Below are 56,819 nucleotides of genomic sequence, written 5' to 3' on the forward strand. Positions count from 1 at the left end.
CAATCTCCGCCATGAGCTCGGCGTGGCCGCCCAGGCGGGCGGCGACGAAGCGCGCGCCCTGGCCGACCGGCTCACCGGACAGCTCGAGTCGGCCGCCCGGCTGACGCTCCTCAACGCCCTGTCCGACGCGATGGACGAGATCACCCGTGACCTCGCGCCCGGCTCGGTCGACCTGCGGCTGCGCGGTCTGAACCCCGAGTTCGTGGTGACCGCACCGCCCGCCGCCGACCTCTTCGAGGAGGCCGAGACCGCACTGCCGGCCCCGCCGCCCCCGGTCGCGGCCCCCGCGGAGGCAGAGGACGGCGCCACCTCGCGCATCAACTTCCGGCCGCCGGCCCAGCTCAAGATCCGGGTCGAGGAGGCCGCGGGCCGCGAGGGGCTCTCGGTCAATGCCTGGCTCGTCCGGGCCGTGACCGCCGCCCTCGAACCCGGCAGCGCGGCGGGTCGCACCCGGAAGGGCACGACGGGCCTGGGCCCGGCCGTCGGTCAGGGCTTCACGGGCTGGGTCCGCTAGGGCTGGGTCCGCCGGGCTGGGTCCGCCAGCCGTCCCCGAGCGCCCAGGCGCCCCCAGCACCTCACTCGTCACTGCCGCACCGAGGCACGTCACCCGAGCACTTACCTCTCCTCAGTCAAAGGACGGCACAGCCATGCCTACGTTCGAAACCCCCGAGCGCCTCTCCGCCACCGTCGAGATCGAGATCGGCCGGGCCCGGATCGTCGCGGGCAAGCGCACCGACACCGTGGTCGAAGTGACGCCGAGCGACCCCGGCGACAAGCTCGACGTCCAGGCCGCCGCGGAGACCAAGGTCACCTGCTCGGGCGGAAAGCTGCTGGTCAAGGGCCCCAAGAAGCGCTCGCTCTTCGGCAAGATCGGCGCGGTCGACGTGACCGTCGAGCTGCCCGCCGGCTCGGACCTGACCTGCACCACGGGCCTCGGCGAGCTGACCTGCGAGGGCCTGTTCGGCGTCTGCCGTCTCACCACCGCCGCCGGCGACATCCAGCTGGAAGAGGCCACGACCGTACGGCTGAAGACCTCGCACGGCGACATCCTCGTCGACAGCACGACCGGCGAGACGGAGATCCACGGCTCCGGCCGCGTACGGATCGGCAGGATCGACGGGCCGGCGACCATCAGGAACCTCAACGGCGAGACCGCGGTCGGCGAGATCACCGGCGAGCTGAAGGTGAACTCGTCCAACGGACCCATCAGCGTGGGACGTACGGAGTCCTCGGTCACCGCCAAGACCGCCAGCGGTGCCATCCGCCTCGGTGAGGTCGTCCGCGGCCGGATCACGCTCGACTCCGCCGCCGGGGGCCTCGAAGTCGGCATCGCCGAGGGAACCGCGGCCTGGCTCGACGTACGGTCCACGGCCGGGCGCGTACGCAATGAGCTGGGTACGGCGGAAGGCCCGGGCCAGTCCGAGGAGACGGTCGAGGTCCGCGGCCGCACGAGCGTCGGCGACATCGTCATCCGCCGCGCGTAAGCGAGCGCTACGTAGACGAGCGCCGCGGCGAGGCGCGCCGCACAGCCCGAGCCGGACCGAGGCCCGGTCGGGCCCAGTCGGGGCCTAGTCGGGCCCGATCAGGGGCTAGGGGGCCCAGTCAGGGCCTAGTCGGGCCCGATCACGGGCTAGTCGGCCCGGTCAGAGCCTAGTTGGGCCCGATCAGGGCCTAGTCGGCCCGGTCAGGGCCAGTTGGAACCGAAGCGTCGACACGGCGCGCGCATCGAGGGGGACGGAGAGCCCGATGGACCGCGGATCACAGACCAGCGCCACCGGCGCGCCCGGAACCTCCAGTGCCCCCAGCACCCCCAATACCCCTGGCGCCTTAGCCTCCTTCGTCCGCTTCGCGATATTCGGCGGCGGAGTCGGCCTCACCTCCAGCGCTGCCGTCGCCCTGCTCACCGCCTTCCTGCCGTTCGCCCTCGCCAACGCGCTGGTCTCGGTGGTCTCGACGATCCTCGCGACCGAGCTGCACGCCCGGTTCACCTTCGCGTCGGGGCCCCGGCCCGCCGGGCACGGCCTGCTGCGCTGCGGCCTCCGCCACCACCTGCAGTCCGCCGGAACGGCCGCCGCCGCCTTCTCCGTGACCACCCTCGCGATGCTCGTCCTGCACGCCTTCGCGAGCGCGCCCGGTCTCGCCGTCGAGCAGACCGTCTACCTCTCGGCCTCGGCCCTCGCCGGCGTCGGCCGCTTCCTCGCGCTGCGCCTGTACGTCTTCGCCACCGCCCGTGAGCAGCCCGCCCCGGTCGCCCTCGACCTCCACCGGGTCCCGACCCGCCGCGAACTGCTCACCACCGCGTCCTGAGCCGCCGCGAACTGCTCACCACCGCGTCCTGAGCCGCGCCGGAGCGGTGGCGAAGCCCGCCCCGCACCTCTCGCGCAATCACCCCGCACCACGCATGCGCCGCCATGGCGCCATGGCGTGCTGCCGCCCTGCGCCGAATGACCGCCCCCCTGATCACCACAACTGATCACCACGACTGATCACCACGACCACCGGGAGCCCCACCGTGGCTACGTTCCTTTCCAGACTGGGCCGCCTCGCCTTTCGCCGCCGGGGGGTGATGCTGCTGCTCTGGCTGCTGGTCTTCGGCGGCATGGGCTTCGCCGCCTCGGCCGCGCCTCCACCGCCCGCCGACACGTTCTCGATGCCGGGCACCGAGTCGCAGGAGGCCTTCGACCTGCTGACCGAGAAGTTCCCGGACGCGAGCGTCGACGGCGCCAGCGCCCGGGTCGTCGTCCGGGCCCCGGCGGGCGCGAAGATCACGACGCCCTCGACGCGGATCGTGGTCGAGCGCCTCGTCGCCGAGCTGGGGACCTCGTCCCCGCAGGTGGTGGCCGTCGCCGACCCGTACAAAACCCCCGCCGTCAGCATCAGCAAGGACGAGACGACCGCCTACATGGTGGTGACGTACAAGGTCCCCGCGATGGAGGTCGACGACAAGGCGCACGACGCGCTCGACGCGGCCACCGCACAGGCCCGCGAGGCGGGGCTGACCGTCGAGGCCGGCGGTGACGCCGTGAAGATCGAGCAGGCCATGGGCGGCACCGGCGAGCAGATCGTCATCCTGGTCTCCGCGATCGTCCTCGTTCTGACCTTCGGTTCGATGATCGCGGCCGGAATGCCGCTGATCACCGCTCTGATCGGCGTCGGTATCGGCATCTCGGGCATCACGGCCCTCGGCTCCACGCTGGGCCTCTCCGGCACCACCTCGACCCTCGCGATGATGATCGGCCTCGCGGTCGGCATCGACTACGCGCTGTTCATCGTGTCCCGTTTCCGCGCCGAGCGGGCCGAAGGCCGTACCCCCGAGGAGGCCGCGGGACGGGCCGTCGGCACGGCGGGCTCGGCCGTCGTCTTCGCCGGTCTCACGGTCATCGTCGCCCTCGCCGGGCTCGCCGTGGTGAACATCCCGATGCTCACCAAGATGGGCCTCGCCGCGGCCGGCACCGTCGCCGTCTCCGTACTCGTCGCGATCACGCTGGTCCCCGCCCTCCTCGGCCTCGCGCCGGTCAAGGTGATGGCCCGCAAGGGACGTCTGCGGTACGCCGTCAAGCCGCTGTCGGACCGCCAGCGACGCAGGGCCGCCAAGCACGAGGCGAAGCTCGCCGGGAAGACCCGGCCCAACCTGGGTTCCCGCTGGGCCGGTTACGTCCTGCGGCACCCCGTGGCCGTCCTGCTCGTCGGCGTGGTCGGCCTCGGCACGATCGCCGTACCGGCGGCGAGCCTGGAGCTCGGCCTGCCGGGCGAGGGCCAGATGTCGACGCAGACCACCCAGCGCAAGGCGTACGACCTGCTCTCGGAGTCCTTCGGTCCCGGGTTCAACGGCCCGCTGATGGTCACCGTGCAGACCGAGGCCACCAACGCCGCCAATGCCACCAAGGGCACCAAGGACGCCAAGACCGTCGGCGACGAGATCGGCAAGGTCCTCGCGAAGACGCCCGGCGTGGCCTCGGTCTCCCCGGCCACCGCCAACAAGGCGGGCGACACCGCGATCCTCAACGTCATCCCGGAGAGCGGCCCGACCGAGAAGAAGACCGAGGATCTGGTCCACGCACTCCGCGAGGCCGCCGGCGACCTGGAGCGGAGCACCGCGTCCCGGATCCTCGTGACCGGCCAGACGGCCATGTTCATCGACTTCTCACAGACCCTCGACGACGCACTCCTGCCCTACCTGGGCCTGGTCGTGGGCCTCGCCTTCCTGCTCCTGATGGTGGTCTTCCGCTCGATCCTGGTCCCGCTCAAGGCGGCCCTCGGCTTCCTGCTCTCGGTGGCCGCGGCCCTGGGCGCCGTCGTGGCGGTCTTCCAGTGGGGCTGGCTCGCCGACGTCTTCGGCATCGACGCACCGGGCCCGATCATGAGCACGATGCCGATCTTCATGATCGGCGTGGTCTTCGGCCTCGCGATGGACTACGAGGTCTTCCTGGTCAGCCGGATGCGCGAGTCGTACGCCCACGGCGCACGCCCGGCCGAAGCGGTCGTCGACGGCTTCCGCTACGGGGGCCGGGTGGTCAGCGCGGCCGCGGTCATCATGATGAGCGTCTTCTCCGGCTTCATCGTGGAGGACAACGACTTCGTGAAGATGATCGGCTTCGCCCTCGCGATCGCGGTCTTCTTCGACGCCTTCGTGGTCCGCATGGCGCTCGTGCCCGCGCTCTTCGCCCTGCTCGGCAAGTCCGCCTGGTGGCTGCCGAGGTGGCTGGACCGGATCCTGCCCCGGGTGGACGTCGAGGGCGAGAAGCTCGCACAGGCGGAGACGACACCCCGCTCACAGCGGGACCGCACGCTGGTCGGCTGAGCCCCTGGCAACCCCTGGTAGCCCCTCGCAGCCCCGACGACAGGCGCCCCATCGCGCCGGCTCAGGCCGGCCCGGTGGGGCGCCTTGCGTTGCCCGCGGCTGAACCCACCGCCGTACGGACGAAGCAAAATCGCAGGCCAGAGCGGTACGGCGCCACATGGCGACACACAAGGACAGTGATGGCGCCACAATGACTCGACATGGCGCCACTCCTGTGCCACGATGATGGCGCAAGCGCGGCACGGAATGGCGCCACTCCAGCGCCAAGCCGGCCGGCTCACCGACCTCCGCTCCCCACCGACCTCCACTCCCACCGCCCCCGCCCCGGACTCCCCGGAAGAGAGAGGCCCGCCCACCATGAACACCGCGAACCCCGCGAACACCGCGACCACAGCGGCCACCAGCACGCGCTCCGCGGCGATCTCCGCGACCGGCCTGCGCAAGTCGTACGGCGACAAGGTGGTGCTCGACGGCATCGACCTGCGGATCCCCGAGGGCACGATCTTCGCCCTGCTCGGCCCCAACGGCGCCGGCAAGACGACGACGGTCGAGATCCTCTCCACGCTGATCACGGCCGACGGGGGCCAGGCCCACATCGCGGGCCACGACGTGAAGGCCGACGCGGGCTCGGTACGCCGCCTGATCGGCGTCACCGGCCAGTTCGCCGCCGTCGACGGGCTGCTCACCGCCGAGGAGAACCTGCTCCTCATGGCCGACCTGTACCACCTGAGCCGCAGCGAGGGCCGGCGCCGTACCGCCGAGCTCCTGGAGCGGTTCGACCTGACCGAGGCGGCCCGCAAGAACGTCGCCACCTTCTCCGGCGGCATGCGCCGCAAGCTGGACCTGGCGATGACCCTGGTCGGCCGGCCGCGGATCATCTTCCTCGACGAGCCGACCACGGGCCTCGACCCGCGCAGCCGTCGCGACATGTGGGAGCTGATCAGGGACCTGGTCACGGAGCAGGGCGTGACCATCTTCCTCACCACGCAGTACCTGGAAGAGGCCGACCACCTCGCCGACCGCATCGCGGTGCTCGACCACGGCAAGCTCGTCGCCGAAGGCACGGCGGAGGAGCTGAAGCGGCTGATCCCCGGCGGGTACGTCCGCGTCCAGTTCGCCGACGAGGCCCACCTCACGTCGGCGGCCGCGATCTTCGGCATCGCGACCGTCGACAACGAGGCGCTCGCCCTCCAGATCCCCAGCGACGGCTCGGTCACCAACCTCCGCGCCATTCTCGACGCCCTCGACAACAGCGGGGTCCAGGCCGAGTCGCTGACCGTGCACACCCCCGACCTGGACGACGTCTTCCTCACCCTCACGGGCAGGCAGAACGCCCCGACGGTCCCCGCCCCGTCCACCGCCACCACGACCACCGCCGCCACCACCCAGAAGGAGTCGACCCGATGAGCACCGCGACCCTCGCCCCGGCCAAGCCCGCCGAGCCCACCCGCTCGTACGCCCTGCGCGACTCCATGACGATGCTGCGGCGCAACATCAAGCACATGCAGCGCTACCCGTCGATGACCATCTCGATCCTCGTGATGCCGCTCCTGATGCTGCTGCTGTTCGTGTACGTCTTCGGCGGCGCGCTCGGCGCCGGCATCGGAGCGGGCGGCGACCGCGGCGACTACATCAACTACCTGGTGCCCGGCATCATCCTGATGGCCGCGACCTCGGGGGCCGTCGCGACGGCCGTGTCGGTCTGCACCGACATGACGGAAGGCATCGTCAACCGCTTCCGTACGATGTCGATCTCCCGCGGCTCCATCCTCACGGGCCATGTCATGGGCAGCGTCCTCCAGGTCGCGGCGGTCCTGATCCTGATCACCGGCGTCTCTCTGGCGATCGGCTTCAGGCCCAACGCCTCGGCCGTCGAGTGGGCGTCCGCCGCGGGCCTGCTCCTCTTCCTGGCCTTCGGCATGGCCTGGCTGTCCGCCGCGATGGGCATGGGTGCCAAGACCGTCGAGTCCGCGAGCAACGCCCCGCTGCCGCTGACCTTCCTGCCCTTCCTCGGCAGCGCGGTCGTCCCCCCGGACTCCATGCCGACGGCCCTGCGCTGGTTCGCCGAGTACCAGCCCTTCACCCCGATCAACGAGACCCTGCGCGGCCTGCTGCTCGGCACGGAGATCGGCAACGCCGGCTGGATCGCCCTGGCCTGGTGCACAGGCCTCGCCGCACTCGGCTACCTCTGGTCCCGCTCGGCCTTCAACCGCGAGGTCACCCGCTGACCCCGACGGCCGGACACAACGGCCGGACACGACGAAGGGGCGGCACCGGAACGATTCCGGGAGCCGCCCCTTCGCAACGACGGATCACCTCAGCACGTCCCCACGACCGTCCGCTACGCTGTCTCCGTCCGCCTTCGTAGCTCAGGGGATAGAGCACCGCTCTCCTAAAGCGGGTGTCGCAGGTTCGAATCCTGCCGGGGGCACAAGCGAGAAGACCATCTGGTGGTATCACCAGGTGGTCTTTGTCGTGTCACTGCGCAGCGCGTAGCCGACCGGAGGTGGGCCTCATGGGGTTGTTGCCGTTTGTCGACGAGCATGCCGTGGTCGTGGACGCCGGGCGGGACGAGGTGTGGCGGCGGCTGCTGGTCGGGGTGGAGCGTTCGCTCTCCCAGGCGGGCGGGGCGCGGTACGTGCGGCTCGTGCGGGGGGTTCCTCGTGTGCCCGGTGGGCCCCGGCCGCTCGCCGAAGGGTCGGAGTTTCCCGGGTTCCGTGTTGCCGGGGTCGTACCGGGGCGGGAGCTGGCCCTGGAGGGCCGGCACCGGTTCTCCACGTACAGCCTGGGCTTCCGGATCGAGGAGCTGACGGACGGGCGCTGCCGGCTGCGTGCCGAGACCCGCGCCGCGTTCCCCGGCGCGGCCGGGCGGGTCTACCGGCTCCTCGTCATCGTGAGCGGTGGGCACGCGTTCGCCATGCGGCGGATGCTCGCCGGATACCAGCACCCGTGACAGCGCCTACGGGTCAGCGGAGTTCTTCCGGGCACGGCGTGCCCCGGGAGAGCTTGTACGGGGCCGCCAGGCGGTAGACGCCGGGTTTCGGGGCGAGGAGTTCCGTCCATTCGTCGCCCTCCGCGTCCGCCTCCGCCTTGAAGAGGCAGCCCTCTTCGTTGGCGAAGACCTTCGGGATCTCCGTGTCCGACTCCTCGCGGGCCAGCTTCGACGCCTCCGTCTCCTGCGGGGGTTCGAGCTTGCCGCCGTTCTCGTCGACCAGGGCCAGCCACGGGGAGTACGGAACCCGGATGAGGACCCGGCCGGGGGTTCCGACGCGGATCACGACCTCGTTCTCCTCCGCGCTCTGCACCTCGGCCGGCGGGTTCGCGAGGGGGGTCGGGTTCGCGACCTCGTACAGGCGCCAGTTCTCGTCCGACCAGACCTGCTTCAGGTACGGCAGGCCCTCGCCGACGAGCTCCGCCTCCTGCTCGGCGCCCGAGTCGGGGGCGCCGGTCGGCAGGACCACGTAGTGGACGGCCCAGCGGTCCAGCCACTCCTCGTAGTTCACGGCGTTCAGGGTGTCGTCGTAGAAGAGCGGGTTGCGCTCCATGTCCGCCTGGCGGTTCCAGCCCCGCGCCAGGTTGATGTACGGGCTCAGCGCCGAGGACTCGCGGTGGCTGGACGCCGGTACGACCTCCACCCGCGCCTTGCGCGCGTCCCGCACCTGGAGCTGGTTGATCAGCGGCGCGAGCTCACGCGCCCAGGAGGCGTCGGGGGCGGTGCGGATCACGTCGTCGACGCCCTTGAAGCCGATCCAGAAGTTCAGGCCGGCGAAGGCGAGCAGCAGCGCGTACCAGCGGCGGGAGCGCGGGGCCGTGTACGGCAGGGCCGCGAGCAGCACGACGCCCGCGAAGAGCATCGGGAGCCGCGAGATGTTCGAGCCGATCTGCGAGTCGATCAGCCAGGTGAGCAGTGTGCCGACCGTGTACACGGCGGCGGCCGTACGGACCGTCCGCCAGTCCCTCGGGACCAGGGCGAAGACCAGTACGCCGAAGAGCAGCGGCAGCGCCGTCGAACCGAAGGCCATCGGCTGCGTGCCCGAGAAGGGGAACAGCCAGGAGGAGAGGGCGACGACCGCCACCGGGGCCAGGCCCAGCGCGTACGCGCCCGGGCGCCGGCGGTTCAGGAAGAGCGCCGCCGCCGCGACCCCCAGGAACAGACCCGCGACCGGGCTGCACGCCGTCGCCAGACCGGCGAGCGGCGCCGCCACCGCGGCCTTCGCCCAGCGCTTGCGGCGCCAGCGGTGCGGCCAGCAGAACACGGCCGCGACCGCGCCGACCGCGAACATCATGCCGAGGCCGAACGTCACCCGCCCCGACAGCGCGTTGCAGAGGAACGCGAAGACGCCCGCGATCGAGCAGGCGAGTGGGTTACGGACCGCACGCACCCGCACCAGGATCAGCGCGGTCAGCGCGGCCGACAGCGTCCCGGCGACCATCATCGTGCTGCGCACGCCGAGCAGCGACATCAGGTACGGCGACACGACGCTGTACGAGACCGGGTGCATCCCGCCGTACCAGGCCAGGTTGTACGCCGAGTCCGGGTGCCGTCCGACGAACTCGGCCCACGCGTCCTGCGCCGCCAGATCGCCGCCGCTGTTCGCGAAGAAGAAGAACCACAGGATGTGGGTGACGGCCGCGAGCCCGGTGGCCGCCATGACCGTGTAGCGGCGCTTCCGCCGCGGGGCCGGGGCCGGGGCGATGGACGCCGGGGCCGGCCGCTGCGCCGGGAGCACTATTCGCGCGAGCGAATCACGAGGCGCGTCGACGTCAGCATCGGCGCCGGTATCGGTATCGATATCGGCGCCAGCGTTGGCGTTGGCGTTGGCGTTGGCATCGGCGCCGACATCGGACTCGGCGGAGGAGTCAGGGGCGGAGTCCGCGCGGTCGGCGCGTGTCGGCTCGGGCCGTGTCGGCTCGGCGCGTGTCGGCTCGGCGGTGGTCACTGCGGCCCTTTCCCGTGCTGCCCGTCTCGCTTCTCTCGCGTGTGTCACGCGTCGTTCCCGTCCCCCGGAAAACGCTAACAGCTGGGCGCCCCGGAGAACCCGGGGAGCCCAGCCGAGCGGGTGGCTGCTCAGCCCACGCGCGTCAGCCTCTTGTCGAAGCCGGGCTCCACCAGGTCCGCCTGGAGGGCGACCGGGGAGCTGACCTTGCCGGCACCGGTGCCGATCGACACCTGGCCGACGATGTCGCCCGCCTTGCCGGTGTGCGGGACGGCCTTGCCGCCGTCCGTCAGCGCCAGCTTCACCTGGAGGCCCGGCCAGCCGATCGCCTTGAGCTCCTTGGTGGCCACGACCGGCGTCCGGCCGCCGATGCCGTCGTCGATGTAGCCGAGGACCTGGCCCTTGCGGACCACGGCCGCCGAGGTGACGTCGTGCTGGGCCTGCTGGATCAGCTTGTAGCTGTTGTCGATGGCGAGCTGGAGCTTCTCGCCCAGCTGCTCGGCGTCCTTGGCCCCCATCACGATGCCGAGGATGCGGCGGTTCTGGCCGTCGACGACCGTGTTCGCCGACCAGAGCAGGTTGCCGCCGGCCGGGGTGGAGGAGCCGGTCTTGATGCCGCTCACACCCGGCTTCAGCAGGATGTTGTTGTTGTTCTCGATCCGGCCGGGGATGCCGTCCACCGTCACGTTCGGCATGTTCACGATCTCGCGGAACACGTCGTACTGCATGACCGCCTTCGCCAGCTTCAGCTGGTCCTGCGGGGTCGACACGGTGCTGTCGAGCAGACCCGACGGGTCGGTGTACGTGGACTGGGTCATGCCCAGGTCCTTCGCGGCGGCGTTCATCTTCGCGACGAACGCGGCCTCCGAACCGGCGTCCCAGCGGGCGAGCAGCCGCGCCACGTTGTTCGCGGAGGGGATCATGAGGAGCTCGAGAAGCTCCTTCTCCGTGTACGTCTGGCCCTCCTGGACCGCCGCCGTCGACTCGTGCTCCGCCTTGCCCTGATCGGCGGCCTTCTTGTCGATCTCGATCTCGGGGCCCTTCTGGCTCCCCTTGAGCGGGTGGTCGCGGAGGATCACGTACGCCGTCATCGTCTTCGTGACGCTCGCGATCGGGGCCGGCTTCTGCGCCCCGTACGTCCCCATGGAACCGACGCCCTCGACCTCGACGGCGCCCTGACCCTCGGTGGGCCACGGCAGCTTCAGCTCGCCGCCCCCGAAGGTGAAGGTCGGCGCGGCCGAGAGCGTCAGCGCGGGCGGGGGCAGCGGGCGGACCATCTGCACGATCGCAAAGACGATCAGTACGAGCAGGACCAGCGGGGTCCAGATCCGCACCCGTCGCACGGTCGTCCGCAGCGGGGTCGGCGCCGGCGGCGGCGTGTTCGTCAGCTCGGCGAGCAGGTCGAGCGGCGGCAGCGGCGGAAGCGGCTGCTGCCGCGTCCGCTCCGCCTCGACGAGCGCGGGCGCGGGTGCGGGTGCGGGCGCGGACGGCGCCTTCGGCTGTACGGGGGTGGAGGCGGCGGGCTTCGGGGCCTCGGGCGCCTTGGGAGCCTCCTGGGCCTTCTGCTCGGCCGGGATGTCCGCCCGCAACGGCAGGAAGACGCTGGTGCGCTCGCTGTCCGCGTCCCCGGCACCGGCCCCAGTCCCGGTCAGGGAGGGCGGGAGCTTCAGCGCGGTCGTCGGCTGGTCCACGGGCAGCCGGACGGCCTTGAACATGGTCGTCGGCTGGTCGACCGGCTCCTCGTCGAGGTCGTCGACGTCGTCGGCAGCAGCATCGGCGGAGTCGGATACGTCGTCGGCGGGCGTCTCGGTCGCGGGCTTCGCATCCGTCTCAGACTTCCGCGCCGCGAACCAGTCCTCCGTGGAGGACGCGGTGGAGGACGCGGTGGAAGGCGCAGCGGAGGACGCAGCGGACGCCTTCGCCTCGACGGGCTCCTCGTCGGACTCCTCGTCCGCTTCGTCGTCCGTCTCGTCCTCGGGCTCGGGCTCCGGCTCGTCCTCGGGCTCGGTCTCGGCCTCAGCGGACTCGTCCGGCTCCGACTCGTCCTCGTCGGACTCCTCGGCCGCCGCGGGCTCCTCGGGCTCGTCCTTCGCCGCCTCCGGCTCCTCCGCCGTCGCCACCCAGGCCGCCACCGCGGCCTTCAGGCGGTCGCTCTCGGGCTCCGGAGCGGCCGCCGGCGCGTCGTCCTCCGGGGTCCGCGGCGCCAGGGTCTTGAAGACGGCAGTCGGCTGGTCCACCTGGACCGACGAAGCCGACGAAGCCGACGAAGCCGACGCCGACCCCGACGACGAAGCCGGGGAAGAAGAAACCGAAGCCGACGACGAGGCGTCTGACTCATGGAGCACGGAAAGCCGAGGATCCCTGCCGCCGCCGCCCGAGGCCTTCGTCTCCTGAGACGACCCCTGCTGCTCCGCCTTGTCGGGGGACTCGCCCGCCACCGTGCCTCCTCCATGCGTCATGCGTACGTACGGACCATGTACCGGTCCGTGTACCAGTGTCCTGTGTGAACCCCTTGGCCCCCGTGCTAGACGAGAACGACATACCTACTGGTTCCCGGATGAACCACCCAGGCACTCTCGACAGATGAATGTGAGAGGGGTCACCCTGTCATTCATCCACGCGGGGAGGCATGGATGGGCAGGAGCCGCAGAACCATTCCGGAAGAGCTTCTGCTGCTCGCTCTGGACCCGACCACGGGTACCACAGCGCAGCCGCAGTCGCTCGACCTCGGTCTGGCCGGAGCACAGCTAGTGGAGCTGGCGCTGGCAGGCCGGATAGCCCCTGACGGGGATCGTATCGCCGTGGTGATGCCACGGCCGACCGGAGATCCGACACTGGACTCCGCACTGGAACTGCTGCGCAGGCGTGGCAGTCCGGTTCGGGCCGTCCACTGGATCGGCGGACCCCGACTGGGGCTTCGCCAGACGTATCTCTCGCATCTGGAGCGATGCGGCATGGTGCATGCCGTGGAGACCCAGATGTGCGGGGTGTTGCCGACGACTCGCTACCAGGCGACGGAAACGGCGATCAGTCGGGAGATCCGTTCCCGGCTGGACAGTGCGATCCGCACCGGCGTACCGCCGGACCCGCGGACCGCGGCGCTTGCCGCGCTGGCCCACGCGGTCGGTCTCGGGAAGCACCTCTACCCCGGAAACGAAGGACGGTCGTCGCGGTCCCGGCTGCGCGATCTGATCCGACACGACCCGATGGGCGGACTCGTGGCGCACGCCGTGATGGACGTCCAGAACGGTGCGGCGGCACAGCCGCGCCGGAGCGCCGCGGGTGTCCCGGCGCAGCCTCGCGGCAGCATGGCCCGCGCGGCGGCGCACTGAGCACTCCGCACGCACGCAAGGAACCAACCCGGGAGCCGCACAGGTGTGCGGGGCGGTCTGGACGGCCGCCCCGCACACGCGCGTCCCCGATACCCGGCGGCGCATACGTTGTCGTCATTTTCCAGCGCACACCTCGGCTTTGGTGGCAGTCTGCCAAGCGGTAGATACTCACAGCTACGCAGCAGACAGCCGGAGGTGCAGTTTCCGTGGCGTCCAACGTCAATCCCACCGTCAGGCGACGCCGATTGGGCCAGGAGCTGCGCAAGCTCCGGGAAGCGAAGAACATGACGGCCGAGCAGGTCGCCGAGCGTCTTCTCGTTTCCCAGTCCAAGATCAGCCGGCTGGAGAACGGCCGCCGTTCCATCAGTCAGCGCGATGTGCGCGACCTGTGCGGCGTGTACGAGGTCGAGGACGAGCGCATGGTCGACTCGCTCATGCAGATGGCCAAGGACTCGCGCCAGCAGGGCTGGTGGCACGCCTTCGGCGACATCCCGTACAGCGTCTACATCGGTCTGGAGACGGACGCGGAGAGCCTGCGGATGTACGAGCCGCAGATCATCCCCGGACTGCTCCAGACGCACGCGTACGCGGAGGCCGTGATCTCCGGCGCGCTGCCGGAGTCGACGCCCGCGGACATCGACAAGCGGGTCACGGTCCGTACCCGCCGCCAGGAGCGGATCCGGGACGAGGAGCGTCCGCTGCGCCTGTGGGCGGTGATCGACGAGGGTGCGCTGCACCGGATCGTCGGCAGCAGGCAGCTGATGGTGGAGCAACTGGAGCACCTCATCGAGCAGTCGCACCTGCCGCACGTCACCGTGCAGGTGATCCCGTTCGAGATGGGCGCGCATCCGGGGATCAGCGGGCAGTACTCGATCCTGGAGTTCCCGGACACGTCCGACTCCAGCGTCGTCTACATCGAGGGCGTGACGAGCGATCTGTACCTGGAGAAGGCGCAGGACGTCGGCAAGTACAGCGTCATGTACGAGCACCTCAGGGCGCAGGCGCTGAACGTCGAGCAGACCCGCGACTTCATCTCGGAGATGGTGAAGAAGCACGCCAAGGGCTGAGCCGGAGGGCTTTGCGCGCGGGTCCGAAAGCAGCGGGCGCGCGGGTCCGAAAGCAGCGGGGCAGGCACCGTACACCGCGTACTCGCTCCCACGGAAGCTCAGTTGGAATATGCCACTCGGACGTGTGAACGCCGGTCCCGCCGGACGGGACCGGCGAGTAGCGTCGATCACGCCGGCAAGAACGTTGGCGCGAACACATCCACTGGCAGAACCGGAGCTGAGCAGCATGGCGATTATTCAGGGCGGCACGGACACCTGGACGAAGTCCTCCTACTCCGGAGGGAACGGGGCCTGCGTCGAAGTGAAGTCCCCCCTCGTGGCCGCGATCGCGGTGCGGGACTCCAAGGCCCCCGAGGGTCCGTCCCTCTCTTTCGGACCGGGATCGTGGAACGCCTTCGTCGGCCAGGTGAGCAACGGGGCCCTCTGAGCCCCGTCGCTCAAGCCGGCACCACCAGCACTACCGGCACCACCGCACCACCAGCAGCACCAGCAGCACGAAAGAGCCCTCTCGACCGGTCCGCCGTCCTGGCCGAGGGGGCTCGGCCTTTCCCCGTACGTCCCGCCCGCTACCTCAGCTGGTCGACGTACCTGTCCGTCCCCGGCACCGTCGGGATGAACGGCGCCACCAGTTCCACCCGGCCGCCGCCCCCGCCGTCGCCTCCCCCCGCCCCGTCTCCCCCGGCCCCGACCGTGTCCAGGTCGGCGTAGTGCTCCGTCCAGCACTCCCTCGGGTCCCGTTCCAGGAACCACAGCAGGGTCAGCCGGGTGTCGACGCCCTCGACCTGTTTCACGTACGTCATGCGGTCGCCGGGCAGCGGGGTCGGGCGGAAGATCGTGACCATCGCCGTCGGTGAGCCGGCGAGGCGGCGGGGGAGTTCCCTGGTCCGCAGGCGTTCGAGGAGGGCCGCGCGTTCCTCCGGGCCCTCCGTGTCGACGACCTGGAGGATGAGGCCGGCGTAGGGGTGGTCGAGGGCGTGGAAGTCGCGCGGGCCGGCCGCCCCGTCGCGGTAGACGGTCGCCTCGTGGTCCTGGAACGAGGTGAAGACGTGGGTCCGCTCCTGGTGGACGCGGGCGTCGCGGTTGAGCCGTTTGTTGATGCCGACGGTCCACTTCATGTGGTCGTCGTAGCGGCCCTCGGTGATCCAGTACGTGGAGAGGTAGCAGCCCGCGGTGACCGGCCGGGCGACGGCGGACTTCTCCGGGCCGCGCAGTTCCTGGAGTTCGCGGGTGGCGACCCAGCGGCGGCCCGCGTACATCCAGGGCATGGCCATGGCGCCGGCGTAGTAGTGGTCGTCCTCGTACCAGCGGTTGTACGCGTACTCGTGGCCCGGGTGCGGCTCGACCATGGTGATCAGCGCGTGGCCGGGCCGCACCCCGTACGGGCCGACGGACGCCAGCTCCGCGTACGTCTCGCTGCGGGTCTCCTCGCTCACTCTCGTACCTCTTCCCAAGTCGGTGACAGGGACCTACCCTGACGACCACTCTGACGGACCGCCAGATACTTGGCCAGGCTTGAGAGGGGTCCGGATGCTGCTCCAGGGGAAGACGGTCGTCGTGTCGGGTGTCGGAGCCGGACTCGGCCATCGCATCGCCGAGACGGTCGTACGGGACGGGGGCAACGCCGTCCTGGGCGCGCGCACCGAGGCCAACCTCGCCAAGTCCGCCGCCGAGATCGACCCGGAGGGGCGTCGTACGGCGTACCGGCCCACCGACATCACCGACGAGGAGCAGTGCGACGCCCTCGCCGCCCTCGCGACCGAGCGCTTCGGCGGCATCGACGCGGTGGTCCACGTCGCCGCCTGGGACTCCTACTTCGGAGGCCTGGAGGACGCCGACTTCGCGACCTGGCAGGGGGTGCTCGACGTCAATCTGCTCGGGACCCTTCGCATGACCCGGGCCTGCCTGCCGGCGCTCAAGGAGCGCGGCGGTTCGGTCGTCCTCATCGGTACGCAGTCGGCGGTGGCCGCCCCCTCCCAGGTGCGACAGGCGGCCTACGCGGCCTCGAAGGGGGCGCTGACCTCGGCGATGTACTCGCTCGCGCACGAGCTCGGGCCGCATCGCATCCGGGTCAACACCGTGCTGCCCGGCTGGATGTGGGGGCCGCCGGTGCAGGCGTTCGTCCAGTTCACCGCGCACACCGAGAAGGTCCCGGAGGCGGAGGTGCTCGCCCGGCTCACCGAGCGGATGGCGCTTCCGGAGCTCGCGACGGACGGGGACGTGGCGGAGGCGGCGGTCTTCCTCGCCTCGGACCGGGCGCGGGCGATCACGGGACAGTCGCTGCTGGTCAACGCGGGTGAGCTGATGCGCTGATACCCTCCGGAACCTTCTGATTCCACCCGAGACAAATTCATAGACGTGAACAGGGGTCAGTAAACAGAACGATTTTACTGTCCCTTGACCCTCCATTGCATTGTCCCGGCCTTGCAACTCGCCACACCATGAACGGCGTTCACAAGGCGGACCAGAACCCCTGGAGGGGGCTCCATGAACAGTCTCGACTGGGCCGTGCTCATCGGCTATTTCGGCGTGATGGTCGCGATCGGTGTCTGGTCCCACAAGCGTGTGGACACCGTCTCCGACTTCTTCACCGCCGGCGGCCGGATGCCCTGGTGGCTGTCCGGCATCTCCCACCACATGTCGGGCTACAGCGCGGTGATGTTCACCGGGTACGCGGGCATCGCCTTCACCTACGGCGTCACCTCCTACGTCACCTGGTCCTTCCCCATCGCGATCGGCATCGCCATCGGCGCCCATCTCTTCGCGCCCCGGCTCAACCGGCTGCGCTCCCGCCTCAAAGTGGCCTCCCCGCTCGAATACCTCAAGGACCGCTACAACCTCCCCACCCAGCAGGCCCTCGCCTGGTCCGGCGTCCTGCTGAAGATCGTCGACGTCGGCGCCAAGTGGGCCGCCATCGCCACCCTGCTCTCCGTCTTCACCGGCATCTCCCTCAACCAGGGCATCCTCATCACCGGTGTCGTCACCGGCGTCTACTGCACCGTCGGCGGGCTCTGGGCCGACGCCCTCACCGAACTCGGCCAGTTCGTCATCCAGCTCCTCGCCGGCGTCGCCATGCTCGTCGCCGTCCTCGGCAAGCTCGGCGGCTTCAGCGCGCTGTGGACCGTGTGGGACCGGCCCGAGCTCCAGGGCCACACCGCACCGACGGCCGGCCCGTACACGCTGACCTTCCTCCTCGCGTACCTCTTCATCAAGACCTTCGAGTACAGCGGCGGCATGTGGAACCAGGCCCAGCGCTACATGGCCACCCCCAACGCCCGCGAGGCCACCCGCTCCGGCCGGCTCTCCGCGGTGCTGTGGTTCGTCTGGCCGCTGGTCCTCTTCTTCCCCATGTGGGTCGCGCCGCTGCTCGTCGACCCGAAGAAGCCCGACGCCTCCGACTCGTACGCCCTCATGACCGAACAGCTGCTCCCGCACGGCCTCCTCGGCCTCGTCGTCGTCGGCTTCTTCTCGCACACCATGGCCATGTGCTCCTCCGACGCCAACGCCATCGCCGCCGTCTTCACCCGTGACATCGCGCCCGCCCTCAGCAAGGCCGCCCGGGGCTGGACGCAGAAGGCCGGGCTGCTCGCCGCGCGCTGGTCGACCATCGCCTTCCTCGCGCTGTCCATGGCGGTCGCCACCCAGGTCAACTCCCCCACCTTCAAGGACATCATCACCGTCGTCATCAAGTGGGTCGCCGGGCTCATGGGACCGATCGCGATCCCCTTCATGCTCGGACTGCTCCGCGCCTTCCGGAAGTCGGGCCCGACCGCGGCGCTCGTCTCCTGGGCCGCCGGACTCTTCGTCTTCTGGCTCACCAACTACGGCCTCGACGGCATCGAGCTCCAGATCCAGATCGTCTCGCCGCTCGCCACGTCCCTCGTCCTGTACGTGCTCATCGGCTTCGTCCGGCCCGAGGACACCCCGGAGCGGGACGCGCTCCTGGCCCGGATCGGCTCGGACGACGGCGGATCGGCGGGGGCCGCGATCCCCGCGCAGGCCGGCGAACGGACCGATCAGCCCCTCACGTGACGGACCGGGTGACGCACCGGTCAGCCCCTCGGACGGGGCCCCGGGCCGAGCAGTCCCCTCAGCCCCTCGGGTAACGCGCCAGCCAGCCCGGCGAGGACTCCGTCGGGCCGTGCAGGGCGGCCCCCTGCGTCATCTCCATCGAGAAGTCGTCCGCGAGCTCCAGGACCGTCGCACGGCCCTCCAGTTCGGCCAGCCAGGCCGGCGGGAGGGCCGTTTCGCCGTGCAGGGCACCGAGCAGCGCGCCCGTGAGCGCCCCGGTCACCGCCGAGGGCCCGTCGTGGTTCACCGCGAGCCGCAGCCCGTGCCGTACGTCCTCGCCGACCAGGGCGCAGTAGACGGCCGCCGCCAGCTGCCCCTCGGCCCGGTCCTCCCCCGCGCCGAGGGCTGCCACCCGGTCCGGGTCGGGAATCCCCTCCCGTACGGCTCCGAGGGCGCGGCCGAGTGCCTCGCTGACCGACTCGTGGCCGGGGCGCGCCGCCAGTTGCCCGAGGGCCCGGTCCACGGCCGCCTCCACGGAGCCACCGCGCGCGAGGCCGTGGACGACGACCGCGAAGGCGCCGGCGGCGAGGGTGGCGGCCGGGGCGCCGTGGGTCTGTGCCGCGCACTCCACGGCGAGCTGGCAGACGAGTTGGGGCTCCCAGCCGACGAGCAGCCCGAAGGGGGCGGAGCGGACGAGCGCGCCGGAGTCGTCGGCGGTGGGGTTCTTGGGCTGGTCGAGGGTGCCGAGCACGTCGTCGCCGAGGCCGGTGAGGCAGGCGCGGGGCGGATTGCGGCGGGCGTAGAGCCACTCCTCGTGGGCGAGCCAGCCGTTGTCCTTGCGGCGCTCGTCGGGGCCCCAGTCGCGCTGGGTGGCGGCCCAGCGCAGATGCGCCCGGTGGACGTCGGTGGGTGGGTGCCAGGCGCCGGTGTCGCGGCGGACCTGGGCGCGGATCAGGCCGTCGACGGTGAAGAGCCCCATCTGGGTGGCGGCGGTGACGGCGCCGCGGCGGCCGAACGCGGGCGCGGGATCGCCGAGTCCGTCAGGTCCGTGGGCGTCGCGGATCTCGGCGAGGGTGAGTCCGTCGACACCCGCGCCGAGCGCGTCGCCGAGGGCGCCACCGAGCAGACAGCCCCGTACGCGGGCGCGGAAGTCCTGCTGTTCGGCGCGGCCCCACACGGCCGCGGCTGTCGTGGCCACGACGTGCCCTCCCCCCGTAGACCGGTCTGCCCAGCACTGTAATAGACCGGGTACGTCCGTTCGGGGACCGGAACGTTATGTGATCTGAAGCCCTTCAGTCCACTTTTGACCACAGTTCACCGCAGGTTCGTCGGGGCTCCAACGATCGCTTTTTGATCCCGTGATCACGAGCCAGAACGTCGGTGCTCGACGCGAGCTTCGCCGAGGTCGAGGAGGAGTTCGGCTCCTTCCGCACGTACCTGCGGAAGGGCCTCGGCATCGACGACCAGGAGCTCAAGGGCCTGAAGAAGGACCTCCTGGTCGGATAGGAGCCACGAGCTACTCCGCCGGCAGGACCGGCAGCAGTTCCGGGAGGTGGCCGTCCGATGCCCTCGCCGTGCGCTGTCGCTCCTCCGGCACCTCGCCGTACAGGGTCGTCCGGGGCTTCGCCGGGCGGCCCGCCGCCTCCGCGATGGCCTCCAGGTCGCGGATCGAGCGGTACGAGCCGTAACTCGAACCGGCCATCCGGGAGATGGTCTCCTCCATCAGCGTCCCGCCCAGGTCGTTGGCGCCCGAGCGGAGCATCTCCGCGGCACCCTCCGTGCCCAGCTTCACCCAGCTGGTCTGGATGTTGGGGATGTGCGGGTGGAGGAGGAGCCGGGCCATCGCGATGACCGCGCGGTTGTCGCGGGCCGTCGGGCCGGGACGGGCGATGCCCGCGAGGTAGACGGGGGCGTTGGTGTGGATGAAGGGGAGGGTCACGAACTCGGTGAAGCCACCGGTCTCCTGCTGGATGCGGGAGAGGGTGCGGAAGTGGCCGAGCCAGTGCCGGGGCTGGTCCACGTGCCCGTACATCATCGTGGAGCTGGAGCGGATGCCGAGTTCGTGGGCCGTGGTGATGACCTCGATCCAGGTGGCCGTGGGCAGTTTGCCCTTGGTGAGGACCCATCGGACCTCGTCGTCGAGGATCTCGGCGGCGGTGCCGGGGATCGAGTCGAGCCCGGCCTCCTTGGCGGCCGTGAGCCACTCACGGATCGAAAGCCCGGTGCGGGTGGCGCCGTTGACGACCTCCATGGGCGAGAAGGCGTGCACGTGCATGCCGGGGACGCGCTTCTTCACCGCGCGCGCGATGTCGAAGTAGGCGGTGCCGGGCAGGTCCGGGTGGATGCCGCCCTGCATGCAGACCTCGACGGCGCCGACCTCCCAGGCCTGCTGGGCGCGGTCCGCGACCTGGTCGAGGGAGAGGGTGTAGGCGTCGGCGTCGGTACGCCGCTGGGCGAAGGCGCAGAAACGGCAGCCGGTGTAGCAGACGTTGGTGAAGTTGATGTTCCGCGTGACGATGTACGTGACGTCGTCGCCGGAGACGGACTTGCGGACGTCGTCGGCGATGCGGGTCAGCGCGTCGAGCGCGGGCCCGTCGGCGTGCAGCAGGGCGAGGGCCTGGGCGTCGGTGAGCTTCGTCGGGTCGTCGGCGGCGACGGCGAGCGCCTCGCGCACATCGGCGTCGACCCGCTCGGGGACCATGCCGGGGGCGGCGGCCTCCCGCAGCGCCTCCCAGTCGCCGTACACCTCGTCGAAGTCGTCACGGCGGTCGTGCGTACGGCCGGTGGTGTCGATGGTGGCGTGCAGATCGGTGCGGCCGGCGGCGGTGAACGCCTCGTCGGGCTCCTGCCAGGGCAGACCGCGCACGGGCGCGTCGGGGTTCGCGAGACCCGTCTCGGGGTCGGCGAGGGCGCGGACGTGCGGGAGGAGCCGGGGGTCGAGCCAGGGTTCGCCCCGGGTGACGAACTCGGGGTAGACGCAGAGCCGCTCGCGCAGCTCGAAGCCGACGGCGCGGGACTTCTCGGCGAGCTCCTCGATCCGCGGCCAGGGGCGCTCGGGGTTCACGTGGTCGATGGTGAGCGGGGAGACACCGCCCCAGTCGTCGATACCGGCGGCGATGAGGCGCTCGTACTCGGAGTCGACGAGGTTCGGCGGGGCCTGGAGGCAGGCGGAGGGGCCCATGATGTGCCGGGCGACGGCGACCGTGGCGACGAGGTCGTCGAGCTCGGCGTCCGGCATTCCGCGCATGGCCGTGTCCGGCTTGGCGCGGAAGTTCTGGATGATCAGCTCCTGGATCGAGTGGTACGCGCGGGAGACGCGGCGGAGCGCGAAGAGCGACTCGGCCCGTTCCTCGAGCGTCTCCCCGATCCCGAGGAGCAGCCCCGAGGTGAACGGCACGGACGACCGGCCGGCGTCCTCGAGCACCCGGAGCCGGACGGCCGGCTCCTTGTCGGGGGACCCGTAGTGGGGACCGCCGGGCTCGGACCAGAGGCGGGTGGCAGTGGTCTCCAGCATCATCCCCATGGAGGGGGCGACGGGCTTGAGCCGCTGGAAGTCGGTCCAGGACAGCACACCGGGGTTGAGGTGCGGCAGGAGCCCGGTCTCCTCCAGGATCCGGATGGCCATGGCCCGTACGTACGCGATGGTGTCGTCGTACCCGTGTGCGTCGAGCCACTCGCGGGCCTCGGGCCAGCGGTCCTCGGGCTTGTCGCCCAGGGTGATCAGGGCCTCCTTGCAGCCCATCTCGGCCCCGCGCCGGGCGATGTCGAGGACCTCGTCCGGCGACATGAACATCCCGTGTCCGTCGCGGCGCAGCTTGCCGGGCACGGTGACGAAGGTGCAGTAGTGGCATTTGTCCCGGCAGAGCCGGGTGAGCGGTATGAACACGCTCTTCGAGTACGTGATGACCCCCGGCCGTCCGGCCGCCTCGAGCCCGGCGTCCCGCACGCGCCCGGCGGACGCGACGAGATCCACCAGATCGTCCCCCCGCGCCCGCAACAGCACGGCGGCCTCACCGACATCGAGCGCGACCCCGTCCCTGGCCCGCTTCAGGGCACGGCGCATGGCGTTCGCGGTGGGGCGAGCTTCCTGGTCATCCGTCATGAAACGAGCATACGAGCGGGCGCGGGGGAGGAGGTCGGGGTCCCCGTAGGAAGCACGCAGGTTCCTCAGAGGTGCGGGCAGGTGCCTCAGAGGTACTGGGCGTACGCGTCCAGGACGCGGAGGACCTCCGCCTCGCCCTCCGGCGGCAGCTGGAGGACGACCTCCTCGCAGCCCAGTTCCGCGTAGTGGGCGAGTTTGCCCGGGGTCGGGAGGACCGCGTACGGGACGATCTCCAGGGTCTTCGGGTCGCGGCCCGCCTTCTCCCACTGCTCCTTCAGGAGCGGGAGCGCCTCCGCCAGGCCCCGGCCGCCGATCGGCATCCAGCCGTCCGTCTGCGCGGCGATCTGGGCGAAGAGCTTCGGGCCCGCCGCGCCGCCGAGGAGGGTGCGGGGTGCGCCGCCCGCGGGCTTCGGCCAGGCCTGCGACGCGTGCACCGAGTGGCCGAACTCGCCTTCGTAGGCCGTGGGTTCCGGGGCCCAGAGCGCTCGCATCAGGTTCAGGCGGTCGCGGCCCAGGTCCCGGCGGGTCGGCCAGTCGACGCCGTGGTCGGCGGCCTCCTCCTTGTTCCAGCCGAAGCCGAGGCCGAGGGTGAAGCGGCCGCCGGAGAGGTGGTCGAGGGTGGCGATCTGCTTCGCGAGGGCGATCGGGTCGTGCTGGGCGATCAGCGTGATGCCGGTGCCCAGCGCCAGGCGCTCGGTGACGGCGGCGGCCTGGCCGAGGGCCACGAACGGGTCGAGGGTGCGGCCGTACTCGCGGGGCAGCTCGCCGCCCGCCGGGTAGGCCGTGTCCCGTGCGACGGGGATGTGGGTGTGCTCGGGGAGGTAGAGCCCGCCGAACCCGCGTTGTTCGAGCTCGCGCGCGAGCCGCACGGGGGTGATGGTCTCGTCGGTCAGGAAGATCGTGGTCGAGATCCGCATAGCGGCACGGTAGGGCGTACGGCCCGGATTTCCGAGGGGTGCGACACGAGTGCGTTCCGCGTTGGCCGGGCGTTCACGGGTGCGGAGCAGGGTCCCGGTATGAGCGAACCGAGCAGACGTGCACTCCTCGCGACGGGCATCACGACGGGCATCGCTTCGGCCCTGACGCTGGGCGGTGTGAGCTTCGCCCACGCCGAAGGGGGCGGGGACCGGACGGAGACCGTGACCGGCGTCCTGCCGCCCGGCTCCCCCGACTACGTGTACCTCCCCGTCGAGCTGCCCCGCGGCGTACGCGAACTCCACGTCGCGTACTCCTACGAGCGGCCCGCCGTCCCCGCCGGCACCCAGGGCAACGCCCTCGACATCGGCCTCTTCGACCAGCGCGGCACCGCACTCGGCGGCGACGGCTTCCGCGGCTGGTCGGGAGGCGCGCGCAAGGACTTCTTCGTACGGGCGGACGAGGCGACGCCCGGTTACCTCGCCGGGCCGCTCAGAGCAGGGACCTGGTTCGTCGTCCTCGCCCCCTACACCGTGGCCCCGCAGGGACTCCCGTACAGCGTCACGATCACCCTCCGGTTCGGTGCCGCGCTGCCGGCGCCCCGCCCGGTGTACCCGCCGGAGCGGGCCGCGGGGCGTGGCCGCGCCTGGTACCGCGGCGACTGCCATCTGCACACCGTGTACTCGGACGGGCGCCGCACCCCCGCCGAGGTCGCCGCGCTCGCCCGCGCCGCCGGGCTCGACTTCGTGACGGCCACCGAGCACAACACCCACGGCGGGCACGGCGCGTGGGCGGAGCTCGCCGGGGACGACCTGCTGATCCTGCTCGGCGAGGAGGTCACCACCCGCAACGGTCACGTCCTCGCCATCGGGACCGACCCGGGCACGTTCATCGACTGGCGCTACCGGGCCCGGGAGAACCGTTTCGGGCACTTCGCGCGCGAGATCCGCCGGGCCGGCGGCCTCGTCGTGCCCGCCCATCCGCACGCCACCTGCATCGGCTGCGTCTGGAAGTTCGGCTTCGGCGACGCGGACGCGGTCGAGGTGTGGAACGGCCCCTTCACCCCGGACGACGAGGTGTCCCTGGCCGGCTGGGACGCGGCGCTCGCCCAGGGCCGCTGGACCCCGGCCATGGGCAACAGCGACGCCCACCGCGACCCGGAACGCGTCGGCACCCCGCAGACCGTGGTCCTCGCCGACGACCTGAGCCGGAAGGCGATCCTCGCGGGCCTGCGCGCGGGCCGCTCGTACGTCGCCGAGTCCTCCGCGGTCTCCCTGGACTTCTCGGTGACGGACGGCCGGGGGCGTGCGGCGGGCATCGGCGAGCGGCTGCGGGTCGCCGGCGACGAGCCGGTGACGGTACGGCTGAAGGTGACGGGCGCCCCGGAGGGCGGCACGATCCGCTTCGTCACGGACCAGGGCGTGCTGCACACGGAGCCGGCGGCGGAGGGGCTCGCGGAGTGGCCGACGACCGCCGCGTACGCCACGTACGTACGCGCCGAGGTCCGCCACCCGGCGGCCCTGCCTCCGCTGCCGGGCGCGCCGGCGGCCTTCACGAACCCGGTGTTCCTGGAGGCCCGCTGACGGACCCGGGACCTGTCGGCCGTCAGTCGCCGAGCGCCGCCACCGCTCGCTGTTCGGCCGCCAGGTCTCCGTAACCGCCGTGCTCCCAGACCCGTTCGCGGAACTGCTGGAGGGTGAGCGGGGCACGGTCCTCGCCGGGGACGTCCACGAAGTGGACCGTGCCGCAGCGGTGGCAGTACCAGCCGCGCGACCAGAGTTCCTCGGCGCGGTGGCGGCCGCGGGTCCGGCGGGCGAAGGTGGCCTTGCGCCGCACCAGGACGACGATCACGAGGACGGTGACGAGCAGGGCGAGGGCCGAGATCCAGGGCAGGAAGCCGAGGTCCGGACCGAGGCGGGCCGATGGCTCCGGCGAACCGTACGGATACCCCGGGGACGAAGGATCGGGGTCGTCCTCCATGGCGCCCCCGACGAAGACCCAGGCCATGGACGTGGCGACGGTCACGAAGCCCGCGAACACGCCGAGGCAGCTGATGCCGTACGTGGGCGCCGTGGGTACGGGCGCGAGCGCCCTGGAGAGCCCCGTGGTCACCGTCCGCGTCACGGTCCGCATGTCGCCGTCCCGGTCCCGCTCCCGGCTCCTGACGGCGTCCCGTCCCCCCAGGTACACGGCCGGCACGGCCTGCACCTGGTCGTCGCGCCCGCATGCCGGGCAGTCGTGCGTCGTGCTCATCGTCGTCTCCCCCAGTCGACCTGAGTGACGGGATCATGCCATGGGCGGTTCCCGTCCCGGCCGAAATCCCCGGGCGCCCTCCCGCTCCCCCGCCTACCGTGGCCCCCATGCTGAACCGACTCGAGACGTACTACGACGCCGTTCCCCGATCCGCCGCCCGCGCCGAGGACTTCGGGCCCCTGACCCTGTTCGTACGGGAGGGGAAGGGCTGGCCGTACTACGCGCGGCCCGCGCTCGGGTACGCCGGGGACGTGTCGGTCGCCGACGTGGACCGGGTCCGGGCGCGCCAGCGGGAGTTGGGGGCGCCCGAGGCGTTCGAGTGGGTGGCGGAGACGACACCCGGACTCCGGGCGGCCGTCGAGGCGAGCGGCCTCACCGTCCACGAGCATCCGCTGATGGTCCTCGAGGGCGACGGGCTCCCCGTACCGGAGCCCGAGGGTGCCACCGTACGGATCGTCGGCGCCGACGATCCCGTCCTGCCGAGCGCGGTCGCCGCCCCGTACGCGGCCTTCGGCGCCGAGCCCTCGCCCGGGGCCTTCGCCCAGGTCGCCGCCCGGATCACCGCGGGCCACACCCATTTCGCCGCCGCCCTGGACACCACCGGCACCGCGCTCGCGGCCGGGCAGCACCAGCCCGTCGGGGCCGTCTCCGAGGTCGTCGGCGTCGGCACCGTCCCCGAGGCGCGGCGCCGGGGCCTCGGGCTCGCGGTGACGGCGGCCCTGGTGTCCGACGCCCGGTCCCGTGGCGTGGGGCTCGTGTTCCTGTCGGCATCGGACGCGGACGTGGCCCGGCTCTACGGCCGGCTCGGTTTCCGCACCGTCGCCACCGCCCTCATCGCGGAGGCCTAGGGGGGTCCTGAAAAAAATCCCGGGAAAGTTCTCCGGACCTGTCACACCCTCCGCGTCCGCTCCGTCAGTGCGGTGAAGGCAACAGAAACCGCACACAGAGAGACGCTGAGGAGCGATCACCATGGCCCACGAGATCACCCCCCGGATGACCAACCCCGCCTATGTCCTCCCCGGCGCGGCCCCCGCCATCCAGAACCTGGTGAAGGCCACCCGGGACGGCGGCGTCCCGGAGTCGACCCTGGAGCTGGTGCACCTGCGGGCCAGTCAGATCAACGGATGCGGGTTCTGCGTCGACTACGGAGCGAAGAGCGCGAAGAAGAACGGCGTGAGCGACGAGAAGCTGTTCGCCGTCGCCGCCTGGCGCGAGGCCCCGTACTTCTCCGACGAGGAGCGTGCGGCCCTCGCTCTGGCCGAGGCGGCGACCCGGCTCGCCGACACGTCGGACGCCGTGCCGGACGACGTCTGGGACGCCGCCGCCGACCACTACGACGAGAAGCAGCTCGCCGCGATCGTCCTGATGGTGGCCGTCACCAACCTGTTCAACCGGATCAACGTCACCGTCCGCCAGCCGGCCGGAGTCGGCCTGTGACGGGTGCGGCGGCGACGGGCGCGGCGGCGGCCGGTGTCTCGCGTACGAGCAGCACGTCCACCGGGTCCTCGGACTCGAAGACGAAGCCCTCCCGCTCGTAGAGGCGGCGGGCCGCACTTCCCTGGAGCACGACCAGGCGGACCGGGACCGCGGCCTCGTCCGCCCGTACGAGCAGCTCCCGCAGCACCGCCGTTCCGAGGCCCCGCCCCTGGACCCCGGGGGCCAGATAGAAGTGCTCCAGGTAGAACCCCCGACCACCTTCGTGCGGGCGCATCGTCACGCAGCCCGCGAGGCCGCCGTCCACCTCGATGACCGAGGTGTGCTCGGGCGAGAAGCCGTCCCGCAGCCGCTGCCGCACCCGGTGGTCGTCGTAGCGGCCGAGGCGCTCCAGGTCGTCCCGCATGACGACGGCCCTCAGCTCCGCCATGGCCTCGATGTCCTCCGCCCGCCCGGGGCGCAGCGACCAGTTCGTTTCCCCATACATGTACGCATCCTAGGGAGCCCCTTCATGCAGCCTCGCCCTGCCCGTATGCCCAACCCCGCAGCCCTCCTCCCCCAGTCCGGGCCCGCGATCCAGCAGCTCATCAAGGCCGTCATGTCGGGCGGCGACGTGCCCGGCACCACCCTGGGCCTGGTCCACCTCCGGGCCAGCCAGATCAACGGCTGCGGGTACTGCGTGGTCGGCGGGGCCCTGACGTCGCAGAAGGAGGGGGAGACGGACGAAAGGCTGCACGCCGTGGCGGCCTGGCGGGAGACCCCGTACTTCACGGAGGCGGAGCGGGCGGCGCTCGCCCTCGCCGAGCACGCGACCCGGCTCGCGGACCGCCCGGATGCCGTGCCGGACGCGGTGTGGGACGAGGCCGCCCGGCACTACGACGAGAAGCAGCTCGCGCAGATCGTCCTGTGGATCGGCGTCTCCAACCTCTTCAACCGGCTCAACGCGACGACCCGGCAGCCGGCCGGCGCGACCTGGTAGTCGTCACCGGTGCCCCCGGCGTGACCTGGTGGTCGTAACCGGATCCATGCCGTCCGCGTTGGTGCGGGCATGAAGAAGATGCTCACCGCAGTCGCCCTGACCTGTTTCGCCGCGACCGGCGGCCTCGCCGCCGCCGGAACCGCAGCCGCCGACGCCGGCGGCGTGAACCTGCCCTCGGTCGTGCCGCTCAGCGGGGTCCTCACCCTCAAGGCCAAGCCGGCCGGCACCCCCGGCCTGCCGCCCGCCAACGCGGCGGTGGAGCACCTGCTCCCCGGGCGCTGAGCCGTACGCGAGGAAACGAAGAACGAAGGTGGCGGGACCCCCCACGGGCCCGCCACCTTCGCGTTTCGGGTGACTCAGGTACGTACGGCCGTCAGTCGGCGACGACCAGCGACGGCGTCTCCTTCGTCAGGACCTCGCCCCGGAAGAACGCGGGGCTCCGGCGCTGCATGACCAGCATGATCACCGCGCCGACGAGCAGCAGCCCGACGCCGATCACGAAGACCGAGCCGACACCGAAGACCGCGGAGCCGGAGCCGTACGCCGGGTCCCACATGTCGTACAGCGTCTTGCCGAAGACGGCCGTGAGCATCAGGCCGCCGAGCAGCGGCATCAGGCCCTTGTAGGCGAAGTTCCGGCCGGAGCGGAAGAGCTCGCCGCGGAAGTACCAGACGCAGGCGAAGGCCGTGAGCGCGTAGTAGAAGCAGATCATCAGGCCGAGCGCGTAGATCGTGTCGACCAGGACGTTCTCGCTGAGCAGGGTCATCACGGTGTAGAAGACGCCGGTGGCGACACCGGCCACGACGGTGGCCTTGCCGGGGGTCTTGAAGACCGGGTGGACCTTGGTGAAGGACTTCGGCAGCGCCTCGTACGTGGACATCGCGAGCACCGTACGGGCGACCGGGATGAACGTCGTCTGGAGGCTGGCGGCCGCCGAGGCGAGGACCGCGACGAAGAGCAGGATGCCGAGCGTGGGGCCCATGACCGGGCCGGCGAGGGCGGCGAAGACGTTGTCGGAGGTCTCCGGGTTGGCGAGGCCGAGGCCCTCCTCGCCGGAGCCGACGACCATCTGGGCGGCGATGCCGGTCGCCAGGTAGGAGCCGACCAGGACGACCATCGCGATGAGTGCGGCGCGGCCGGGGGTCTTGGCGCTGCCGGTGGTCTCCTCGTTGGTCGCCATGCAGGCGTCCCAGCCCCAGTACATGAAGATCGAGAGCGAGAGGCCGGCGGTGAAGGCGGCGAAGGACTGGACCGCGAAGGGGTTCATCCAGGACCAGGAGAAGTCGACCGAGGTCTCGAAGGAGCCGGCCTTCGTCAGGGCCATGCCCACGAAGACGGCGAGGACGACGAGCTGGAGGCCGACGAGGGTGTACTGGACGCCCTTGGTGGCGGTCATGCCGCGGTAGCTGATCGCGGTGGCCGCGGCGATGAGCGCGAGGCAGGTGACGATGTGGACGGCCTTGTTGTCGTCCAGGGCGGCGATGGATTCGCTGCCGCTGATCTCACCCGCGAGGAGCCAGAAGTAGGAGGTCGCGACGCCCGCCAGGTTGGAGAGGACGATGATCGTCGCGATGACGAGGCCCCAGCCGCACATCCAGCCGATCCTGGGTCCGAAGGCCTTCACGGTCCAGGTGAACGAGGTGCCGCAGTCGGGCATGACCTTGTTGAGCTCCCGGTACGCGAAGGCGACGAGGAGCATCGGGAGGAAGCCCGCGAGGAAGACGGCGGGCATCTGCAGTCCGACCTCGCCGGCGGTGGAACCGAGCGTCGAGGTCAGGCAGTAGACGGGGGCGACGGTCGAGATGCCGATGACGGCACTGCCGAGGAGGCCGACGGAGTTTCCGCCGAGGCCTTTGGTGCGCACGCCGTTGGCATCGGCCGCGCCGTCGGTGTCGCCCGGGGCGTTGACGCCCCTTACCGTGTCTCCGGCCTGGGGCCGCGCTTCCACCTGAGTCATGAACAGGACGTTAAATGCTGCGGTTTCCACATCCGGAGGATCAAAATCCGCTCATCTGATCGATCATCGCCTTGCATTGCGCGGGTCGAGGCGGACCCTCGCCAATGATTGAAAGATCGACGGACGGGACGGACCGACCAACTGGTAGGTCGGTCGCCCCGTGTCCGATATGCGGGAACCGCAGCGTGGCCCGAAATGTCCGTTTCGAAATTTTCCCGAGGAATTTTCGCGAACGCCTTCAGCCCGGCCACACCACCGCCTGCAGCTCGCTGTACGCGTGCAGCGCGTACGAGCCCACGTCCCGTCCGACCCCGCTCCGCTTGAATCCGCCGAACGGCGCCTCCATGTTCCGCCCGATCGTGTTCACCCCCACCCCGCCGGCCCGCAGCCGGGCCGCGATCCGGAAGGCGCGGGCCACGTCGCCCGACCACACGTAGTCCAGTAGCCCGTAATCGCTGTCGTTGGCGAGCGCGATCCCCTCCTCCTCGTCGTCGAAGGGGACGACCACGACGACCGGTCCGAAGATCTCCTCCCGCACCACCCGCATCTCGTTGGTGCAGTCGGCGAGCAGCGTCGGCGCCACGTAGAAGCCCTTCGGGAGGTCCGGGCGCTCGCCGCCCACGACGACCTGCGCCCCTTCCTTCCGCCCCAGCTCGACGTACGACTCCACCCGGTCGCGGTGGGCCGCCGAGATCACCGGGCCGACGATCGTGCCCTTCTCCGCCGGGTCCCCCACCTTCATGAAGGCCAGATATCCGGTGAGCTTCTCGATCAGCCGCTCGTAGATCCCGCGCTGCGCGAGCACCCGCGTCGGGGCCGTACAGATCTGCCCGCTGTAGAAGGAGAACGTCGTCCCGATCCCCATCACCGCCGAGTCCAGGTCCGCGTCGTCGAAGACGAGCGCCGCCCCCTTCCCGCCCAGCTCCATCAGCTGCCGCTTGAGCGAGCGGCCGCAGACCTCGCCGATCGCCTGCCCGACCGCCGTGGAGCCGGTGAACGACACCATGTCGACGTCCGGGGAGTCCACGGCCGCCTGCCCGGCCTCGACCGAGGAGCCGGTGACGACGTTGACCACACCCGGCGGGACGCCGGCCTCATCCAGGGCGCGGGTCATCGCGTACACGGAGAGCGGGTCCTGCGGGGCCGGCTTCACCAGGACCGTGTTGCCCATCGCGAGGGCCGGGGCGACCTTGCCGGCCGGGTTGGCCCAGGGGTTGTTGTACGAGGTGATGCAGGTGACCACGCCGACCGGGCGGCGCACCGCCACCGCGCCGAACACCCCGGCCTTCCCCATCGGGCCCGCCTCGTTGATCTGCGGGGGCAGAGCCTGCTCGACCGGCTCCATGGCCCCGCGCGCGTACCGCCGGAAGCGGGCCGAGCCGACGGCCACCTGCATGCCGCGCGCGGTCCCCGTGGTGGCGCCCGTCTCGGCCCGGGCGAGGAGCGTGTTCGCCTCGGCGTCCCTGGCCATCAGGTCGGCGGCCCGGTCGAGGATCGCGGCCCGCTCCTCCGGCTTGGTACGGGACCAGGAGGCGAAGGCCTCGCGGGCGGCGGCGGCCGCCTCGTACACCTGGCTCCGGGAGGCCTCCGGCGCGAGGCCGACGACCTCCTCGGTGGCCGGGTCGATCACCTCGTAGTGACCGCCGTCGGGCTCGACCCACTCGCCGCCGATGAAGAGCTTCTGGTTCACCTGGTCGCCACCGTCCTCGTGTCACGGCCGGAGCGCAGTACCTTCCCCGGGACCGCGCCGGTCACCTCGTCGTCCCGCAGCGTCTCCACGCCGTTGACCCGTACCGACACGATCCCGACCGCCCGCGAGTCGAGCCGCGGACTGTCCCCCGGCAGGTCGTGCACGAGGGTCGCCGGGCCGGCGTCGATCCGCTCCGGGTCGAACAGGACCAGGTCGGCGTGGAAGCCCTCGGTGATCCGGCCGCGCTCGCGGAGCCCGAAGAGCCGGGCCGGGTCGTCGGTCAGCATCCGCACCGCCCGCTCCAGGGGGACGAGCTTCCGGCCGCGCAGACAGTCGCCGAGGAAGCGGGTCGTGTACGGCGCTCCGCACATCCGGTCCAGGTGGGCGCCCGCGTCGGAGCCGCCGAGCATCACGTCCTCGTGGTCCCAGGTCTCGCGGCGCAGCGCCCAGGAGGCCGGGTCGTTGTCGCTGGGCATCGGCCACAGGACGGTCCGGAGCTCGTCGTTGGCGCAGATCTCGACGAGGCACTGGAAGGGGTCCTGGCCGCGCTCGGCCGCGATGTCGTTGACGACCCGGCCGGAGAGGCCCTCGTTCTCGCGGCTGTACGTGTCCCCGATGACGTACCGCCCGAAGTGGGCGAGGCGCCGGAAGACCCCGGCCTCCTTGGAGTCGGCGCGCCGCAGCATCTCGGCCCGTACGGCGGGGTCGCGGAGCTTCTCGATGCGCTCGGGGACGGGGAGGGCGAGGATCTCGCCCCAGCCGGGGATGAGGTTGAGCGCGCAGAACGTGCCCAGGGACATGTTCATGGGGGTCAGGATCGGCATGGTGAGGGCGACGATCCGGCCGCCGGACTTCCGGGCCCGCTCGGAGGCGGTGAGCTGACGCGGGACGCGTTCGGGGACGGCGGCGTCGATGGTGAGGACGTTCCAGTTGAGCGGCCGGCCGGCCGCCGCCGTCATCTCGACGAAGAGGTCGATCTCCGCGTCGGAGAACTGGTCGAGGCAGCCCGCGAGGATCGCCTCCAGCTGGGTGCCCTCGTGCTCGCCGACCGCCGTGGAGAGGGCGATCAGCTCGTCGGGGCCCGCGTGCCGGGAGGCGACGGGGGCGCCGTCGCCGTCGGAGTGGGTCGAGGACTGGGTGGTGGAGAGCCCCCAGGCGCCCGCCTCCATGGCCTCCTTGAGGAGGGCGACCATGTGCTCCAGCTGCGCGGGGGTGGGCTGCCCGCCGACGGCGTCGGCGCCCATCACGTACCGGCGCAGGGCGCAGTGGCCGACCATGAAGCCGGCGTTGACGGCGATCCGGCCGTCGAGGGCGTCGAGGTACTCGGCGAAGGACGACCAGCTCCAGTCGACGCCCTCCTCCAGGGCCTTCAGGGCCATGCCCTCGACCTTGGACATCATGCGGCGGGTGTAGTCGGCGTCCTCGGGCCGGTCCGGGTGGAGCGGGGCGAGGGTGAAGCCGCAGTTGCCGCCGGCGACGGTGGTGACGCCGTGGTTCATGGAGGGGGTGGCGTACGGGTCCCAGAACAGTTGGGCGTCGTAGTGGGTGTGGGGGTCGACGAAGCCGGGTGTGAGGACGAGGCCGGTGGCGTCCTCGGTCGTACGGGCGACCGCACCGGGCTCGGCGAAGACGATCCGCCCGTCGCGGATGCCGATGTCGGCGACGTAGCCGGGGGCGCCGGTGCCGTCCACGACGGTGGCGCCCTTGATCAGGTGATCGAGCATGACGTTCCCTTTCTGGACGTGGACACGGGTGTGCCCCGGACCGGGGGCCGCCGCGGAACGGCCTCCGGCCGGGGCCGGTACGGGGCGGCGGTCCGGGAAGACACCACCCCGCGCTCGTACGCCGGGGCTCCGCCCCACCCCGTTGTGGCCACCCGTCCCGCCCAGCGGGACGATTGCCCACACGGGGGGCTGCCGTCAGGAACCCGCGGACTGGCGGAAGCGGGTCGTGCGGTGGACCGGGTCCGTGTCGATCTCGGGGATCACGTGCTCGCCGATCAGCTTGATCGAGTTCATCGTGTCCTCGTACGAGATCCCGATCGGGAGCCCGAAGGAGAGCTGGTCGGCCCCGGCCTGCTCCCAGCGCTTGCACTGGGCGAGGACCTCCGACGGGTCGCCGCAGATCATCAGCTCCTCCTGGATGAGGAGTTCGATGATCTCGGCCGAGTACTCGGGGAGGAGTTCCGGCCACTCGGGGATGCCCTCGGGGCGGGGGAAGGTGTCGTGGTAGCGGAAGAGCAGCGACTGGAGGTAGTTGAGGCCGCCGCCGACGGCGATCTCGACCGCCTTGTCGTGGGTCTCGGCGCAGATCGCGGTCGAGGTGACCATGACGTTGTCGTTGACGAAGTCGCCGATCGCCTTGGCTTCCTTGATCGCGGTCTTGTAGGACTCGACGACCCACTCCATGTCGGAGACCTTCTGCACGCTGAAGCCGAGGACTCCGAGGCCCTTCTTGCCGGCCATGGCGTACGAGGAGGGGGACCCGGCCGCGTACCACATGGCGGGGTGGGACTTCCCGTACGGCTTGGGCAGGACCTTGCGGGGCGGCAGCGACCAGTGCTTGCCCTGGAAGCCGACGTACTCGTCCTGGAGCCACATCTTGGGGAACTCGGCGATCGTCTCCTCCCACAGCTCCTTGGTGTAGTTCATGTCGGTGATGCCCGGCATGAACCCGAGGATCTCGTGGGAGCCCGCACCACGGCCGGAGCCGAACTCGAAGCGTCCGCCGGAGAGATGGTCGAGCATGGCGACCTTCTCGGCGACCTTCACCGGGTGGTTGACGGGGGCGAGGGGGTTGAAGATGCCGGAGCCGAGGTGGATCCGGTCGGTGGCGTGGGCGAGGTAGCCCAGGTAGACGTCGTTGGCGGAGAGGTGCGAGTACTCCTCCAGGAAGTGGTGCTCCGAGGCCCAGGCGTACTTGAAGCCGGACCTGTCCGCCTGGATGACGTACTCGGTCTCCTCCATGAGGGCCTTGTGCTCGGCTTCGGGATCGGTCTCGGCGCGCTTGCCGACGTATCCCTGTACGAAGATCCCGAATTCCAAGGGGGTTCACCGTCCTCGTGAGTTTCTGACGGAGTTTCTGACGTGCCGTCAGATTCGTGATGTGCCCGACTGTCGCATCGCGCGACAGGTGCGTCAATACCTGACGAGCCGTCAGGTGCGGACTAGAAGAGACTGACTCCGGCCAGCCAGCCGCCGTCGATCACGAAGGGCTGGCCCGTGATGTACGCCGAGTCGTCCCCGGTCAGGAAGAGCGCGAGGGCCGCCACCTCGTCCGGGCGCCCGATCCGCCCGAGCGGCACGAGCTTGCGGTACAGGTCGGCCGTGGCCGCCGGATCCACACCCTCCGGGTTGCTCATGGGGGTGTCGATCGCTCCCGGGCAGACGGCGTTCACCCGGATCCCCTTCGCCGCCAGTTCCAGGGCGGCGACCCTGGTGAGTCCGAGCACGGCGTGCTTGGAGGCGGCGTAGGCGCCGACCCCGGCCATCCCCGTCAGCCCCGTGTACGAGGCGGTGTTGACGATCGTGCCGCCGCCCGCCGCCGCGATCTCGGGCGCGACCGTACGGATGCCGAGGAAGCAGCCGGTCTGGTTGACCGAGACGATCGCCTGGAACTCCTCCAGAGGGGTGGAGAGCAGCTCGTTGAAGCGGAGGATGCCGGCGTTGTTGACGAGCCCGTCGATCTTCCCGAACCGCTCCTTGGCGACGGCCACGGCCGCGGCCCAGTCCTCCTCCCTGGTCACGTCCAGATGGACGTAGACGACCCCGTCCTCCCCCAGTGCTTCCCTCAGCTCCTTGGCGAGCGCCTCACCGGCGTCGTCGAGGACGTCCGCGAGGACGACCCTGGCGCCCTCCCCCGCGAACAGCCGGGCCTCCTGCTCGCCCTGCCCGCGTGCCGCGCCGGTGACGAGGACGACCCGCCCGTCGAGTTTGCCCATGTCCGTACTCCCTAGAGGTGGGGGGCGACCTCCGTGCCGAAGGCCGCCATCTGGTCGATGAGTTCGGCACGGCTCCGGGAGCGGAACCGGACCTGGATCTGGTGCACGCCCATCTCCCCGTACGCGCGCAGGGAGGCGGCGAGCTCATCCGGGGAGCCGCTCAGCGTGCGGCGGCCGACGTTCCAGCCGGGGGCGCCGACGTACAGCGGCTCGGCGATCGCGCCGACGGTGATCGGCTCCGCGATCCCGGCCTCGGCGCGGAGCCGCAGCAGCTTCTGGATCTGTACGGCGAGCTGCTCGCGCGGGTCGCCCTGCGGGAGCCAGCCGTCACCCTTGAGCGCGGCGCGGCGCACGGCGGCCGGGGAGGAGCCGCCCACCCAGAGGGGGACGCGCTCCTGTGCGGGCCGGGGCAGCTGGCCCAGCTCCTTGAACGCGAAGCGCTCGCCCGTGTGCTCGGGGTACTCCTCGGGGCCGAGCGCGGCCCGCAGCGCGTCGACGGTCTCGTCGAGCACGGCTCCCCGGCGCGCGAAGTCGACGCCGAGCGCCTCGAACTCCTCCTGCACGTGCCCGGCGCCGACCCCGAGGACGAGCCGGCCGCCCGAGAGGTGGTCGAGCGTCGCGTACGCCTTGGCGGTGACGAGCGGATGGCGCAGCCCGACGACGGCGACGTGCGAGAGCAGCCGGACCCGCTCGGTGGCGGCGGCGAGGAAGGAGAGCGTGGCGACCGGGTCGTACCAGACGGTGCTCATGGCCTCGGCGAGCCGCCGCGGGATGGCCACGTGGTCGCAGCTGGCGAGGTAGTCGAAGCCGTGGTCCTCGGCGGCCCGGGCGACGGCGAGGAGGTCGGCCGGCCCGGCGTCGGCCTCCCAGCGCTCGGCGTAGATCGCGCTCTGCGACTGGACGGGCAGCTGCATCCCGTAGACGACCATGGGAAACCCCTTAACTGACGATGCGTCAGACCATGAAGGGGCCATCGTCACCGCCGCCGCCTCATCAGGCAAGGCCTACGACGAGGGCCGCCACCCGTCGCGAGGCGACCTCGCGCGGGATCGCCTCGGGCGTCGCGAAGGAAATGTTGGTGAAGTACAATTTTTTGTACATCACCCACATCGCAGCGAGGAGGCACGGCATGGCCGTGACCCAGATCGACATAGACGATGACGCACTGCAACGCGTGATGGCCCTGTCCACGGCCAGGACCAAGAAGGAGGCCGTCAATCTCGCCCTCCGGTTCTACGCCGACCGGCAGGAGCGTGCCGCACGCATCAGCCGCCACTTCGAGCGCGCACGCCAGTGGGGGGCGGTCGAGGACGCCGATCAGCGGCACAAGGCCGAGAAGGACGGTCGGTGATCTACCTCCTCGACACATCCGGCCTTGTCCGGCTGCTCAGCGACCCCGCGCTCCAGTCGGCCTGGTACGACGCCATCGACGCCGAGGCGATCGCCTCCTGCTACCCGCAGCGCGCCGAGTTCCTGTACAGCGCGCGGAACGGTCGCGAGTACGACGAGATCGCCGAGATGTTCACCGACCTCTACCCCGACGTGGCGGTACCCAAGAACGCGGGCCGCTGGATCGGCTCCGCGCAGCACCGGATGGCGAGGGCCGGGGAGCACAGGAGCGCCTCGGCCGTCGATCTGATCATCGCGGCCACTGCGGCCCATCACGGGCTGACCGTCCTCCATGACGACGTCGACTACAGGACCATCGCCCGGCACGCGGCCGACCTGAGCGAGCACAGCATCCACGACGTCCGGTAGGGCCGCGCGGCGGTGCGCTCCAAGGCCCCGCCGCGCGCCACGAGCCCGGTCACGGGCGCCAGAGGCCCTCCGGGCTCAGCCCGAGCAGGTCGATCGCGTTGCCCCGGACGATCCGGTCGACGACATCCGGCGCGAGGTGGCCCATCTGGGCCTCGCCGACCTCGCGGGACTTGGGCCAGGTGGAGTCCGAGTGCGGGTAGTCCGTCTCGTACAGGACGTTCGCGGGCCCGATGGCATCGAGGTTGCGGAGTCCGAAGGCGTCGTCGAAGAAGCAGCCGAAGACGTGCCCGGCGAAGAGCTCGGACGGCGGGCGCAGCACCTTGTCGGCGACTCCGCCCCAGCCGCGGTTCTCCTCCCACACGACGTCGGCGCGCTCCAGGATGTACGGGATCCAGCCGATCTGCCCCTCCGCGTACATGATCCTCAGGTTCGGGAAGCGCTCGAACTTGCCGCTCATCAGCCAGTCGACCATCGAGAAGCAGCAGTTGGCGAAGGTGATGGTCGAGCCGACGGCCGGCGGGGCGTCGGCGGACGTCGACGGCATCCGGCTGGACGAGCCGATGTGCATCGCGATGACCGTGCCGGTCTCGTCGCAGGCGCGGAAGAAGGGGTCCCAGTGGTCCGTGTGGACCGAGGGGAGCCCGAGGTGCGGCGGGATCTCCGAGAACGCGACGGCCCGCACCCCGCGCGCGGCGTTGCGGCGGACCTCGGCGGCGGCGAGCTCGGGGTCCCAGAGCGGGATGAGCGTGAGGGGGATGAGCCGCCCGTGCGCCTCGGGCCCGCACCACTCCTCCACCATCCAGTCGTTGTACGCCCGGACGCAGAGCAGCCCCAGCTCGCGGTCGCTCGCCTCGGTGAAGGTCTGCCCGCAGAAGCGGGGGAAGGTCGGGAAACAGAGCGCGGACTGGACGTGGTTGACGTCCATGTCGGCGAGCCGCTCGGGCACGGAGTGGGAGCCGGGCCGCATCTGCTCGTACGTGATGACTTCGAGCCGTATCTCGTCGCGGTCGTAGCCGACGGCGGTGTCGAGCCGGGTGAGGGGCCGGTGCAGGTCCTCGTAGACCCACCAGTCACCGATCGGCCCTTCGTCGCCCTTGGCCCCCATGACGGGGGCGAACTTCCCGCCGAGGAAGGTCATTTCCTTGAGCGGGGCGCGGACGATCCGGGGTCCGGTGTCGTGGTACCGGGACGGGAGCCGGTCCCGCCAGACGTGCGGGGGCTCCACGGTGTGGTCGTCCACCGAGATGATCTTCGGGAAGGTCTCCATGGCTTTTACGGTAGCGCTGATCTGACGACCCGTCAGCTATCGTGCGGCGAATCGACGGTGTGACGGCCGCACTACGGCCGTATCACGGCCCGGACTACGGCCGACCCGATGCTGACGGACTCCCTCCGGACAAGGCAGACTGTCCAGGGCGAAACAAGCGGTGGCGGTACGGGCAGGGGGAGCGATGGACCGTGACAACGGGCCGCGAGTTCCGGCGCAACGGGCTCCGACGGCGGGCGCGGACGCCCCGGTGAGGACGGATGCCCCGACGGCGACGGACGAAGGCGCCGGCATGGGCACGGGCCAGGACGTGGGTGCGGCGGCGCGCCGCGACACGGGCACGGGCCGAGCGGCCGCGGCGGAAACCGGCCACGGATCCGCCGCCGAAGCGAGCACGGACCCGGCCCCCGGCGATGCGAGCGCGGACACCGGCTCCGGCGAGGCGGGCACGGACACCGGCCCCGGCCCCGGCGATGTGAGCCCGGACCCCTCCCCCGGCCTCCTCCGTTTCGCCGTGCTCGGGCCCGTCCGTGCCTGGCGGGACGGCGAGCCCGTACCCACCGGCTCGCCCCAGCAGCGCGCCCTGCTCGCCGCCCTCCTCCTCCGGGGCGGACGTACCGCCACCGCCTCCGAGCTGATCGACGCGCTCTGGGGCGAGGAGTCGCCCTCGCAGGCCCTCGCGGCCGTACGGACGTACGCCTCCCGGCTCCGCAAGGCCCTCGGCCCCAAGGTCCTCGTCAGCGAGTCCGGCGGCTACGCCCTGCGCACCTCCGCCGCCGCGCTCGACGTCGCCACCGCCCAGGAGCTCGGCGCCGAGGCCGAGAGGCTGCGGGCCGCCGGGGACCGGGCGGGTGCCCGCGACCGGCTCGCCGAGGCGCTGGACCTGTGGGACGGCGAGGTGCTGGCCTCCGTACCGGGGCCGTACGCCGAGACGCAGCGGACCCGTCTGGAGGAGTGGCGGCTCACCCTCCTGGAGACCCGGCTCGACATCGACCTGGAGGTCGGCGCGCACGCGGAGGCCGTCTCCGAGCTGACCGCCCTCACCGCCGCGCACCCCCTGCGGGAGCGGCTCCGCGAGCTGCTGATGCTCGCCCTCTACCGCAGCGGGCGGCAGGCCGAGGCGCTCGCCGTGTACGCCGACACGCGCCGGCTGCTCGCCGACGAGCTCGGCGTCGACCCCACCCCCGAACTCTCCCGGCTCCAGCAGCGGATCCTGCAGGCCGACGCCGAACTCGCCCGGCCGGTCGAGGAGGCCGTCCCGGCCGCCGCACCGGTCGCCCGCCCCGCACAACTCCCGGCGACGGTCCCGGACTTCACGGGCCGCGCCTCGTTCGTACGAGAACTTGGCGCCCGCCTCGCCACCGCCGAGGGCCATGTCATGGCGGTCTCCGCGCTCGCGGGCATCGGCGGGGTCGGGAAGACGACGCTCGCCGTGCACGTCGCACACGAGGCGAGGCCGCACTTCCCGGACGGACAGCTGTACGTGGACCTCCAGGGCGCGGGCTCCCGCGCCGCCGCGCCGGAGACGGTCCTCGGCTCGTTCCTCCGGGCGCTCGGCACCCCGGACTCGGCCATCCCCGACTCGCTCGACGACCGGGCGGCGCTCTACCGCTCGACGCTCGACGGACGCCGGGTCCTGGTCCTCCTGGACAACGCCCGTGACGCGGCCCAGATCCGCCCGCTCCTGCCCGGAACGGCGGGCTGCGCCGCCCTGGTGACGAGCCGGATCCGGATGGTCGACCTGGCGGGGGCGCACCTGGTGGACCTGGACGTGATGTCCCCGGAGGAAGCACTCCAGCTCTTCACCCGGATCGTCGGCGCGGAGCGGGTCCAGACGGAGCGGGAGGCGGCCCTCGACGTCGTGGCGGCCTGCGGGTTCCTTCCGCTGGCCATCCGTATCGCCGCGTCCCGGCTCGCGGCCCGCCGCACCTGGACGGTCTCGGTCCTGGCGGCCAAGCTGGCGGACTCGCGGCGGCGCCTGGACGAACTCCAGGCGGGCGACCTCGCGGTGAAGGCGACGTTCGAACTCGGCTACGGGCAGCTGGAACCGGCGCAGGCGCGCGCGTTCCGCCTCCTCGGCCTGGCGGACGGTCCGGACATCTCGCTCGCGGCGGCCGCGGCCGTCCTCGACCTGTCCCTGTGGGACACGGAGGACCTCCTGGAGGCCCTGGTCGACACGTCCCTCCTGGAGTCGGCGGCGCCGGGCCGGTACCGGTACCACGATCTGGTGCGGCTCTACGCGCGTGCGTGCGCGGACCGTGACGAGCAGCCCCCGTCGGAGAAGGAGGCGGCGCTCTCCCGGCTCCTCGACTTCTACCTGTCGACGGCGGCGCGGGTGTACGCGATCGAGCGCCCCGGCGACCGCCTCGTCGACCATCTGGAACCGACCATCCACGAGGGCCTCACCTTCACCGACCGCCACGCGGCCCAGGACTGGCTCTACGCCGAGGCGAACTGCCTCCTGGCCTGTGTCCGCCAGTCGGCGTCCACGCCGGGCACGCTGCGCCGGGGCGTGGACCTGCTGTGGGCGTCACTGGACCTGGCGGAGTCGGGCGCGAACTCCCGCGAGTACGAGACGGTGGCGACGACGCTGCGGGAGGCGGCCGGCAAGCAGGGCGACTCCCGCGCCGAGTGCCGGGCGTCGATCACCCTCGCGTACGGCCACCACGTTTCGGGCCGCTTCACCCAGGCCGGCGAAGAGGCCCGCACCGCCATGCGTCTGGCCACCTCGGTGGACGACCCGCTCCCCCTGTGCTGGGCGCCGAACATCCTGGGCGTCATGGCGTTCTACGAGAACAACCACACCGAGGCGGAGCGGCACTTCACCCGTGCCATCGAGTACTTCCGCAGTTGCGAGGACCTGGCCGGCGAGGCGAGTGCCCTGTGCAACCTGTCCCGCATCTACCTGATCACCGGGCGGACGGACAGCGCGGTGCGTCTCGCCCAGCAGGGCACGGACATGTACGACACCCTGGGGCACGCCCTCAAGGGCGCCAACGGGCGCTACGCACTGGGCATGGCTCTGGCCCAGAGCGGTCAGTTCGGCCCCGCCGCCGAACGCCTCAAGGAAGCCCTCGCCGTCTTCACCGACAGCCGCCAGCGCCTCTGGGAGGGAATGACGCTGTACCGGCTCGCCGAGGCCGAGGTCACGGAAGGACGCTACGCCCAGGCCGCGTCGAACGCGGAGATGGCCCTGACGGTCCTGCGCGGCATCGGCGGTGAGTGGCGGCGGGGCAACGTCCTCACCGTCCTGGGCCGTGCCCTCAACAGCATCGGCCAGTCGGGGCGCGCCGAGGTGTGCTGGCGCGACGCGCTGGAGGTCTTCGAATCCCTGAACTCGCCCGAGGCCGAGGCCGTGCGGCGGCTGCTCGATCCGGCGGCCGTCGCCTGATCGCCTGGCCTGGGCGTTCATCGTTCGTTTATGGCGATCCGACATGCTCTGAATCAGTCGATCCGTCGCGTCGGGGGGCAGATGGGTCGCCGAGAAGGCCGTCGCTCGGACGCATTAGGGTGAGCGGCCCTGCGAAAGAGGCCCGTCCGGCCGTCCACGGGGGAACAGCCGGACGGGCCCTCAGCACCAACTCACCCGATTCTGCGAGAGGTTGCACACAGTGAGTGACGAGCGAACCGTCAGCCCCACCAACATCCACATCACCGGTGGCGAGACCACTGATGTGACCACCAAGAACATCCACATCACCGAGGGTGAGGACGGCGCCGCGATAGCCGAGAAGATCGGCATCAAGAACATCCACATCACGGGTGGGGGCGAGGAGCCCGTCGCCTCCGCCGACACCGGTAAGGGTCCGGCCGGCAACATCCACATCACGTCCGAGCCGGCCAACTAGCCACTCCCGACGGGGAACGGCCGCGGCGGCGACTTCGGGGGAGCCGCCGGGGCCCGCCAGGGAGGTCCGGTCGACGGGGGGCACACGGAACCGGGGGACACCCGGCACGGAACCAGGGGGGATCCGTCCGGGCAGGGCCCGTGCGCAACGCGATCGGACCACCGCATGAGGAGGGGCCGGGCTGATGCCCGGCCCCTCCGGTGTGCGTACGGGTTCCTCAGGACGGAATCGTCGTGCTCGCGCGTCAGCGGGCGTAGGAGCCGAGGCCGATGAGGCAGTACACGTACTCGCTGACCGTGGCGCCGTTCATCGTGTAGCGGTGGGAGAAGGCGTACTGCGTCTTGGGGTTGGCGTTGCACAGGCCCATGTCGGAGGTGAACGGGAACGTCTGGATCACCTTGTAGTGGGCGTCGGACGCCGAGCAGGAGACCTCGTCGACGCCGCTGACGGACTGCGCGGTCGTCGAGTCCGGCAGCGAGCCGTTGAGGCAGGTGCCCTTCTCGTACGGGTCGGGCTCCTCCTCCGTGGGGGTCGGGTCGGCGGTGGGGTCGAGGTCGACGTCGAAGCTGGGCGGCGCCGGGTAGGAGAAGGTCGGGATCGGACCGGGGCCCGTCGAGCCGGCCCTGTCGTCCGAGTCGTCGTTCAGGAGGTACGAGCCGCCGATGATCGCGCCGAGGACGGCGAGGGGGATCAGGCAGCCGAGGAGGCCGCCCTTCTTGGGCGGGCCGCCCGCGACGGTGATGCGCAGGTACACCGTGCCCTCACCGAGCCGGGCGGCGACGAGTTCGCCGTGGCGGCAGGCGCGGACCGTGAGGTGGGCGGGGCCGGTCGGCAGGTTGACGGTGATGATCACGCCCTGGGCCGCCTGCTGCGGAGTCAGGGTGAGCGGGATCTCGGAAGGCGTTGGCGAGGACACGGGCTGCTCCAGGGGAGGTGGGACTGCGGTTCGCCGAAGACTGCCCCTATGACGTGTACACGGCGCCGGACGGTTGCACTCCTTCGGCGCCGTCCGACCTCACGCTTCGGCTCGACGCCCCGGCCCCATGTCCCGGCCCCATGTCCCGGCTCCGCGCCCCGGCCGCCCGCCTCAACGCCTCGCCCTCAGCTCCCCCTTCAGCACCTTCCCGCTCGCGTTCCTCGGGAGTTCCGTCACGAACTCGACCTCCCTCGGCACCTTGTAGTTCGCCATCTCCCGCCGCGACCACGCGATCAGGTCGTCCGCCGTGACCCTCGCCCCCGGCCTCCGCACCGCGAACGCCTTGCCGACCTCACCGAGCCTCGGGTCGGGGACGCCGATGACGGCGACGTCCGCGATGTCCGGGTGGAGGCCCAGGAGCTGCTCGATCTCGGCCGGGTAGGCGTTGAAGCCGCCCACGATGAACATGTCCTTGAGCCGGTCGGTGATCCGCAGGTTGCCGGCCTCGTCGAGGACGCCGATGTCCCCGGTGCGGAGCCAGCCGTCCGCGTCGATCGCCGCCGCCGTCGCCTCCTCGTCCTCGAAGTAGCCGCTCATCACGTGGTGGCCCCGGACCAGGACCTCGCCGCTGTCGGACAGTCGGACCTCCGTGCCGGGGATCGCGCGGCCCGAGGTGGTGGCGATGGTGGCGTCCGGGTCGTCGCGGCGGCACATGGTGACGATGCCGCTCGCCTCGGAGAGGCCGTAGGCGGTGAGGACCGTGCCGACGCCCAGCTCGGCGCGGAGGCGCTCGACGAGCCGGAGGGGGACCACGGCCGCACCCGTCACGACGAGGCGGAGCGAGGACAGGTCGTGGGCCGGGCGCGCCGGGTGGTCGAGGAGGGACTGGTGGAGCGTGGGCGGGCCGGGCAGGACGGTGACGCGTTCGGCGGCGATGTTGGCGAGGACGGTGTCGACGGTGAAGACGGACTGCGGGACGATCACCGCGCCCCGCATCAGGCAGGCGAGGATCCCGGCCTTGTAGCCGAAGGTGTGGAAGAAGGGGTTGACCACGAGGTAGCGGTCGCCCTCGCGGAGGCCGGCGAGCTCGGACCAGATCGCGTAGCAGCGCAGGCTCTGGGCGTGGCTGATGACGGCGCCCTTGGGGCGGCCGGTGGTGCCGGAGGTGTAGATGATGTCCGAGGGGGCAGAGGGGTCGATCGCGGCGGCCCGCGCGCGGACCCGGCCGGCCGGGACGGTGTCGCCCTCCGCGAGGAACTCCTTCCAGGTGGTCCACTCCTCGGGCGCGGTGTCGCCGAGGACCACCACCTTCTCCAGGTCCGGGAGCGCGACCCCGGAGCGGCGCAGGGAGGCCACGTACGAGGTGCCGAGGAAGGTGCCGGTGACGAAGAGCAGCCGGGCCCTGGAGCTCTGGAGGACGTAGGCCGCCTCGGTGCCCTTGAAGCGGGTGTTCAGGGGGACGAGGACGGCGCCGGCGGTGACGGCGCCGAGCGCGGAGACGATCCAGTCGAGGGTGTTGGGGGCCCAGATCGCGACCCGGTCCCCCGCCCGTATGCCGGTGGCGAGGCAGGCGGCCGCCGCCCTTTCGACGCGTTCGCCGAGTTCCGCGTAGCTGACGCGGTTGCGGCCGTCGACGACGGCCTCCCGTGCGCCGTACCGCTCGGCCGCCGCCCGCACCAGACCGGGGATCGTGCCCCACTCAAGGTCGCCGCGCATCTCCGCCTCCGCCGCTTGACGCATCTCCACCTCCACCACTCCCCTTAGCTGACTATCCGTCAGATTAGTTGTAACCTGACGCGCTGTCAGTAGCGCTGTCACACGGGGAGGTTGTCTTGCTCAAGGACGCCACGGCCATCGTCGGCATAGGTCAGACCGCCTTCGCCAAACAGCTCCCCGAGACGGAGAAGACACTCGCCTGCCGGGCGATCCTCGCCGCCCTCGACGACGCCGGGATCGACCCCTCCGAGGTCGACGGCTTCGCCTCGTACACGATGGAGGAGACCGACGAGGTCGAGGTCGCCAAGACCATCGGCGCCGGCGACGTCACCTTCTTCTCCAAGGTCGGCTACGGCGGCGGCGGCTCCTGCGCCACCGTCGGCCATCTCGCCGCCGCCGTCGCCACCGGACAGGCGAGCGTCGGCGTCGCCTGGCGGTCCCGGAAGCGGGGCAGCGGCCCCCGCCCCTGGAAGAACACCGCCGTCCAGCTGCCCACCCCCGGCCAGTGGACCCGCCCCTTCGGGCTGCTCCGCCCCGCCGACGAGATCGGCATGCTCGCCCGCCGCTACATGCACGAGTACGGCGCCACCCGCGACCACCTCTTCAACGTGGCCCTGGCCTGCCGCAACCGCGCCAACCAGAACCCGGCCGCGATCATGTACGAACGCCCGCTGACCCGCGAGATGTACATGACCTCCCGCTGGATCAGCGAACCCCTCTGCCTCTTCGACAACTGCCTGGAGACGGACGGGGCGTTGGCGTGCGTCATCGTCTCCGCCGAACGGGCCCGCGACTGCCGCCGGAAGCCCGTCTACGTCCATTCCGCCGCCCAGGGCCTGCCCGCCCAGCACCACGGAATGGTCAACTACTGGAACGACGACCCGCTCTCCGGCCCCGCCTGGACCGCCGCCCGCCACCTCTGGAAGCAGGCCGACTTCGGCCCCCAGGACGTCGACGTCGCCCAGATCTACGACGCCTTCACCCCGCTCGTCCCGCTCTCCCTGGAGGGCTACGGCTTCTGCGGCCGCGGCGAGGGCGCCGCCTTCACCGAGGGCGGGGCGCTGGAGATCGGCGGCCGGCTGCCCCTCAACACCGGCGGAGGAGGACTGAGCGAGGCGTACGTCCACGGCTTCAACCTCATCAACGAGGGCGTGAAGCAGCTCCGCGGCACCTCCACCGCCCAGGTCCCCGACGCCGCCACCTGCCTGGTCACGGCGGGCGAGGGCGTCCCCACGTCCGCCATCCTCCTCAGGAGCTGATCCGCATGCTGACTCCCGTCACCGACGAGGACGGCGCTCCCTTCTGGGAGTACGCCGCCCAGGGCGAACTGCGCGTCCAGAGCTGCGCCGACTGCGGCGAGCTCCGCTTCCCGCCCCGCCCCTGCTGCCCGCACTGCCACTCCTTCGCGAGCGAGTGGCGCCCGATGTCCGGCCGCGGCCGTATCTGGTCGTACGTGCTCCCCCACCCGCCCCTCCTGCCCGAGTACGCCGCCCAGGCCCCGTACAACGCGGTGATCGTCGAACTCGCCGACGCCCCCCGCATCCGCCTCGTCGGCAATGTGGTCGCCACCCCGGACGCCCCCCTGAACTCGGTCGACCCGAGCCGACTGCGGATCGGCGCCCCGGTGAAGGTGGCCTTCGCCGAGATCGACGGCGTCACCGTCCCGCGCTGGCTCCTGGAGCGCGGATGAGTATCCGTGTGGAGCGCGACAAGGAGACCGGGGTCGCGGTCGTCACCCTCGACCGGGCCGCGAAGCACAACGCGATCACCCTGGAGATGGCCCGCGAGCTGAGCGCCGTCTGGCGGGGGTTCCGGTACGAGGACGAGGTCCGCGCGATCGTCGTCACCGGGGCCGGGGGGCGGGCCTTCTGCACCGGCATCGACCGGGCGGCTGCCGGGAACGTGCCGCAGCCCTCGTCCCCGTACACGATCGACGACCCTCTCCTCACGATCGGACCCAAGGCGAACGACCTGTGGAAGCCGGTCGTCGCCGCGGTCGAGGGGATGGCCTGCGGCGGGGCGTTCTACCTGCTCGGCGAATCGGAGTTCCTGGTCGCCGGCGAGGACGCCACCTTCTTCGACCCGCACACCACCTACGGGATGGTCAGCGCCTTCGAAACCGTCCACATGGCGCAGCGGATGCCGTACGGGGAAATCGCCCGGATGGCCCTGATGGGCAGCGCGGAACGGATCTCGGCACGGCGGGCGTACGAGACGGGGCTCGTCTCCGAGCTGACCCCGCCCGGCGGCGCGCTGGCCGCCGCGCGGGAGGCCGCCGCCGTCATCGCGGGCCACTCGACGGAGGCCGTACAGGGGACGGTCCGGGCGCTGTGGTCGGTGAAGGAGGCGGCCCGGGCCCAGGCGCTGGCGCACGCGCCGCACCTGGTCGCCCTGGGCAACCTCCCGGCCGACCGACAGGCGGACCTGTTCACGAGGAGACCGGCCGGATTCCGGCTGCGCTGAGGCGGCGGTCCGGCTACCGCTCGGTCACGTCACCGATCGTGCAGCTTTTCACCCGTTCGACGTCCTTGGGGTCGCGTACGAAGGCCTCGAACTCCTTCTCGGCGCCGTTGACGGTGACCTCGACGATGTCCGTGTCCACCGACGCGCCCTTGGCGTCCTTGAACTCCACGGTGACCATGAACGTCCCCCGGACCTGCAGGTCGTTCGGGGTGATCTTCAGAGTCGCGGTCGTGTCGGCGGCGCGGGCCGGCTTGCCCTTGCGCTTCTTCCCGGCGGGCTTCACACAGTCGACGACCACGACCTCGGCCCGCGCCGCGGAGACCGGCGTCGGCGTCGGGGCCGTCGTGTACGAGCCGGAGCCGGAGCTCGAACCCGAGTCGGAACCGCCCGAACCGCCCTCGTAGTCGTCATTGCTCTTCTTGGAGTTGGAGCAGCCTCCGCCGTCGGAGTCACCGCCACGGCTCTTGCCGCTCTTGCTCTTCCCGCTGCCGCCGCCGCTGCTGCTGCCGTGGCCGGTGTGGAAACCGGTCAGCGCGAGCACCACCACCGTGAGCGTCGCCGCCAGCTTCAAGCGTGTGCGCACCATCGTCGCTCCCCGTCATCCCTGTCGTGTCCGCGCCACTTTAACGGCGCTCAGATGCCACGTGGCGGGCCCCCCGCACCGGGCGTAGCGTCGTGAGCGAGAGCCGGACCGTCAAGGAGGCCGATCGATGATCCGCAACATCGCCGGCTCGGTGCTGGCTCTCGCCGGAGCGACGGCCGCCGTCTGGAGCCCCTTCCGTGCCTGGTACGACGGCCGTCACGGACGTGATTACGCGATCGACGAGCTGTTCACCGGCATCACCGCGGACAGGGGCGAGCTGATCGGGTCGATCCTGGCGCCGTTCCTCTTCGCCGCTCTCCTCACCCTGCTCGGCGTGCTGCTGCGCTCCCGGCTGCTCGTCGCGCTCGCCGGGGTCGTCGTCCTCGGCTTCACCGTTCTGTGGATGGTGCGGGTCGGGCAGGCCGAGGGCAGTCTCACGGTCGGCGGCGACGGTACGGGGCTCGGTGACGGGGTCGCGAACGCCTTCGGCGGCGGGATCCTGCTGCTGCTCGGCGCGCTCGTGATGTCGGGCAGGTCCCACGCGCCGCACCGGGTGGACCAGCCGCCCCGGCCCACCCACCCCACGCTCGACGGGCCGCCGCCGGACGACACGTCCACCCTGGAGGCGCCGCGCGCCCACCCGCAGGCCTCGGCGCCGTACGCGGCGACGCAGAGCTTCGACGTACCGACCTGGGACCCGGACCAGGAACGCGAGAACCCGCCGCCGAAGAGCTAAGCCTCCGGCAGCGGGTCCCTGTCCGTACGGGCTACCGCGCGGCGGCCCCCCGGCCCGTGGCCGTGCCCTTGACCGCGTCGAGCGCGTACACGCAGCGGTCCTTGCTGCACGCGTACACGACGCCGCTCCTGACCACCGGCGAGCCGGTGATCTCGCCGCCGGTCGCGAGCTTCCAGCGCAGCTGACCGCCGGTCGCGTCCAGGGTGTAGAGGACGTGGTCGGCCGAGCCGAAGTGCACCCGGCCGTCGGCGACGACGGGCGAGCCGACGAGTTCAGCGCCCGCCGCGAACCGCCACCGGGGCGTGCCGGTGACCGCGTCGAGCGTGTAGAGCGCGCTGCCGCTGCCGACGTGGATGTTGCCGTCGGCGACGAGCACCGGCTCGGCCGACTGGCGCGGCTCGGTCGCGATGCGCCAGCGGTCCTGCCCGGTGGTGGCGTCGATCGCGTACACCGTGCCGAGGTGGTCGGAGAGGTACACCCCGCCGCCCGTGACCGCCGGGCCGGGCGCGAACGCCGGCGGGGAGAGGAAGACGGCCGGCGCCTCGAAGTGCCAGCGGACGTGACCTGCGGCGATGTCGATCGAGAGGACCCGGGTCCCGGCGGAGACGTACACACAGCCGTCCTCGGCCGGGGCGACCCGGACGGGCACGTTGGCGCAGGAGGCGGCGTCGCCGATCGGGTACGACCAGCGCTCCACGCCCGTCCGGGCGTCGAGGGCCTGGAGCCGGGCGTCCCGCCACACGTACACGGTGTCGCCGTGCACGGCGGGCCCCGCCTCCGGGGTCTCGAAGTCGGTCTGGGCGCCGGTGATCTCCCACAGCTTGGCGCCGTTGGAGGCCTCCCAGCCCTGCACCCCGCCACCGCGGGTACCGGTGACGACGGTCCCCCGGTCGACCTGCAGCGAGTACACCCAGGCATCCGTCCGCAGCCGCCAGCGCTCGCTGCCGTCGGTCGCGTCGAGGGCGTAGAGCGTGGGCCCGTCGGAGGCGTGGATACGGCCCGAGGCGACGGCCATGGACCAGGCCACGTCCCGGGTCTTGAACTGGCGCCGGCCGCTCCCGGTGTCCAGGGCGTGTACCTCGAAAGAGGTCACGTACAACAGGTCGCCGTCCACGACCGGGGTGCCCCAGACGTCGTTCGACATCCGGAACCGCCACGGCCGCCAGGGGCCGGGCTCCGAAGGCGAGACCTGGTCGGAGCCCTGCGGCGGGACGCCGACCGGGCGGGAGCCGGGCGGCGGGCCGGGCTCCCCGGCGTACGAACCGTGGTCTCCGGCGTACGGGCCGGTGTCCGCGCCGTGCGGGCCACCGCCGGGCGGACGGATCCAGCCGGTCGCCGGGCCCGCGTCGGCGCTCCGGCCGACGGCGAGCGCGGCACGGGTGTCGGCGACCCGGGGGCCGGGACCGATCGGCACGGTCGCGCCGCCGAGGCGTACGGGCCCGCCCGCGCTCTCGGCGGGCCCCGCGTGCCGGCCACCGCCGACGGGCGCGGGCTCGGCGTGCCGGCCGCCCCCGACGGGCGCGGGCTCCGGGAAGCGCGGGTCGCCGACCCGTTCGGCGGGCTGCCGGGGCGGGCGCGGCGGCATCGGCGGCGCGGTCGACGCCGGAGCCGGGCGGCCGCCGCGGCGGGTCTCGATCATGTCGGTGGCGCTGCGCGGCAGCCAGGCCGAGGCCGTGCCGCTGTCGTCGCTGCCGGGACCGAAGAGATGCGGGGCCAGCTGGGCCTGGAGGTCGGCCGGGGTGGGCCGGCGGCTGACGTCCATCTGCATGCAGGCGTCGATGAGGGGCCGGAGCTCGTCGGGCAGGCCCTCCAGGTCGGGGCCCTCGCGGAGCAGCATGAAGACGGTCTCGACCGGGTTGGCGCCGTGGAACGGCGCGTGGCCGGTGGCGGCGAAGACCAGCATCGAGCCCAGCGAGAAGACGTCGCTCGCGCCGGTGACGCTGCGCGAGTCGCGGGCCTGCTCGGGCGACATGTAGGCCGGGGTGCCGACGGCGACATTGGTCATGGTCAGGCGCGTGTTGGAGACGCCCGACGCGATGCCGAAGTCGATCACCCGGGGGCCGTCCTCGACGACGAGGACGTTGGAGGGCTTGAGGTCACGGTGGACCAGGCCCGCGCCGTGGATGGACTGCAGGGCCTCGGCGACGCCGGCGGCCAGCCAGCGCACGGCCTGGGCCGGGAGCGGTCCGCACTCGTTCACTATCTCTTCGAGCGAGGGCGCGGGGACGTACGCGGTCGCCAGCCAGGGCACGGCGGCCCGCGGGTCGGCGTCCACGACGGCGGCCGTGTAGAAGCCGGAGACCGCCCGCGCGGCCTCCACCTCACGGGTGAAGCGGACCCGGAACAGCTGGTCCTCAGCGAGCTCCGTGCGCACGGTCTTGATCGCCACGCGCCGGCCCGAGGCCGAGCGCGCGAGATAGACCAGGCCCATTCCGCCCGCGCCGAGCCGGCCCAGCACTTCGAAGGGCCCGATACGTCTCGGGTCGTGCTGCGTCAGCTGTTCCACTTGCCTGCCACCTCCCCGTACGGGCCATGAGGGTACGGCCCCGTGGCCCTGATTCTTCCTGTCCGAGGCCCCGGTTGCGAACCCGGGGGCGGATCGGGGTGTCACGGTTCATATCGGAGCCATCCGGAGCGGATGCCTCAGCTCGTACCGGAGCTCGTACCGGCCGACTCGCTCAGCTCCGGTCGGCGGGCTCCGAGAGGACCGCGAAGCGGGCGCCCTGGTTGTCGTGGAGGACGGCGATGCGGCCGTGCGGGGTGTCGAAGGCGGGGGTGGCGACGCGGCCGCCGAGCCGGACGGTGGTCTCGCAGGCCTCGTCACAGTCGTGGACGGTGAAGTAGACGAGGACGTGGCCGGGCATCTCGGCGGGGAAGTCGTCGCTGATGACCGCGCGCCCGCCGAAGGCGCTGTCGTCGCCGGGCCGGGAGCCGGGGGGCGACCAGACGCGGTAGTCGAATCCGGCGTCCCTGCCCTCCTCCTCGGCGTCGGCCTGGCGGCCGAGGTAGCCGAAGACGGTGGCGTAGAAGGTGTCGACGGCGTCGGGGCGGCGCGTGTACACCTCCATCCAGCAGAAGGAGCCCGGTTCGTTCGTGATCTCGAAGCCGTCGTCGTCACCGGACTGGCGGAGGCCGAAGACGGCACCGCCGGGGTCGGCGGCGAGCGCGAGGACGCCGAAGGGCCCGACGGGGTAGGGCTCCATGACCATCTGGCCGCCGGCGGCCTTGATCCGAACGGCAAGGGTGCCCGCGTTCTCGGTGGCGAGGTAGAGCGTCCAGGTGGTGGGCATGCGGCCGTCGCGCTTGGGGAGGAGTCCGGCGACGCGTCGCCCGTCGAGGCGGGCCTCGTCGCGGTCGGGGTCGAAGGTCCAGCCGAAGAGCTCGCCGTAGAAGCGCTTGCCCGCTTCGAGGTCGGGGAGCTGCGCGTCCACCCAGCAGGGGGTGCCCTCAGTGCGTGCGGCCATGGTTCCACGCTAGGACGGTGCGGACGGACCCGCACGCCCCGATATGCGAACACATGGGCGGTTTATCGGGTGGGGACCCTTGGGGCGCTTGGGTTGTCCACCGAAGTTGTCCACAGGCTGTTCATAAGTCTATTCGGGTACGGGGATCCCTCGTCCGTCCTCCCCACCCACCAGGAGTGGCGCGATCCCGCCCCTCCCCGTCGGCGCGGCGTCCACGGAGACACGCGTGCCGACCTCGCAGAACACGGGTGGCCGGGGGGGTGCACCCCATTTGCAGTCGGCCGAATCGCGCGCTGACACCCCCTCGGTAAGCTGACGGCATGACAGGACAAGTACGCACCGTCGACGGCCGCGTGGCCGGACGACGCGGCCAGGCGACGCGGCAGAAGCTGCTCGACTGCCTCGGTGAGATGCTCAGCTCCTCGCCCTACCGGGACGTCAAGGTCATCGATGTGGCCCGGAAGGCGGGTACTTCACCCGCGACGTTCTATCAGTACTTCCCGGACGTCGAGGGAGCGGTTCTCGAGATCGCGGAGGAAATGGCCAAGGAGGGCGCCGGGTTGACCGAGCTGGTCTCCGGCCGTTCCTGGGTCGGCAAGGCCGGCTGGCAGACCTCCGAGGAACTCGTCGAAGGATTCCTGGACTTCTGGCGGAGGCACGACGCCATCCTCCGGGTCGTGGACCTCGGCGCCGCAGAGGGCGACAAGCGGTTCTACAAGATCCGCATGAAGATCCTGAACTCGGTCACCAACTCCCTCACGGACGCGGTGAAGGAGCTCCAGGCCAAGGGCAAGGTCGACAAGGAGGTCAGCCCCGCCGCCATGGCCGGCTCGCTCGTGGCGATGCTGGCCGCGGTCGCCGGCCACCAGAAGGGCTTCACGACCTGGGGCGTGAAGCAGGCCGAACTCAAGCCGAACCTCGCCCTGTTGGTGCATCTGGGCATCACCGGCAAGAAGCCGACCAGATAGCCCCACCACCCCCTCCACCCGTCCTGTCGTCGACGCCGACGGCGGCCCGTCCCCACGGACCGCCGTCGGCGTCGCCGTCTCTCGGTGCGTCGTCACGGTGGCCGGCTCGGTCGCGGTGACGGTTTCAGAGGCTGCGGGCGGTGATGTCGCCGTAGGAGGTGGTGGCGTGGATGTTGAGGCCTGCGGTGGTGCCGGCGGTGTGGGTGAGGGCGTTGTGGATGCGGCCGTAGGCGGTGCCGGCGTCGAGGGTGGCGGAGACGCCGCGGGCGGCGCCGACGGTGATCTCGCCGGACTGGGTGGTCAGGGTGACCGTGCCGCTGACGGCTTCGGTGATGCGGAGGTCGCCCTTCTGGGTGCTGATCTCGGCGGGGCCGCCGAGGCGGCCGACCGTGATGTCGCCGGCCTGGAGGGTGAGGCGGGCGGTGGCGGTCTCGTCGAGCGTGACCGTGCCCTGCGCGCCCTCGACGGTGACGTCGCCGAGGCGTCCGACGCCGCGGAGTTCGGCTGCGGCGGTCTTGGCCTCGACGTGGGAGCCGGCGGGCAGCTGGACGGTCACCTCGACCGATCCGGAGTCGCCCAGGATCCGGTTCTTCGCCGGGGCGGCGGTGATCCGCAGGACGCCGTCGGCGTACTCGACGGTGATCTGCTCGGCGGCCTTCACGTCGGCACCCTTGGCGGCGTTCGCGGGGCGGACGTCGACGGTGGCGTCGGCCCGGTCGGCGGCGATGAGCTGGATGCGGCCGGCGGGGATGTCGAGGACGGTGGAGATCGCGGCGGTGGTGGCGAACTTCTGCAAGGTTCTTCTCCTTCTTGGGGCGGGCCCACTCTCGGGCCCGCCGTTTCCGATGAAGGAAAAGCTACGTTGCGTTCATGAGTCTGGCAACGCACTCGTTGCGCCAAATCGGCATTCGTGCAGGTAGATGCCAGGATTTCGTTGCAACGGTTTCGAGGCTAACGCAATGACCGAACGCCGTTGCGTTGCAATGAAATGGAAGTGAACGCTCTTCATCGCCGGGTCAGCCGAAAAAGCCTGATCTCGCGCTCGATCCGCGCCTGATACGTGGCGTACGGCGGCCAGAACTCCAGCGCCGCCCGCCAGGCCTCCGCCCGCTCCTCCCCCGCGAGCAGCTCCGCCCGTACGGGCACGTCCTCGCCCTTCCAGTTCACCTCGACGTCCGGATGGGCGAGCAGGTTCGCCGTCCACGCCGGGTGCCCGGGGCGGCCGAAGTTGGAGCCGATGAGCAGCCAGCCGCCGTCCGGCTCCGGCATGCAGGCCAGCGGGGTGACCCGGGGCAGTCCGCTCTTCGCACCCCGGGCGGTGAGCACCACACCGGGCAGCATCTGGGCGCTGAGCAGCACCTTTCCCCTGGTCAGCCGGTGCACGGCCTTGTCCATGGCGGGCACGACGTGCGGGCCGATCCGGGCGAAGGTCCTGGTCGAGGACATCTTCTGCATCAGTGTGCGTCCGACGGGCATCTACGCCGCCACCTCTCCGAAGAGTCCGGTCCGTTCCGCCGCCCGTGCGCGCAGTCGCCGCACGGGCCCGAAGAGCAGTTCGTCGGAGGCGGCCCGTTTGAAGAAGAGGTGCGCCTCGTGTTCCCAGGTGAATCCGATGCCGCCGTGGAGCTGGATGGACTCCCCTGCGGTGGCGCGGAGTGCCTCCAGGGCGTGGGCGAGCGCGAGCGGCCCGCCGTCCGGGCCGGGTCCGGGTTCCCGGGCGGCGCAGTAGGTGAGGGAGCGGGCTGCCTCGACCTGGACGTAGAGGTCGGCGAGCCGGTGCTTGACCGCCTGGAAGGAGCCGACGGGCCGGCCGAACTGTTCGCGCGAGCCGACGTGGGCGACGGTTCGGTCGAGGGCCTCCCGGGCCGCGCCGACGGCTTCGGCGGCCAGCATGACGGCGGCGGTGCGGCCGGTGGCGGCGAGCGCGCCGAGGACGTCGGCCGGTTCCTCGCCGAGGAGTTCGGCCTCGGTGTCTCTGAACTGGACGGTGGCCTGGGTCCGGGTGGAGTCCAGGGTGGTCTGGCGGGTGCGGACCAGACCGGCAGCCTCCGAGGACCTGGCCCGTACGAGGAAGAGCAGGGTGCGGCTGCGGGCGAAGCCGCCCGTGTGGGCGGCGACGAGCAGCAGTCCGGCGCTGTGTCCGTCGAGGACCTGGGCGGCCTCCCCGTACAGTCGCCAGCCCCCGTCGGCGGCGCGTGCCTGGACGCCGCCCGCGCGGCCGCCGCCCGACCAGTCCTCGGCGGTGTTGTCGCCGGTCAGGCCGAGGGCGAGCGCGAGGGAGCCGCCGGGGACGGCGAGGGCGCAGGTCAGGCTGCCTTCGGCGAGCCGTGGGAGGAGTGCGGCGCGCTGCTCGGGGGTGCCGAGGGCGGCCAGGAGCGGGGCGGTGAGGACGCTGGTGGCGAGGAGTGGGGAGGGGGCGAGGGCGCGGCCGGTCTCCTCGCAGGCGAGGGCGAGTTCGGCGGGCCCGCAGCCGACTCCTCCGTATTCCTCGGGGAGGGCGAGCCCGGCGACGCCGAGGGTGCCGGACATCCGGGCCCAGAGCTCGGGGTCGTACCCCTGGGGGGTGGCGGTGGCCGCGCGGTTCTCCTGCGGCCCGGCCCGTTCGGTGAGCAGGTCGCGCAGGGTGCGGCGGATCTCCTGCTGCTCCTCGGTGAGCGGGGCGGCGAGCGAGGCGGTTCCGGCGGCGAGCGCTGCGCTGTCGGCGGCGTCCATGAGGCTCCCTCCGTTTCTGACGGTGCGTCATGCTAGGGCGGTGCGGGGCTGGTTGCCAGAGCTGCGCCGGTCCCGTTCGAATGAATCTGATGTACCGTCAGATTCATGCCGACCATCGCACCCAGCACCGCACGCAGCCCCCGCCGCGTCGCCGTCGCCGGCGTCGCCCTCGCCGACTGCGGCCGGGTCGACGAGGCCACCCCCTACGCCCTGCACGCCCAGGCCGCCCGGCGCGCGCTCGCGGACAGCGGCCTGGACCGCTCGCTGATCGACGGCCTCGCCTCGGCGGGCCTCGGCACCCTCGCCCCGGTGGAGGTCGCCGAGTACCTGGGGCTCCGGCCCCGCTGGGTGGACTCGACCGCCGTCGGCGGCGCCACCTGGGAGGTCATGGCCGCGCACGCCGCCGACGCGATCGCCGCCGGCCACGCGAACGCGGTCCTCCTCGTGTACGGCTCCACCGCGCGCGCCGACATCCGCGCCCGGCGCCGCACCGCGAACCTCTCCTTCGGGTCGCGCGGCCCGCTCCAGTTCGAGGTCCCGTACGGGCACACCCTGATCGCCAAGTACGCGATGGCCGCCCGCCGCCACATGCACGAGTACGGGACGACCCTGGAGCAGCTCGCCGAAGTGGCCGTCCAGGCGCGGGCGAACGCGGCGCTCAACCCGGAGGCGATGTTCCGCGACCCGATCACCGTCGACGACGTCCTGGCCGGGCCGATGATCGCGGACCCCTTCACCAAACTGCACTGCTGCCTGCGCTCCGACGGCGGCTGCGCGGTGCTGCTGGTCGCCGAGGAGTACGTCCAGGACTGCCGTACCGCCCCGGTCTGGGTGCTCGGCACGGGCGAACACGTCTCCCACACCACGATGTCGGAGTGGGAGGACTTCACCGTCTCCCCGGCGGCGGTCAGCGGCCGGCTGGCCTTCGAGCGGGCGGGCGTGACCCCGGCGGACGTCGACCTCGCCGAGGTCT

52 protein-coding genes and 1 tRNA gene (2 of these 53 cut by a window edge) are annotated in these 56,819 nt (G+C 71.7%); 30 read left to right on the forward strand and 23 right to left on the reverse strand.

Going from position 1 to position 56,819, the window contains the following annotated elements; all coding sequences use genetic code 11:
- The 8 genes from OG462_RS19350 to OG462_RS19385 all read left to right on the forward strand — a co-directional run.
- Positions 1–514, forward strand: the 3' portion of a protein-coding gene (locus OG462_RS19350; RefSeq protein WP_406059173.1) for a hypothetical protein. Its footprint begins 23 nt before the window's first position; 514 of the gene's 537 nt are visible here — the last part of the coding sequence; the start codon falls outside the window, past its left edge; the stop codon is at positions 512–514.
- Between the two features lie 133 nt (positions 515–647).
- The gene (locus OG462_RS19355) at positions 648–1,484 is read left to right on the forward strand and encodes a DUF4097 family beta strand repeat-containing protein (protein ID WP_406059175.1); all 837 of its coding nucleotides are present in this window, start codon (positions 648–650) and stop codon (positions 1,482–1,484) included.
- A 262-nt stretch (positions 1,485–1,746) separates the two neighbouring features.
- Positions 1,747–2,307, forward strand: a complete 561-nt coding sequence (locus OG462_RS19360; RefSeq protein WP_406059176.1) for a GtrA family protein — start codon at positions 1,747–1,749, stop codon at positions 2,305–2,307.
- A 205-nt stretch (positions 2,308–2,512) separates the two neighbouring features.
- Positions 2,513–4,801 carry an MMPL family transporter gene (locus OG462_RS19365; RefSeq protein ID WP_406059178.1) on the forward strand — a complete coding sequence of 763 codons (2,289 nt, stop codon included), beginning with the start codon at positions 2,513–2,515 and terminating at the stop codon, positions 4,799–4,801.
- Between the two features lie 357 nt (positions 4,802–5,158).
- Entirely contained in the window at positions 5,159–6,208 is a 1,050-nt protein-coding gene (locus OG462_RS19370; RefSeq protein ID WP_406059180.1) for an ATP-binding cassette domain-containing protein, read from the forward strand.
- Positions 6,205–7,029, forward strand: a complete 825-nt coding sequence (locus OG462_RS19375) for an ABC transporter permease (protein ID WP_406059181.1) — start codon at positions 6,205–6,207, stop codon at positions 7,027–7,029. Before OG462_RS19370 ends, OG462_RS19375 begins: the two co-directional genes overlap by 4 nt.
- 130 nt (positions 7,030–7,159) lie before the next feature.
- Positions 7,160–7,232: transfer RNA gene (locus OG462_RS19380), tRNA-Arg, on the forward strand.
- An 84-nt stretch (positions 7,233–7,316) separates the two neighbouring features.
- Positions 7,317–7,754 carry a hypothetical protein gene (locus OG462_RS19385; RefSeq protein WP_406059183.1) on the forward strand — a complete coding sequence of 146 codons (438 nt, stop codon included), beginning with the start codon at positions 7,317–7,319 and terminating at the stop codon, positions 7,752–7,754.
- Positions 7,755–7,767: 13 nt separating this feature from the next.
- Here OG462_RS19385 and OG462_RS19390 read toward each other — a convergent pair whose 3' ends face one another.
- Both OG462_RS19390 and OG462_RS19395 read right to left on the reverse strand, forming a co-directional pair.
- Positions 7,768–9,453, reverse strand: a complete 1,686-nt coding sequence (locus OG462_RS19390) for an MFS transporter (RefSeq protein ID WP_406066614.1) — start codon at positions 9,451–9,453, stop codon at positions 7,768–7,770.
- 416 nt (positions 9,454–9,869) lie between these two features.
- Complete coding sequence (locus OG462_RS19395; RefSeq protein WP_406059184.1) at positions 9,870–11,975, reverse strand: D-alanyl-D-alanine carboxypeptidase family protein; 2,106 nt, start codon at positions 11,973–11,975, stop codon at positions 9,870–9,872.
- Between OG462_RS19395 and OG462_RS19400 the strand changes: the two genes are divergently transcribed.
- The 4 genes from OG462_RS19400 (at position 11,950) to OG462_RS19415 (ending at position 14,564) form a co-directional block, all read left to right on the forward strand.
- Positions 11,950–12,132 carry a hypothetical protein gene (locus tag OG462_RS19400; protein WP_406059185.1) on the forward strand — a complete coding sequence of 61 codons (183 nt, stop codon included), beginning with the start codon at positions 11,950–11,952 and terminating at the stop codon, positions 12,130–12,132. The two genes, OG462_RS19395 and OG462_RS19400, sit on opposite strands and share 26 nt — an antisense overlap.
- 239 nt (positions 12,133–12,371) lie before the next feature.
- Positions 12,372–13,070: a GPP34 family phosphoprotein gene (locus OG462_RS19405; protein WP_030212103.1), complete on the forward strand. Its 699-nt coding sequence runs from the start codon at positions 12,372–12,374 to the stop codon at positions 13,068–13,070.
- A gap of 206 nt (positions 13,071–13,276) precedes the next feature.
- Entirely contained in the window at positions 13,277–14,137 is an 861-nt protein-coding gene (locus OG462_RS19410) for a helix-turn-helix domain-containing protein (RefSeq protein WP_406059186.1), read from the forward strand.
- A 226-nt stretch (positions 14,138–14,363) separates the two neighbouring features.
- Complete coding sequence (locus tag OG462_RS19415; RefSeq protein WP_406059188.1) at positions 14,364–14,564, forward strand: DUF397 domain-containing protein; 201 nt, start codon at positions 14,364–14,366, stop codon at positions 14,562–14,564.
- A 139-nt stretch (positions 14,565–14,703) separates the two neighbouring features.
- On the opposite strand, the gene OG462_RS19420 is transcribed toward OG462_RS19415, so the two are convergent.
- Positions 14,704–15,570 (reverse strand): hypothetical protein, encoded by an 867-nt coding sequence (locus tag OG462_RS19420; RefSeq protein ID WP_406059190.1) that lies wholly within the window; start codon positions 15,568–15,570, stop codon positions 14,704–14,706.
- Positions 15,571–15,664: 94 nt separating this feature from the next.
- Between OG462_RS19420 and OG462_RS19425 the strand changes: the two genes are divergently transcribed.
- Both OG462_RS19425 and OG462_RS19430 read left to right on the forward strand, forming a co-directional pair.
- The gene (locus tag OG462_RS19425) at positions 15,665–16,447 is read left to right on the forward strand and encodes an SDR family oxidoreductase (RefSeq protein WP_406059192.1); all 783 of its coding nucleotides are present in this window, start codon (positions 15,665–15,667) and stop codon (positions 16,445–16,447) included.
- Between the two features lie 174 nt (positions 16,448–16,621).
- Positions 16,622–18,166 carry a sodium:solute symporter family protein gene (locus tag OG462_RS19430; protein ID WP_406059194.1) on the forward strand — a complete coding sequence of 515 codons (1,545 nt, stop codon included), beginning with the start codon at positions 16,622–16,624 and terminating at the stop codon, positions 18,164–18,166.
- 58 nt (positions 18,167–18,224) lie between these two features.
- Here the strand turns inward: OG462_RS19430 and OG462_RS19435 are convergent, their stop codons facing one another.
- A complete protein-coding gene (locus tag OG462_RS19435) occupies positions 18,225–19,343 on the reverse strand; it encodes an ADP-ribosylglycohydrolase family protein (RefSeq protein ID WP_406059196.1) in 1,119 nt (372 codons plus the stop codon).
- A gap of 182 nt (positions 19,344–19,525) precedes the next feature.
- Between OG462_RS19435 and OG462_RS19440 the strand changes: the two genes are divergently transcribed.
- On the forward strand, positions 19,526–19,651 hold the full coding sequence (locus tag OG462_RS19440) for a tyrosine-protein phosphatase (protein WP_406059198.1): 126 nt from the start codon (positions 19,526–19,528) through the stop codon (positions 19,649–19,651).
- 10 nt (positions 19,652–19,661) lie between these two features.
- Here the strand turns inward: OG462_RS19440 and OG462_RS19445 are convergent, their stop codons facing one another.
- Both OG462_RS19445 and OG462_RS19450 read right to left on the reverse strand, forming a co-directional pair.
- Positions 19,662–22,247 (reverse strand): bifunctional FO biosynthesis protein CofGH, encoded by a 2,586-nt coding sequence (locus OG462_RS19445; RefSeq protein WP_406059200.1) that lies wholly within the window; start codon positions 22,245–22,247, stop codon positions 19,662–19,664.
- Between the two features lie 86 nt (positions 22,248–22,333).
- Positions 22,334–23,164 carry an LLM class F420-dependent oxidoreductase gene (locus OG462_RS19450; protein ID WP_406059202.1) on the reverse strand — a complete coding sequence of 277 codons (831 nt, stop codon included), beginning with the start codon at positions 23,162–23,164 and terminating at the stop codon, positions 22,334–22,336.
- A 99-nt stretch (positions 23,165–23,263) separates the two neighbouring features.
- Between OG462_RS19450 and OG462_RS19455 the strand changes: the two genes are divergently transcribed.
- A complete protein-coding gene (locus tag OG462_RS19455; RefSeq protein WP_406059204.1) occupies positions 23,264–24,745 on the forward strand; it encodes a CehA/McbA family metallohydrolase in 1,482 nt (493 codons plus the stop codon).
- A gap of 22 nt (positions 24,746–24,767) precedes the next feature.
- Here the strand turns inward: OG462_RS19455 and OG462_RS19460 are convergent, their stop codons facing one another.
- Positions 24,768–25,415 carry a hypothetical protein gene (locus OG462_RS19460; RefSeq protein WP_406059206.1) on the reverse strand — a complete coding sequence of 216 codons (648 nt, stop codon included), beginning with the start codon at positions 25,413–25,415 and terminating at the stop codon, positions 24,768–24,770.
- 107 nt (positions 25,416–25,522) lie between these two features.
- Here OG462_RS19460 and OG462_RS19465 point away from each other — a divergent pair, with 107 nt between their 5' ends.
- Together OG462_RS19465 and OG462_RS19470 are read left to right on the forward strand one after the other, a co-directional pair.
- Entirely contained in the window at positions 25,523–26,263 is a 741-nt protein-coding gene (locus OG462_RS19465; protein WP_406059208.1) for a GNAT family N-acetyltransferase, read from the forward strand.
- Between the two features lie 121 nt (positions 26,264–26,384).
- Entirely contained in the window at positions 26,385–26,852 is a 468-nt protein-coding gene (locus OG462_RS19470; protein WP_406059209.1) for a carboxymuconolactone decarboxylase family protein, read from the forward strand.
- Here OG462_RS19470 and OG462_RS19475 read toward each other — a convergent pair.
- Positions 26,818–27,336: a GNAT family N-acetyltransferase gene (locus OG462_RS19475; protein WP_406059211.1), complete on the reverse strand. Its 519-nt coding sequence runs from the start codon at positions 27,334–27,336 to the stop codon at positions 26,818–26,820. The genes OG462_RS19470 and OG462_RS19475 overlap by 35 nt on opposite strands.
- 24 nt (positions 27,337–27,360) lie before the next feature.
- Here OG462_RS19475 and OG462_RS19480 point away from each other — a divergent pair, with 24 nt between their 5' ends.
- On the forward strand, positions 27,361–27,828 hold the full coding sequence (locus OG462_RS19480) for a carboxymuconolactone decarboxylase family protein (RefSeq protein WP_406059212.1): 468 nt from the start codon (positions 27,361–27,363) through the stop codon (positions 27,826–27,828).
- A 69-nt stretch (positions 27,829–27,897) separates the two neighbouring features.
- A complete protein-coding gene (locus tag OG462_RS19485) occupies positions 27,898–28,110 on the forward strand; it encodes a hypothetical protein (RefSeq protein WP_406059214.1) in 213 nt (70 codons plus the stop codon).
- Positions 28,111–28,201: 91 nt separating this feature from the next.
- On the opposite strand, the gene OG462_RS19490 is transcribed toward OG462_RS19485, so the two are convergent.
- The 6 genes from OG462_RS19490 to OG462_RS19515 form a co-directional block, all read right to left on the reverse strand.
- Positions 28,202–29,785: an APC family permease gene (locus tag OG462_RS19490; RefSeq protein ID WP_406059216.1), complete on the reverse strand. Its 1,584-nt coding sequence runs from the start codon at positions 29,783–29,785 to the stop codon at positions 28,202–28,204.
- Between the two features lie 238 nt (positions 29,786–30,023).
- Positions 30,024–31,475, reverse strand: coding sequence for an aldehyde dehydrogenase family protein (locus OG462_RS19495; protein ID WP_406059218.1), 1,452 nt, complete (start codon positions 31,473–31,475; stop codon positions 30,024–30,026).
- Entirely contained in the window at positions 31,472–33,199 is a 1,728-nt protein-coding gene (locus OG462_RS19500) for an amidohydrolase family protein (protein WP_406059220.1), read from the reverse strand. Before OG462_RS19500 ends, OG462_RS19495 begins: the two co-directional genes overlap by 4 nt.
- Positions 33,200–33,394: 195 nt before the next feature.
- Positions 33,395–34,519 carry an LLM class flavin-dependent oxidoreductase gene (locus OG462_RS19505; RefSeq protein ID WP_406059222.1) on the reverse strand — a complete coding sequence of 375 codons (1,125 nt, stop codon included), beginning with the start codon at positions 34,517–34,519 and terminating at the stop codon, positions 33,395–33,397.
- Between the two features lie 122 nt (positions 34,520–34,641).
- The gene (locus tag OG462_RS19510) at positions 34,642–35,415 is read right to left on the reverse strand and encodes an SDR family NAD(P)-dependent oxidoreductase (RefSeq protein WP_406059224.1); all 774 of its coding nucleotides are present in this window, start codon (positions 35,413–35,415) and stop codon (positions 34,642–34,644) included.
- Positions 35,416–35,426: 11 nt separating this feature from the next.
- Complete coding sequence (locus OG462_RS19515; protein WP_406059226.1) at positions 35,427–36,344, reverse strand: LLM class F420-dependent oxidoreductase; 918 nt, start codon at positions 36,342–36,344, stop codon at positions 35,427–35,429.
- 200 nt (positions 36,345–36,544) lie between these two features.
- Here OG462_RS19515 and OG462_RS19520 point away from each other — a divergent pair, with 200 nt between their 5' ends.
- Together OG462_RS19520 and OG462_RS19525 are read left to right on the forward strand one after the other, a co-directional pair.
- The gene (locus OG462_RS19520) at positions 36,545–36,766 is read left to right on the forward strand and encodes a type II toxin-antitoxin system VapB family antitoxin (protein WP_406059228.1); all 222 of its coding nucleotides are present in this window, start codon (positions 36,545–36,547) and stop codon (positions 36,764–36,766) included.
- Positions 36,763–37,173: a PIN domain-containing protein gene (locus tag OG462_RS19525; protein WP_406059229.1), complete on the forward strand. Its 411-nt coding sequence runs from the start codon at positions 36,763–36,765 to the stop codon at positions 37,171–37,173. The genes OG462_RS19520 and OG462_RS19525 overlap by 4 nt, the downstream gene beginning before the upstream one ends.
- Positions 37,174–37,222: 49 nt before the next feature.
- Here OG462_RS19525 and OG462_RS19530 read toward each other — a convergent pair whose 3' ends face one another.
- Positions 37,223–38,440, reverse strand: coding sequence for an amidohydrolase family protein (locus OG462_RS19530; RefSeq protein WP_406059231.1), 1,218 nt, complete (start codon positions 38,438–38,440; stop codon positions 37,223–37,225).
- 184 nt (positions 38,441–38,624) lie between these two features.
- Between OG462_RS19530 and OG462_RS19535 the strand changes: the two genes are divergently transcribed.
- Complete coding sequence (locus tag OG462_RS19535) at positions 38,625–41,831, forward strand: BTAD domain-containing putative transcriptional regulator (RefSeq protein ID WP_406059233.1); 3,207 nt, start codon at positions 38,625–38,627, stop codon at positions 41,829–41,831.
- A 220-nt stretch (positions 41,832–42,051) separates the two neighbouring features.
- Positions 42,052–42,288 (forward strand): hypothetical protein, encoded by a 237-nt coding sequence (locus OG462_RS19540; protein ID WP_406059235.1) that lies wholly within the window; start codon positions 42,052–42,054, stop codon positions 42,286–42,288.
- A 244-nt stretch (positions 42,289–42,532) separates the two neighbouring features.
- Here the strand turns inward: OG462_RS19540 and OG462_RS19545 are convergent, their stop codons facing one another.
- On the reverse strand, positions 42,533–43,204 hold the full coding sequence (locus OG462_RS19545) for a hypothetical protein (protein ID WP_406059237.1): 672 nt from the start codon (positions 43,202–43,204) through the stop codon (positions 42,533–42,535).
- A 171-nt stretch (positions 43,205–43,375) separates the two neighbouring features.
- Positions 43,376–44,920 (reverse strand): FadD3 family acyl-CoA ligase, encoded by a 1,545-nt coding sequence (locus tag OG462_RS19550; protein WP_406066616.1) that lies wholly within the window; start codon positions 44,918–44,920, stop codon positions 43,376–43,378.
- A 116-nt stretch (positions 44,921–45,036) separates the two neighbouring features.
- On the opposite strand from OG462_RS19550, the gene OG462_RS19555 reads away from it, so the two are divergent.
- The 3 genes from OG462_RS19555 to OG462_RS19565 are packed head-to-tail and all read left to right on the forward strand — an operon-like array spanning position 45,037 to position 47,383.
- Positions 45,037–46,179, forward strand: coding sequence for a lipid-transfer protein (locus tag OG462_RS19555; RefSeq protein ID WP_406059239.1), 1,143 nt, complete (start codon positions 45,037–45,039; stop codon positions 46,177–46,179).
- Between the two features lie 5 nt (positions 46,180–46,184).
- A complete protein-coding gene (locus OG462_RS19560; RefSeq protein WP_406059241.1) occupies positions 46,185–46,610 on the forward strand; it encodes a Zn-ribbon domain-containing OB-fold protein in 426 nt (141 codons plus the stop codon).
- Positions 46,607–47,383 carry an enoyl-CoA hydratase/isomerase family protein gene (locus OG462_RS19565; protein ID WP_406059243.1) on the forward strand — a complete coding sequence of 259 codons (777 nt, stop codon included), beginning with the start codon at positions 46,607–46,609 and terminating at the stop codon, positions 47,381–47,383. Before OG462_RS19560 ends, OG462_RS19565 begins: the two co-directional genes overlap by 4 nt.
- A gap of 13 nt (positions 47,384–47,396) precedes the next feature.
- Here OG462_RS19565 and OG462_RS19570 read toward each other — a convergent pair whose 3' ends face one another.
- The gene (locus tag OG462_RS19570) at positions 47,397–47,969 is read right to left on the reverse strand and encodes a hypothetical protein (RefSeq protein ID WP_406059245.1); all 573 of its coding nucleotides are present in this window, start codon (positions 47,967–47,969) and stop codon (positions 47,397–47,399) included.
- Between the two features lie 124 nt (positions 47,970–48,093).
- Between OG462_RS19570 and OG462_RS19575 the strand changes: the two genes are divergently transcribed.
- Positions 48,094–48,702, forward strand: a complete 609-nt coding sequence (locus tag OG462_RS19575) for a hypothetical protein (RefSeq protein WP_406059246.1) — start codon at positions 48,094–48,096, stop codon at positions 48,700–48,702.
- 31 nt (positions 48,703–48,733) lie between these two features.
- On the opposite strand, the gene OG462_RS19580 is transcribed toward OG462_RS19575, so the two are convergent.
- Together OG462_RS19580 and OG462_RS19585 are read right to left on the reverse strand one after the other, a co-directional pair.
- Positions 48,734–51,208 (reverse strand): PQQ-binding-like beta-propeller repeat protein, encoded by a 2,475-nt coding sequence (locus tag OG462_RS19580; protein ID WP_406059248.1) that lies wholly within the window; start codon positions 51,206–51,208, stop codon positions 48,734–48,736.
- A 172-nt stretch (positions 51,209–51,380) separates the two neighbouring features.
- Positions 51,381–52,166, reverse strand: coding sequence for a VOC family protein (locus OG462_RS19585; RefSeq protein WP_406059250.1), 786 nt, complete (start codon positions 52,164–52,166; stop codon positions 51,381–51,383).
- Positions 52,167–52,486: 320 nt separating this feature from the next.
- On the opposite strand from OG462_RS19585, the gene OG462_RS19590 reads away from it, so the two are divergent.
- On the forward strand, positions 52,487–53,134 hold the full coding sequence (locus OG462_RS19590; RefSeq protein WP_406059252.1) for a TetR family transcriptional regulator: 648 nt from the start codon (positions 52,487–52,489) through the stop codon (positions 53,132–53,134).
- A 124-nt stretch (positions 53,135–53,258) separates the two neighbouring features.
- Here the strand turns inward: OG462_RS19590 and OG462_RS19595 are convergent, their stop codons facing one another.
- From OG462_RS19595 to OG462_RS19605, 3 genes are all read right to left on the reverse strand, one after another.
- Complete coding sequence (locus OG462_RS19595; RefSeq protein ID WP_406059254.1) at positions 53,259–53,930, reverse strand: DUF4097 family beta strand repeat-containing protein; 672 nt, start codon at positions 53,928–53,930, stop codon at positions 53,259–53,261.
- Between the two features lie 209 nt (positions 53,931–54,139).
- Positions 54,140–54,610 (reverse strand): nitroreductase family deazaflavin-dependent oxidoreductase, encoded by a 471-nt coding sequence (locus OG462_RS19600; protein WP_406059256.1) that lies wholly within the window; start codon positions 54,608–54,610, stop codon positions 54,140–54,142.
- The gene (locus OG462_RS19605) at positions 54,611–55,846 is read right to left on the reverse strand and encodes an acyl-CoA dehydrogenase family protein (protein WP_406059258.1); all 1,236 of its coding nucleotides are present in this window, start codon (positions 55,844–55,846) and stop codon (positions 54,611–54,613) included.
- Between the two features lie 105 nt (positions 55,847–55,951).
- Here OG462_RS19605 and OG462_RS19610 point away from each other — a divergent pair, with 105 nt between their 5' ends.
- Positions 55,952–56,819, forward strand: partial view of a thiolase C-terminal domain-containing protein gene (locus OG462_RS19610; RefSeq protein ID WP_406059260.1) — the 5' portion only. The gene runs 308 nt beyond the window's last position; 868 of the gene's 1,176 nt are visible here — the first part of the coding sequence; the start codon lies at positions 55,952–55,954; the stop codon falls past the right edge of the window.

This window comes from Streptomyces sp. NBC_01077 (assembly GCF_045162855.1).
GTDB lineage: Bacteria > Actinomycetota > Actinomycetes > Streptomycetales > Streptomycetaceae > Streptomyces.

Coding starts and splice junctions, on each gene's coding strand:
- OG462_RS19360 (WP_406059176.1), top strand. CDS start 1,747: ATGGACCGCGGATCACAGACCAGCGCCACCGGCGCGCCCGGAACCTCC.
- OG462_RS19535 (WP_406059233.1), top strand. CDS start 38,625: ATGGACCGTGACAACGGGCCGCGAGTTCCGGCGCAACGGGCTCCGACG.
- OG462_RS19590 (WP_406059252.1), top strand. CDS start 52,487: ATGACAGGACAAGTACGCACCGTCGACGGCCGCGTGGCCGGACGACGC.
- OG462_RS19600 (WP_406059256.1), bottom strand. CDS start 54,610: ATGCCCGTCGGACGCACACTGATGCAGAAGATGTCCTCGACCAGGACC.
- OG462_RS19530 (WP_406059231.1), bottom strand. CDS start 38,440: ATGGAGACCTTCCCGAAGATCATCTCGGTGGACGACCACACCGTGGAG.
- OG462_RS19500 (WP_406059220.1), bottom strand. CDS start 33,199: ATGCTCGATCACCTGATCAAGGGCGCCACCGTCGTGGACGGCACCGGC.
- OG462_RS19490 (WP_406059216.1), bottom strand. CDS start 29,785: ATGACTCAGGTGGAAGCGCGGCCCCAGGCCGGAGACACGGTAAGGGGC.
- OG462_RS19355 (WP_406059175.1), top strand. CDS start 648: ATGCCTACGTTCGAAACCCCCGAGCGCCTCTCCGCCACCGTCGAGATC.
- OG462_RS19550 (WP_406066616.1), bottom strand. CDS start 44,920: ATGCGCGGCGACCTTGAGTGGGGCACGATCCCCGGTCTGGTGCGGGCG.
- OG462_RS19430 (WP_406059194.1), top strand. CDS start 16,622: ATGAACAGTCTCGACTGGGCCGTGCTCATCGGCTATTTCGGCGTGATG.
- OG462_RS19425 (WP_406059192.1), top strand. CDS start 15,665: ATGCTGCTCCAGGGGAAGACGGTCGTCGTGTCGGGTGTCGGAGCCGGA.
- OG462_RS19560 (WP_406059241.1), top strand. CDS start 46,185: ATGCTGACTCCCGTCACCGACGAGGACGGCGCTCCCTTCTGGGAGTAC.
- OG462_RS19605 (WP_406059258.1), bottom strand. CDS start 55,846: ATGGACGCCGCCGACAGCGCAGCGCTCGCCGCCGGAACCGCCTCGCTC.
- OG462_RS19445 (WP_406059200.1), bottom strand. CDS start 22,247: ATGACGGATGACCAGGAAGCTCGCCCCACCGCGAACGCCATGCGCCGT.
- OG462_RS19480 (WP_406059212.1), top strand. CDS start 27,361: ATGCAGCCTCGCCCTGCCCGTATGCCCAACCCCGCAGCCCTCCTCCCC.
- OG462_RS19470 (WP_406059209.1), top strand. CDS start 26,385: ATGGCCCACGAGATCACCCCCCGGATGACCAACCCCGCCTATGTCCTC.
- OG462_RS19390 (WP_406066614.1), bottom strand. CDS start 9,453: ATGGCGGCCACCGGGCTCGCGGCCGTCACCCACATCCTGTGGTTCTTC.
- OG462_RS19585 (WP_406059250.1), bottom strand. CDS start 52,166: ATGGCCGCACGCACTGAGGGCACCCCCTGCTGGGTGGACGCGCAGCTC.
- OG462_RS19520 (WP_406059228.1), top strand. CDS start 36,545: ATGGCCGTGACCCAGATCGACATAGACGATGACGCACTGCAACGCGTG.
- OG462_RS19465 (WP_406059208.1), top strand. CDS start 25,523: ATGCTGAACCGACTCGAGACGTACTACGACGCCGTTCCCCGATCCGCC.
- OG462_RS19485 (WP_406059214.1), top strand. CDS start 27,898: ATGAAGAAGATGCTCACCGCAGTCGCCCTGACCTGTTTCGCCGCGACC.
- OG462_RS19455 (WP_406059204.1), top strand. CDS start 23,264: ATGAGCGAACCGAGCAGACGTGCACTCCTCGCGACGGGCATCACGACG.
- OG462_RS19375 (WP_406059181.1), top strand. CDS start 6,205: ATGAGCACCGCGACCCTCGCCCCGGCCAAGCCCGCCGAGCCCACCCGC.
- OG462_RS19575 (WP_406059246.1), top strand. CDS start 48,094: ATGATCCGCAACATCGCCGGCTCGGTGCTGGCTCTCGCCGGAGCGACG.
- OG462_RS19450 (WP_406059202.1), bottom strand. CDS start 23,164: ATGCGGATCTCGACCACGATCTTCCTGACCGACGAGACCATCACCCCC.
- OG462_RS19370 (WP_406059180.1), top strand. CDS start 5,159: ATGAACACCGCGAACCCCGCGAACACCGCGACCACAGCGGCCACCAGC.
- OG462_RS19405 (WP_030212103.1), top strand. CDS start 12,372: ATGGGCAGGAGCCGCAGAACCATTCCGGAAGAGCTTCTGCTGCTCGCT.
- OG462_RS19565 (WP_406059243.1), top strand. CDS start 46,607: ATGAGTATCCGTGTGGAGCGCGACAAGGAGACCGGGGTCGCGGTCGTC.
- OG462_RS19475 (WP_406059211.1), bottom strand. CDS start 27,336: ATGTATGGGGAAACGAACTGGTCGCTGCGCCCCGGGCGGGCGGAGGAC.
- OG462_RS19570 (WP_406059245.1), bottom strand. CDS start 47,969: ATGGTGCGCACACGCTTGAAGCTGGCGGCGACGCTCACGGTGGTGGTG.
- OG462_RS19460 (WP_406059206.1), bottom strand. CDS start 25,415: ATGAGCACGACGCACGACTGCCCGGCATGCGGGCGCGACGACCAGGTG.
- OG462_RS19415 (WP_406059188.1), top strand. CDS start 14,364: ATGGCGATTATTCAGGGCGGCACGGACACCTGGACGAAGTCCTCCTAC.
- OG462_RS19385 (WP_406059183.1), top strand. CDS start 7,317: ATGGGGTTGTTGCCGTTTGTCGACGAGCATGCCGTGGTCGTGGACGCC.
- OG462_RS19515 (WP_406059226.1), bottom strand. CDS start 36,344: ATGGTCGTCTACGGGATGCAGCTGCCCGTCCAGTCGCAGAGCGCGATC.
- OG462_RS19510 (WP_406059224.1), bottom strand. CDS start 35,415: ATGGGCAAACTCGACGGGCGGGTCGTCCTCGTCACCGGCGCGGCACGC.